The following is a 55471-nucleotide window of genomic DNA, read 5'->3' as shown; positions in this document are numbered from 1 at the left end:
GCTGGCCGCCATCGATCTGGCCACCCACCTGATCGCGCGCGGACCGCTGGAGCCTTCGCAGGCCAGCGCGCTGGCCCACATCGTGAGCGCGACCCAGCGCGCGCAGGAACTGATCTCCGAGTTGATTGACTGCATCGACAGCACGCGGGGCCGTGGCCTGGCCATCCACAAGCAGTCGGTCACGCTGCATGCACTGGTGGCCGACGCGCTGGCCGCGCGCAGCCGCGGCTCGCCCGCCCCGGTGCTCGAGCATGACCGCATCGGCGAAGGCGCCTGCACCGCGGACCCGGCCCGCCTGGCGCAGCTGCTCGATCATCTCGTCGGCAATGCCCTGGCACACGGCGCACCACAGCGTCCGGTGATCGTCGCCTCGATCATCGAGGCCAGCTGCTTTCGCATCGTCGTGCACAACGAGGGCCCGATGGTCCCGACCGAGCGTATGCCGGCGCTTTTCGAGCCTGTCTCGAACGGTCGTACCACGCCCAGCGGGCGCAGTGTGGGGTTGGGGCTGTTCTTCGTGCGCCAGATCGCGCATGCGCACGACGGCGAAGTGCACTTGCGTTCCGACGCGTCAGGCACCACGGTGACCGTGCGCTTTCCGCGCACTGCGGACGCCTGACAGGTCAGAAGACCGACAGCCCCGTCTTTGCCACGAACAGCTCCAACGCCTTGAGCCCGAGCAGCGAGTTGCCCGTCGCGTCCAGCGCGGGCGACCAGACGCACAGCGTGAGATGGTCGGGCACCACCGCCACGATGCCGCCGCCCACGCCGCTCTTGCAGGGAAGTCCGATGGAGAAGGCCACGTCGCCCGCCGCGTCGTAGGTGCCGCAGGTCAGCATCAGCGCATTGATGCGCCGGGCCTGGCGCTCGGTCGTCACCTGCTTGCGGCGGTGCACCGGATGCGCGCCGTCGCGGCTGAGAAAGCCGGCTGCGCGCGCGAGCTGAACGCAGTTCATGCGGACTGCGCATTGGTGGAAGTACAGGTCGAGCACCTCCGCCACGGCGTTGTCGATCTTGCCGAAACTCTTCATGAAGTTGGCCAGTGCAACGTTGCGAAAACCGGTCTCGGCTTCGGAGGCCGCCACTTCCTCGTCGAAGTCCACCAGCTCGCCCGCCAGGTCGCTCAGGAACGCGAGCACGTCCGCGCGCGCGTTGCCCAGGCTCACCAGCCGGTCGGCCACCGCGATCGCGCCGGCATTGATGAACGGGTTGCGCGGCTTGCCCTGCTCGTTTTCCAGCTGCACCAGCGAGTTGAACGGATTGCCCGAGGGCTCGCGGCCGATGCGGTCCCAGAGGTCTTCGCCCATGCGGCGCATGGCCAGCGTCAGCGTGAAGAGCTTGGAGATGCTCTGGATCGAGAACGGCGTGGTGGCGTCGCCCGCCAGGGCTTCTTCGCCCTTGCAGGTGCGCAGCGCGATGCCGAACTGCGCTGCCGGCACCCGCGCGAGCGCCGGAATGTAGCTGGCGACCTGGCCGGCCATGCCGCACTCGGGTTGCAGCGTGGTCGCGATGTCGTCGAGGACGGCCTGGAAGTCGGGGCTCATGTCGGGGTCGCCGGTGGGGTGGGGGTGCCGCTGCGCCGGTTCACCAGCAGGATGCCCAGGGCCACGCCCGAGAGCGCCAGCACCAGCTGAAGCGTGACCGGCTCGCCCAGCAGCACGACGCCGGCCACCAGCGCGAACAGCGGCGTGAGAAAGGTGAACGACGAGATGCGCGTGGCCGGGTAGTGCCGCAGCAGCCACATCCAGCCCAGGTAGCTGGCGAAGGCACCGATCACCGTCTGCAGGCCGATCGAGAACCATGCGTAGCCGGAATAGCTGAAGCCGCGCGTCTCGCCGAAGGCCAGCGACATCATGGGCGACACCAGCGCCGTGACCGCGATTTGATAGAACAGCGTCTTCTCGGCGCTGGCCGTGGCCAGCCGCGTGGTGCGGATGGCCAGCGTGGTCAGTCCCCACAGCAGCCCGCCTGTGAGCGCCAGCGCATCGCCCAGGAGCTGGCGCGGATCGTGATGGCCCAGGCTTTCGCTGAAGGCCGCCACCACGCCTGCGAAGGCGATGGCCAGCCCCAGCCACTGCACGCCGCGCAACCGCTCGGCGGGTACGAAGCGCGGCAGCAACAGCGCCACCACAAAGGGTGCGGTGTAGAGGAACACGGTCAGGCGCGACGCACTCGTGTGCTGCAGACCGACGTAGATGCAGACGAATTCGGCTGCAAACAAAGCGCCGACCAGCAGGCCGCCCGGCAGCGTGCCGTCCCGCTCGAACAGCCTCACGCCGCGTACGCGGCACCACAGCCACAGCAGGGCGACTGCGCCGGCCATCCGGATGCTCGCCTGCCACATGGGAGGCACCTCGGTCACGGTGGTCTTGATGAGGATCTGCTGCAGGCCCCAGAAGGCGCAGCAGGCGACGAGCAGCGCGGTGGCGCGGGGGTCGAGGTGGTTCTTGCGTTCGGTCATTGTCTCGGGATGGCGGGCGAGGGCGTCCGCTCGGTTGTCTCCGATCCTAGCCAAGTTGCGCGATCAATTTCACAAGCCGTTCACACCTTGCCAGCGGGGCGAAGGCCCAATCGGCCAGATGCACGCAGGTTCATCCCGAGCCTGGGCATGCGGGGAGCAGGAAGCAAGAACATGAAAGTCTCGATCAAACTTGCCATCATCTCGTGCGCGGCCATGCTGGGCCTGCTGCTGGTGGGCGGCGTGTCGCTCTACATGCTCAGGAGCTCTGCACTGGCCGATCGAGAGGCGCAGATTCTCAACATGCTCAAGCTGTCGAGGACGCTGGTGACCCACTACCACGGCCTGGAGCAGGCCGGCACCCTGACCCGGCAGCAGGCGCAGGACGCAGCCAAGGACGCATTGAACTTCCTGGACAACGACAAGAAGAGCTATTTCTGGGCGCGTACTCCCGAAGGAAAAAACCTGGCGCATCCCAATCCGAAGGTGATCGGCACCCAGTCGTCCGGTCGCGGCATGGACGGCCGCACCGACACCCAGAACTACCAGGACGCCATGCGCAATGCCGATGGCATGGGCATCGCTGCCATCGTGGCGCAGCTGCCCAAGACCGGTGAGATGGCGCCCAAGATGAATGGCGTGTTCGAGTTCAAGCCCTGGAACTGGTGGGTCGGAACGGGCTTCTTCACCAACGACATCGACGAGGCCTTCTGGCGCTGGGCGCGGGTGCTGATCGGCATCCTGCTGGTGACCGTGGTCGCCATTGCTGCACTGGCACTGTACTTCAGCCGCGGTATCGTGCGCGCCCTCGGCGGGGAGCCCGCCCAGGCGATGGCGGCGACCAGCCGCATCGCCGACGGCCGGCTCGATGCGCAGATCGCGCTGCGCAGCGGCGACAGCGACAGCCTGATGTTCGCCATCTCGCAAATGCAGACACGGCTCACGACCATGGTGGCCGAGATCCGCGAGAGCGCACAGCACATCGACAGCGGTGCGCAGGAGATGGCCGATGGCAACGTCGAACTGTCTTCGCGCACCGAGGAGCAGGCGGCCTCGCTGCAGCAGACCGCCGCCAGCATGGAAGAGCTGACCAACACCATCGCGCACAACGCGGCCAACGCGCGCCGAGGCACCGAACTGTCGGCGCAGGCGGCACAGACGGCCGAGGCCGGCCAGGTCTACTTCAGCCGCATTGCCTCCAGCATGGATGCCGTCAGCGCGAGCTCGCGCAAGATCCAGGACATCACGAGCGTCATCGACAGCATTGCGTTCCAGACCAATATCCTGGCGCTGAACGCAGCCGTCGAGGCCGCGCGGGCAGGCGAACAGGGCCGCGGCTTCGCGGTGGTGGCCGGCGAGGTGCGGCTGCTCGCCCAGCGCAGCGCAACGGCGGCCCGCGAGATTCAGACGCTGATTGCCGAATCCGCCGCCAGCGTGGCCAGCGGCACGAGCATCGTCCAGGAAGCGGGCGACACCATGCAACGCATGCTCGTGTCGGTGCAGGATGTCTCCAAGATGATGGCGGACATTTCGCGCGCCTCCGAAGAACAGAGCGAAGGTGTGAACCAGATCTCGGTGGCGATCGGCCAAATGGACCAGGTCACCCAGGGCAACGCCGCCGCGGTGGAAGAAGCTGCAGCGGTGGGGATGCGGCTGCGCCAACAGGCCGCGCAGCTGCAGGGCGCGGTGTCGGTGTTCAGGCTGACGCAGGCCTGAACGTTGCAGGCCGACCGCGGCCTGCGAAAGACCGCCCGGGAGGCCCGTCAGTTCGCGAAGGCTGTGGGATCGAAGGGCAGTTCCGTGTCGAAGCGCTGGGCGATATCAGCGAGCGCGGCTTCGAGAAACGCGAGGAACATGCCCATGGCCACGGCCGTGGTCTGACCGGCACGCTGGTAGAAGCAGCTGAAGGAACGCGCGCCCGCATCGGCCAGGCCGGTCCAGACCAGCCGGCCCTGTGCCACGTCCTGCGCGACGTTCTCGGGAATCAGAAAGCCGATGCCGGTACCGCTGCCCACCAGCTGGCGCACCATGGCCACCGAGCTGGTCTCCACCAGTGGTCGTGCCTTGCGGTGTTCGCGGTGGTCGATCTGGTCGACCATCGCGCGCAGTTCGGTGTCGGGCGTCATCAGGATCAGCGGATGCTCCAGACAGTCGCGCAGGCGCACCGGCTTGCCGGTGTGCGTGAGCGGGTGGTCCGGCGGCGTGATCAGGCCCAGATGCTGGGGAAAGGCGCGCACCTCTTCGACGCCCGGCGGCGGCTTGCGGCGCAGGCAGAAGCCGATGTCGGCCTCGCCCGTTGCCACCCATTTGAGGATGTTCTCGCCGCTGCCCGAGCGCACGCCGTAGGTCACGCCCGGGTGTTGCTTCATGGCCGCCTGGATCACCTCGGGTACCAGCTGTTCGGCCGAGGAATGCGAGACCGCCAGGTTGATGTGGCCGCGCCGCAGCGCGCGCAGGTCCTCAACCTGGGTGAGCGCGTTGTCGAAGTCGCGCTGGCTTCGCCGCACGGCCGCCACCATGATCTCGCCGGCCGTCGTCAGCTGCATGCCGCGCGGCAGCCGGTCGAACAGCAGCGTGCCGACCTGCTCTTCCAGGTTGAGGATCTGCTGGTGCACGGCCGCGGCTGTCAGGTGCAGCGTCTCGGACGCCTTGCGGATGGAGCCGCGCCGCGCGACCTCGTCGAAGCAGCGAAAAGCCTGGGAGATGGCAGCCATGGCGAAGTGTATGGTTTTTCCATACGGACTGTTCAAAACAATCAGATTTTCCTGACGCGACGAAGCGCCTAGATTCCACGCATCGCCATACAGGAGTTCACCGTGCCCACCACCGTCGACCAAGTCACCCAGCGCCGCCGCGGCGTCGGCCTCATCGCCCACGATCCGGCGGCCTCGGCCGGCGGCTACACGCTGATCGCGCCACAGACGGCCGCCGGCAACGTCTACCTCATCGGCATCGACGGCGAGGTCGTGCACCAGTGGAAGATGCCTCTGCGCGCCGGCCGACACGCCGTCATCCTGCCGAACGGCAACATGGGCTACAACGGCAACCATGCGAACTCGCCGGACCTCTATGCGGCCTGGTCGATGTGGCACGGCGGCGATTTCTCCGAAGTCACGCCCGACGGCGAGGTCGTCTGGCACTACGAGGACCCGACCCACCACCATGACGCCAAGTGGCTGGCCAACGGCAACCTGCTGTATGCCGCCTGCGCGCCGGTGCCCGCCGGTTTTGCCGAGCGCGTGCCGGGCGGCACGGCGCACGGCCCCGACGAAACCATGTACGGCGACGTGATCCGCGAGGTGAGCCGCACGGGCGAGCTGGTTTGGGAGTGGAAGTCGTGGGAGCACCTCAAGCCCGAGGACTTCCCGATCCACCCCGGCTTCGGCCGCTACCACTGGCCGCTGATCAATGGCCTCGACATCGATGCCGACGGCCGCGTGCTGATGAGCCTGCGCACCACGGCCGGCATCATCGGTGTCGACAAGGCGAGCGGCGACGTCAAGCTGCACATCCCGCCGAGCGTGGTGTCGCACCAGCATGCGCCGCAGGCTCTGCCCAACGGCCACATCCTGACCTTCGACAACGGCAATTTCCGCACCGGCGCGCACGTCGCGTTCTCGCGCGTGCTGGAGATCGACCCGAAGGACAACCGTGTCGTCTGGGCCTATGCCGACGAGATGGTGAACGCCTTCTACACGGCCTTCATGGGCAACGCGCAGCGCCTGTGGAATGGCAATACGCACATCACCGAATCGGCCACGGGTCGCCTGTTCGAGGTGAACCCCGAAGGCGAGGTGGTGTGGGAATACATCCTGCCGTGGTTCGCCGAATACCCCGATGCTGCCGCCCGCAAGACGGGCCCCGGCCGCCTGAACAGCGTGTTCCAGACCTGGCGTTACGCGGCCGACCAGCTGCCGTGGCTACAAGCCTGACTCTTTCATTCGACTGCTCTTTGGAACCGACCATGACCACCCACCTCTTTCGTCGCACGGCCCTCGCGCTTGTCCTGTCGATGGCCGCCGCCTTGCCCGCTGCCGCGCAGGACGCCAAGCCCGTGCGCATCCTCACCAACTGGTTCATCCAGCCCGACCAGGCGGGCTACTGGCAAGCCGCGCAGGACAATCTCGGCAAGGACGCCGGCATCAAGATCACGGTGACGCAAGGCGGCCCGCGCATCCAGACCATTCCGCAGGTGGCCTCGGGCCAGGCCGAGTTCGGCATCGGCAACGCCGACGACGTGCTGCTGGCGCGCCAGCGCGGCGCTCCGGTGCGTGCAGTGTTCGCGCACCTCGACTACGTGCCGTACACGCTGGTCTATCACACCGATCCGGCGGTGAAGTCGATCGCCGACCTGCAGGGCCGCACTTTCGCCGTGAACATCGGCAACGCCTATTGGGAATGGACGAAGAAGCAGTACAAGCTGGCGAACACGCGCGAGATTCCGGTCAGCGGCGACCTGAGCCTGTTCCGCAACGACCCGAAGATGGTGCAGCAGGGCTACTCGCTGTTCCTGCCTGCGCGCATGGCCGGCGCGGGCATCCCGGTGCAGCAGATCACACTGGCCTCGCTCGGCTACCGTCCGTACAACGTGCTGTTCACCACCGACGAGATGATCCAGAAGAACCCGGCGCTGGTGAAGGCGACCATCGCCGCCGTGCAGAAAGGCTGGAGCAACTACGTGCGCAACCCGTCGGGCCTCAAGCCGATGATGCTCGAGATGAACAAGCAGATTTCTTCGGACGTGTACGACGCGGCCAACAAGGAAATGATCGAGAAGCTGGTCTCGCACGACCTCGGCAAGATCGGCTGCATGAGCGATGCGCGCTGGACCGAGATCGCCGGCCAGCTGCGCAGCGTGGCCTTCCTGCCCGCCGGCTTCAGCGAGAAGCAGGCCTACGACCGCACCCTGGTGCCCGGCTGCGGATCATGAGCGGCGCCGCCGTCGAACTGAAGGGCGTCTCCAAGCGCTTCGACAGCGGCCTGCAGGCGCTGGGCCAGGTCGACTTCGACCTGCGTGCTGGTGAGTTCGTGTCGATCGTTGGTCCCTCGGGCTGCGGCAAGTCGACGCTGCTGCGCATCGTCGCGGGGCTGATCGCGACCAGTACCGGCGAGTGCCGGCGGCCGGCCGACATCGAGACCGCCTTCGTGTTCCAGGAAGCGGCGCTGCTGCCCTGGCGCACCGTCGAGCGCAACGCGCAACTGCTGATGGAGCTCGAAGGCTACAAGCCCGAGGACTACCAGCCACGCGCCGCCGAGGCGCTCAAGCTGGTCGGCCTGGCCGGCTTCGAGAAGTCGTACCCGCACCAGTTGTCGGGCGGCATGCGCATGCGGCTGTCGCTGGCACGCGCACTCGCGTTGCGCCCCGGTCTGCTGTTGCTCGACGAGCCGCTGGCGGCGGTCGACGAACTGACGCGCGACATTCTGCAGGAAGAGCTGTCGGCCATGTGGCAGCAGGCGGGCTTCACCGGCGTGCTGGTCACGCACAACGTGCACGAGGCGGTGTACCTGTCGGATCGCGTGATCGTGATGTCGCCGCGGCCCGGCCGCATCCTCGACGTGATCGACGTGCCCTTCGCCTTTCCGCGTGCGCCCGAGCTGCGCGCCACGCCCGAATTCGCGCGCCTCACCGGCGACGTCACGGCCGCGCTGCGCCGCAAGCAACCCGCCTGAAGGAAATCGCCGTGTCCAAGGTCTCATCCAGCGCTGCACCCGCAGCGCCTTCCCCCGCAACGCCGTCGCGGCTGGCCACGCTGCTGCGCGACGGCTGGCCCGTCGTGCTGGTGGCGGTCATCGCCATCGCCGGCTGGTACCTGCTGACCGCCACCGTCTATGCCGGCAAGGGCTACCTCGTACCCTCGCCGCAGGAGGTCGCGGCGGCCGTGGCCGAGAACGCGGGCGTGCTGCTCGTCGCCACGCTCACGACGCTGAAGGAGGCGACCTTCGGCTACCTGCTCGCGATCGTCGGCGGCATCTCGCTGGCCGCGGTGCTGAGCCAGTCGAAGCTGCTCGAGCGCAGCATCTACCCGTACGCGGTGCTGTTGCAGACCGTGCCGGTGGTGGCGGTCGCGCCGCTGATCGTGCTCTGGTTCGGCTACAACGACCTGTCGGTGGTCATCATCAGCTTGATCATGTCGCTGTTCCCGATCGTCAACAACACGCTGCTCGGGCTGCGCTCGACGTCGCGCAACCTCATCGAGCTCTTCGCCCTGCACAACAAGAGTCGGGTCACCGCCTTCTGGAAGCTGCAGCTGCCGGGCGCGCTGCCGCACATCATCGGGGGGCTGCGCATTTCGGCAGGGCTGTCGGTCATCGGCGCGATCGTGGGCGAGTTCATCATCGGCTCGGGCAACGCGCAGGGCGGGCTGGGCGTGCAGATCGTCTTCGCGCAGGGCCGCATGTACACGGCGCTGCTGTTCGCCGAGGTGATCGCGGCGACGCTGCTCGGCTTCTTCTTCTTCATGATCGTGAGCGCCATCGGCAACAGGCTGCTGAAGAACTGGCACGAATCCGCCGTCGGCCATTGAGCACAATGCAGCCATGAAAGACATCCCCGTCATCGACATTGCCGCCCTTTCGTCCGACGACGCGGCCGACCGCCGCGTCATCGCCGCGCAGATCGGCCGGGCCTGCCGCGAAGTCGGCTTCTTCGTGATCACCGGCCATGGCGTGCCGGTACCGCTGATCGACGCGACCTTCGCCGAGAGCGCGCGCTTTTTCGCGCAACCCGCCGACTTCAAGCGTGCGATGTCGATCGACCGGCTCGGCAGCAACCGCGGCTATGTCGGCCTTGGCGTCGAGGCGCTCGACGAGAAGACCGCGGCGGACCACAAGGAAGCCTTCAACCTGATCTGGACCGATGGCACGACCCGTCCCGACAACGCATGGCCCGAGCTGCCAGGCTTTCGCGACACGGTGCAGCGCTATTTCGACGGCGTGCTCGCAGTCGGCGCGCGACTGCACCAGGCCTTCGCGCTGGACCTCGACCTGCCCGAGCGCTTCTTCGCCGACAAGATCGACCGCCCGCTCGCCACGCTGCGCCTGCTGCACTACCCGGTGCCCGCGCAGGTGGTGCCGGCCGGGCAGATCGGCGCCGGCACGCACACCGACTACGGCAACGTCACCCTGCTCGCGACCGACGGCGTGGCCGGCCTGCAGGTGCAGCGGCGCGATGGCGTGTGGCTCGACGCGCCGGCGCTGCACGGCGCCTTCATCTGCAACATCGGCGACTGCCTGATGCGCTGGACCAACGACCTCTACGTGTCGACGCCGCACCGCGTGCTCAAGCCGGCGGCAGAACGCTATTCGATCGCGCTGTTCGTCGACCCCAACCCCGATGCGCTGGTGAGCGCGATCCCGTCGTGCGTGCCCGCCGGCGAATCGCCGCGCTACGCGCCGATCACTGCGCACGACTACCTGCAGCAGCGTTTCGCGGCGACCTACGGCACGGCCTGAGGAGGCGACGGGCGGGTCAAAGACGGCCTCAGGAAGGTCTTGCCCGTCAATCCAGGATGCTGGATACTCGTCCACCATGAAGGAAAGAGAAGCGCCGACCATCGACGACATCCACACCCGCATCGCCAAGCGGGTGCGCGACCTGCGGACCGCGCGCGCCGAGACCCTGGACGCACTCGCCTTGAACAGCGGTGTCAGCCGGTCGATGATCTCCCTGATCGAGCGCGCCGAAGCCAGCCCGACCGCTGTGGTGCTCGAGAAACTGGCGGCCGGGCTGGGCGTCTCGATGGCCAGCCTCTTCGGCCCCGAGGCCGCGGACGAAGAACGACGGCCGCTCGCTCGGCGTGCGGAGCAGGCCATCTGGAAGGACCCCGAGTCGGGCTACCTGCGACGCAACCTGTCGCCACCGAACTGGCCGACGCCCATCCAGCTGGTCGAAGTCCACTTCCCCGCGAAGGCCCGGGTCGCCTACGAGTCGAGCGCGCGCCGGCCGGCGCTCGAGCAGCAGATCTGGGTGCTGCAAGGCCAGATCGAGGTCACGCTGGGCGACGAGCGCCATCTGCTGCGCAGCGGCGACTGCCTGGCGCTGAAGCTGGACCGACCGCTGGTTTACAGCAACCCGTCTTCTCAACCTGCCAAGTACATCGTGGCGATCTGCGACGAGGCCCTGGCCCCACTGGTGAAAGGTCCAACGACATGACGAACGGCACCGTACGGCTTCTGGACTGCAACGAAGCCGAGCATGCCGCCGCGATCCTGGCCATCCTCAACGAGGCGATCGCCAACTCGACGGCCCTCTACGACTACGCCCCGCGCCCGCCAGAAGCGATGGCGGCCTGGTTCGCGACCAAGCGGGCCCACGGTTTTCCCGTGGTCGGCGCCGTTGATGCTTCTGGCAAGTTGCTGGCCTTCGCGAGTTGGGGCACCTTCCGCGCCTTTCCTGCCTACAAGTACACCGTCGAACACAGCGTCTACGTGCACCATGAACACCGCGGTCAGGGACTCGGAAAGACGCTGATCGCTGAACTCATCCGCCGCGCTCGCGCGGCCGATCTTCACGCGCTTGTCGGCTGCATCGATGCCAGCAACCAGGGCAGCATCGCCTTGCACGAGCGACTGGGGTTCACGCACTCGGGCACGATGGCGCAGGTCGGCTTCAAGTTCGGCCGATGGCTGGACGCGGCCTTCTATCAGCTGCTGCTGGAAACACCGGCGCGCCCGGTCGACGGTTGATCTAAAGCGGGTGTTCCGTGTAGAAGCGCCCGCCGTGGAACAGCAGCGGTGACGCGCCGGGCGTGTGTGCGCAGCGCTCCACCTCGCCCACGAAGATCACGTGGTCGCCCTCGTCGTAGCGGCTGCGGTTGAAGCATTCGAAGCTGGCCGCGGCGCCTTCGAGCAGCGGCGCGCCGCCGGTGCCGGCGGTGAAGCGCACGTCGGCGAAGCGGTCGATGTCCTTGGTCGCAAAGCGTTCGGCCAGGTGCTTCTGGTCGGCTGCGAGGATGTTGATCGCGTAGTGCGAGCCCGTGCTCAACGCTGCCATTGAGGCCGCGCGCTGCGACAGGCTCCACAGCACCAGTGGCGGTGCGAGCGATACCGAGTTGAAAGAGTTCGCCGTGAGCCCGATCAGCGTGCCGTCGGCCGCGCGTGCGGTGACGATGGTCACGCCGGTGGCGAACATGCCGAGCGCGCTGCGGAACTCGTTGGTGGAGAAAGAGGGCGGTTGCGCCTGGGCTGGAGCAGTCACGGCAAAGGAACCTGGAAGGGGGTGCGCAGAATGGCGCACCTCCATTCTGGCCGATGGCCCATGGCCGTGTTGGTCGCTGTCAGCCAAAGAACCAATAGCACACGCCGATGGCGGCCACCACGCCCGCGAGCTCCGCCGCCAGCGCGCAGGCCACCGAATGCCGTGCGCGCTGAATGCCCACCGCGCCGAAATACACGGCGAGCACGTAGAAGGTGGTCTCGGTGCTGCCCTGGATGGTCGCGGCTGCCAGCGCCGGGAAGCTGTCCACGCCCTGGCTCTTCATCGTCTCGATCAGCATCGCGCGCGCGGCGCTGCCAGAGAAGGGCTTGACCAGTGCGGTGGGCAGCGCGTCGACGAAGCGCGTGTCCCAGCCGGTCTGGCCCACGAGCCAGCGGATGCCCTCGAGCGCAAGGTCCAGGGCGCCAGAGGCCCGCAGCACGCCCACGGCGCACAGCATCGCCACCAGGTAGGGCAGCAGGTTCTTCGCGACGTCGAAGCCTTCCTTCGCACCTTCGATGAAGCGGTCGTACACGTTCACTCGCCGCACCGCGCCCGCGATCAGGAAGACGAGGATCAGCCCGAACAGCACCAGGTTGCCGAGCAGGGAGGACAGCGCGGCAAGCGCGGCAGCCGACAGCGTGGCCAGCAGCGCCATGAAGCCTGCAAGGGCCAGCGCGCCCGGCAGCAGGTAGGCGAGCACCACCGGGTCCCACAGCCGCAGGCGCTGCACCAGCGCGACCGACAGCAGGCCGACCAGGGTGGATGCAGAGGTGGCCAGCAGGATCGGCAGGAACACCAGCGTCGGGTCGGCGGCGCCCTGCTGCGCGCGGTACATGAAGATGGTGACGGGCAGCAGCGTGAGCGACGACGCGTTGAGCACCAGGAACAGGATCTGCGCGTTGGTCGCGCGCGTCGGCTCAGGGTTGAGTGTCTGCAGCTCGCGCATCGCCTTCAGGCCGATGGGCGTGGCGGCGTTGTCCAGGCCCAGTGCATTGGCCGCGAAGTTCATGGTGATCAAACCCAGCGCCGGATGGCCCGCGGGCACGCCCGGCATCAGGCGACTGAACAGCGGCCCGAGCAGTCGGGCGAGCCACGCCACCAGCCCGGCCGCCTCGGCAATGCGCAGGAAGCCGAGCCACAGCGTGAGCGTGCCGAACAGCAGCACCATGACCTCGACGGCCAGGCGTGCCATGGCGAACAGGCTTTCGACCATCGCGGCAAACACGGCCGCGTCGCCGCCGATCAGCCAGCGGCCGAAGGCAGCCACTGCCGCCACCAAGAAAAATCCCAGCCACAGGCCGTTGAGCATGCGTTCTCCCTTGCGATTGCGCGCCGATCATAGGCGGCGCGCATGCGGGGCCACGCCCGGCCGGGCAACCTCAGGTGTGCAACGCGCGCCCGTGGATGCGTCCGGAATGGCCGGGTTCGTACAGCGTGCCTTCGGGGCGTCTTGGCTTTTCCGTGCTCTGCTGGCGGTCGGTCTGGCGGGACGACATCCAGTCGCCCAGCCACGGCACCATCTTCGCGATGGCCGTGTTGAAGGTGGACATCGCGCCGACCTTCACGTCGCGCCCGCCTTCGGTCGCCGCCTTGAGGATGCTTTCGGCCACGTCCTGCGGATCGATCATCGGGTCGGGCAGTTGAGGTTCCTGGTCGAGGTAGTTGCGCGCGTTGTGCGGAAAGGGTGTGTTGACCGCCGTCGGCTGGATCAGCGTCACGCTCACGCCACGCGCGTCGGTTTGCTCGACCTCGACCCGCAACGCATCGGTGAAGCCCTTGACCGCATGCTTGGAGGCCGAGTACATGCCTTGCAGCGGCACCACCGCTTCGGACACCTCGCTGCCCAGGTTGATCAGTGCGCCGCCTTCGAGCTGCAAATAGGGCAGTGCGGCCAGCGAACCATTGACCACGCCCCAGAAGTTGGTCTCGAAGATCTTGCGGTGGTCTTCGTCCATCACCTGATCGAGCCGGCCGTAGACCGAGACGCCGGCGTTGTTGATCCAGGTGTCGATGCGTCCGAATTCGGCGATGGCGATGCGCGCGACCTCGTCCATCTGCGCACGGTCGGCCACGTCGGCAATGGCCGCGATGGCCGTACCGCCGTTGGCCGCGATCTCGGCGACCAACTGTTCGAGTACGTCGCCGCTGCGGGCGACCAGCACGAGGCGTGCGCCCCGTTCGGCCGCGAGCTGGGCGGTGCACAGCCCGATGCCGCTGGAGGCACCGGTCAGCACGATGATCTGTTCGGCGAGTGGCCGCAAGTGGCTTGCCATGAATGAGTGCTCCTGTCGAATCGCAAGGGCCCGGCCGGGCCCGCAGCGTGCAGCATTTCTCCATCGCTGTGCTGGCGATGTAGGGCAAGGCATGCGCCTTCGGTCGGTGCAGACGGGCAAATGACCCGGTGTCGATGTCGAATGCCGACCGATCGGTAGCAATAAAACCCATTGGTCTTTATTTGTCCGACATGTATGCACATAGACGGCTGTGACTAAAATCAGGGGATGAACACCGTGACTGCGCCCGTACCCAAAACGTCCTTCAAGGCCCAGATGCTGCTGGCGCGCGAAGAGGCGATCGTGCAGACGGTGAATCGCCTGCTGGCCGAAAAAGGGTTCGAGTCGATGACCGTCGACGAGGTCGCCGCCTCGGTGGGCATTGCCAAGGCGAGCCTCTACAAGCACTTCCCCAGCAAGGAGGACCTGGCGGCCGCGGCGATGGTGCGCATCATGAAGCGCACCCAGGATTTTCTGGATTCCCTGCCCGCGGCCGACCCGCCCATGACCAAGCTGCGCGCGGTCGTGCGCTGGACCATGGAGGTGCAACTCGCTGGCGAAATGCCTTCACTGCCGCACCAGAACTCGACCCTGCGCGCCGCACTGATGAACAACCGCGCCTACCTCGACCGCCTGATGGAGGTGAGCAACACGTTGGGTGGCTGGATCCAGGTTGCACAGGCCGACGGCGCCATGAGCAGCAAGCTGCCTGCCATCGTCGTGCTCTACACCCTGTTCGCACGAGCCTGCGACCCGGTGCTCGAGTTCTTGAAGGTCGGCGGCCTCTACAGCGACGCGCAGATCGTCGAACTGGTGCTGTCGACCTGCTTCGACGGTCTCGCGGCGCGCTGAGCGCTCGGCCGGCAGGGCCGGCCTCAGCGGACGTCGATCAGCAGGCCGGGGCGAAAGCCTTCCTGCTCGCCCTTGCTCGCATAACCGAGCGGATTGGCGACCACGCGGCAGCCGTTGCGCACATAGTCGTGCGCGCAGTGCAGGTGGCCATGGAACCAGAAGTCCGCCTGTGCCAGCAAGGGATCGAGTGCATTGCAGAAACCAGCCGTGCCCGGCACCAGCCCGTAGCGCGGATCGACGCTGGCCAGCGTCGGCGCGAAATGCGTCACTGCCACGGTCGTGCCGCCGAAGGGCTGTACCAGCGCGTCCGCCAGCCAGGCCTGGCACTCCAGGGACTGAGCGCGGATCTGTTCGGCCAGAAAGGGCTCGCCATGGCGCGTGGCGGCCGCCTTGCGTAGATAGAAGTTGGCTGCGCGCATGGCCTTGCTGCGTTTCTTGAGCGCCTCGCCGAGCGCATCGCCGGGCAACACCAGTGCATCGAAGTCGGCCCACAGGGTGGTGCCGACGAAGCGCACGCCGTCGATCACGCAGGTCGCGCGTTCGAGCCAGCCGATGTCCAGCGCTTCGCACAGCGCGCGCAGCCGTGCATGGGTGGCATCGACGTCGGTGGCGTCGTACTCGTGGTTGCCCGGCACGTACAGCACCGGCGTCGGCCAGCCGTGGCGGGGCGAAAAACGCGCGAGGCCGAAGTCGTCGCCCGCCAGCTGCGAGCCAGCCTGGTAGGAGCCGACATCGCCGGCAAGCACGAGCAGGTCTGCGCCCGCGGCAGGTGCCACTTGCAGATGGGGGTGGGATTCGAGGTGCAGGTCGGAGAGCAGCTGGATTTTCATGGGCTGCGGCCAGTCTAGGCGAATGGCGATATGCGCAGAGGGCATAAAGGCGGCGTTGCAAGATAGGGGAAAACCCTTAATCTTTGGGTATTCCCACCCACAGCGCTGCCTTGGGGCCGCGCAAGTCCATGTCCCGTCTCATCGCCCAAGTGGCTCAATTCTTTTTCGCACCTGCCGACACGTCACCCGCCAGTCCCGCTGCACTGCTCATGGAAAGCGCCGATCTGCGCGCCGGCATGAACGCGCAAGACGCCCAGGACCTGCGCGTGGCCGCCAGCGCGTGGCTCAGCGTCGTCCGCTGAACTGAAGTTTCGGGTTCGAAGGCGCACACCCCGCGCCGAGCCCGCACTTCGTCTCAGGTGCCCGGCTTCGGTGCAGCCTGGGCGAGCACCGAGCGGGCGAAGGCCGCAGCCGCGGCCCGCACCAGCGCGGCACGCAGCCATTCGTGGGCCAGCCCGTGCTGCGCGCGCCGGTGCCAGACCGCGTCCACGTGGACCAGCGGCTGGTCGAAGGGCAGGTCGCGCAGCACCAGTTGCGTATCGATGCCCGTCACGCTCACGAAATGGCGTGGCAGCACGGTCAGCAGGTCTGAATTGGCGACCACCCGCCCGGCCGTGAAGAACTGGTTGACCGTCACGACGATGCGCCGCTCCCGGCCCATGGCACTCAGCGTCTGGTCGACGAAGCCGTAGGGACGCCCGGAGAAGCTCACCAGCAGATGGCGCGCGCTGCAGTACGCGTCGAGTGTGAGCGGTTGCTGCGCCAGCGGGTGGTCATGTCGCATCACGCACACATACTGGCCGACGTAGAGCCGCTGCGTCTCGAAGGGCACGGCAACGCCCGACTGACCACGCGCCGTGAGGCTGGCGAGCACGGCGGGGAAATAGCCGATGGCCATGTCCGCCTCTTCGGCCTCGAGCAGCTTGCGTGGATCGCGCGTGGTGAGCGGCACCACCCGCATCGAGATGGCGGGCGCTTCCGTCTCCACGATCTGCACCAGCCCCGGAATCAGCTCTGCCGCCGTGGCATCGGCCATCGCGAGCACGAAGGTGTTGTCGGCCACCGCGGCATCGAATTCGTTGGGCGCCAGCGTGTGCTGGAGTTGCTGGAGAGCTTCGCGCACGTTCGGCCACAGCGCCAGCGCACGGGGCGTGGGTTCGACCCCCGCGCCCGCACGGCGAACCAGTTCGTCGCCGAGCACGTCGCGCAGCCGGCGCAAGGCGTTGCTCACGGCCGGCTGAGTGATCGAGAGATTGCGTGCCGCGCGCGTGAGGTTGCGCTCGGACATGACCTCGTCGAACACCCTCAGCAGGTTGAGATCGAGCGTGCGGAAATTGACGTCCATAACTGATGTGAATGATATACATCAGTAAGATAAAGTGGCGAATTACTAGGGTAACCCCTAATATCACGACATCGGCTCTCGCCACACATCCCAGAAGGGAACCATCATGACCAGTTTTGTCCACGTCGAGCAACCGCTTGCACACCCCGGCGTCGTCCGCGCCGAAGCTTTTGTCGATCACCTGAACGCCGCTCGCCACAACGTCGACGGCACCCGTGGCCTCGCCGCCCTGTTGCTGGCCGCCATCGTGTCGGCCCTGCTGGTCGTCGCGGATCGCTTCGTTGCCAACGAAGGTGGCCTGCTGGGCGTGTGGGCCGTGATGTGGGTCGTGGCCTTCATCGCGATCGCCTTCTTCTCGGGCACTGCCCGCAACCTGGCGGCCCGCACCGTGGCTGGCGTTCAAGCCTACGCGGCACGCCGTGATGCCGCTCGTGCCGACGAGCGCTTCCTGGCCTATGCCAAGCTCGACGCCCGCATCATGCAGGACCTGCAGGCTGCCACGACCCGCCATGAAGCCACCGACGTCGCCGCACCGGTGGTCGCCAAGCAAAGCGCGCTGGACCTGGTCGCTCGCCGCAGCGCCGACGTGCAGGCACCGACGCTGTACGAAGCCATGCGTCGTGTGAACCTCGGCAAGTACTACTGATCGGTAAATTGCCTGGCAAACAGGCACCCCACCCGGCACAAAGCCGCCTTCGGGCGGCTTTGTGCTTTCTGGCGCTGATGGACCCATGCCAAACGGGGCCGAGGCCCCGTGGCCGTCAGGCCGCCAAGCGCTGCTCGATGGCTGCCTTGGTCTGCGGCAGTTCCTTGGGCAGGTGGTGCGCCAGTTGGTTGAACAGCTCGGTGTGCAACTTCAGCTCGGCCTGCCAGGCGGCCTTGTCGATGCTGGTGACGGTTTCGAACTGGGCTTCGCTGAAATCCAGCCCGGTCCAATTCAGGTCTTCATAGCGCGGCGACACGCCGAAGACGTGCTCGGTGCCCGAGGCTTTGGCTTCGATGCGGTCGATCATCCACTTGAGCACGCGCATGTTCTCGCCGTAGCCCGGCCACACGAACTTGCCGTCGGCGCCCTTGCGAAACCAGTTGGTCGTGTAGATCTTCGGCAACGTGGCGCCCGAGCCTTCGAGCTTCTTGCCCAGGTCGAGCCAGTGCTGGAAGTAGTCGCTCATGTTGTAGCCCATGAAGGGCAGCATGGCGAACGGGTCGCGGCGCACCACGCCGGCCTGGCCGGTGGCGGCGGCGGTGGTTTCCGAGCCCATCGTGGCGGCCATGTAGACGCCTTCGGTCCAGTTGCGTGCTTCGGTGACGAGCGGCACGGTGGTCGAGCGGCGGCCGCCGAATATGAAGGCGTCGATCTTCACGCCCTTCGGGTCGTCCCAGGCCTCGTCGAGCGCCGGGTTGTTGGTCGCGGCGACGGTGAAGCGGGCGTTCGGGTGCGCGGCCTTGGCGCCAGTTTCCTTTGCGATGGCTGGCGTCCAGTCTTTGCCCTGCCAGTCGATCAGGTGCGCGGGCAAGGCCTTGCCTTCAACGTCCGCCTCCATGCCTTCCCACCACACGTCGCCGTCGTCGGTCAGCGCGACGTTGGTGAAGATCACGGCCTTGTCGAGGCTGCGCATGCAGTTCGGGTTGGTCTTGTAGTTGGTGCCGGGTGCGACGCCGAAGTAGCCCGCTTCCGGGTTGATGGCGCGCAGCGAGCCGTCGGCTTGCGGCTTGATCCAGGCGATGTCGTCACCGATGGTCGTGACCTTCCAGCCGTCGAAGCCCGCCGGTGGCACGAGCATCGAGAAGTTGGTCTTGCCGCAGGCGCTCGGAAAGGCGGCCGCGACATGGTACTTCTTGCCCTCGGGGTTGGTCACGCCCAGGATGAGCATGTGCTCGGCCAGCCAGCCTTCGTCGCGGCCCATGGTCGAGGCGATGCGCAGCGCGAAGCACTTCTTGCCCAGCAGCGCGTTGCCGCCGTAGCCCGAGCCGTAGCTCCAGATCTCGCGGGTTTCGGGGTAGTGGACGATGTACTTGGTCGTGTTGCAGGGCCAAGCCACGTCTTTCTGGCCGGCTTCCAGCGGCGCGCCGACGGTGTGCACGCAGGGCACGAACTCGCCGTCGGTGCCCAGCACGTCGTACACGGCGCGGCCCATGCGGGTCATGATCTTCATGTTGACCGCGACGTACGCGCTGTCGGACAGCTCGATGCCGATGTGCGCGATCGGCGAACCCAGCGGGCCCATCGAGAACGGCACCACATACATCGTGCGGCCTTTCATGCAGCCGTCAAAAAGCGGCTGCAAAGTCGCGCGCATCTCGGCAGGCGCCATCCAGTTGTTGGTCGGGCCGGCGTCGTCCTTCTGGGCCGAGCAGATGTAGGTGCGGTCTTCGACCCGCGCCACGTCGACCGGGTCGGAGTTGGCCAGGAAGGAGTTGGGGCGCTTGGCGGGGTTCAGCTTCTTGAAGGTGCCAGCCGCCACCAACTGCTCGCACAGGCGGGCATATTCTTCATCGCTGCCATCGCACCACTCGATGCGCTCGGGTTTGCACAGGGCGGCCATGTCGGCCACCCAGGCGATCAGCTTGGCGTTTTTGACGTAGGAGGGCGCCTCAATGGCGAGGCCCTTCATCGTGGGTGCGTTCATTCGAAATACTCCGGAGTTGAAAAATCGTCTTTTCCAACGCCGCTTCGCCGGGTCCGGCGGGCTCGAGCGGCGTTGGAGAAAACGTTTTCCGTTCCTGGAGGGCGCGAATGAGGTTCGAGCCTAAACGGCGGGACTGCCCAAGGCACTGGGGCATTTCCCTCATGTCTGCGCTGGCGTGGCAAGTGCTTTGCCGGCAGCGCGCGGGGTCAGGCCATGTAGATCGCGATGGACGCGAGCAGCAGCATCAGCACGGCGCCGACGAGCGGCAGCACGATCGGCATCAGGTGAACAACGGCTTCGACGGCGTCTTTTTCGACGATCGCGTCATGGCCGGGCTCGACAGGCGTAGGGGTGGACATCGGGATCCTCGGGTTCTTGAAACTGGCTTTAGTTTAGCGAAGCGGGCCCGGTCGTCCTATCCGGGGCATCCCGTGCCGTCGCTGTGGGATAGGCAGACGGTGCATTCCAGGGCGCGTGTGCGTGCGTCAGTGCTGCTCTTGCGCCTCGAAGCCGGACCGCCGAAGTGCGTCCAGCACGTCGCCCAGATGGGCACGTCCGCGCGTCTGAAGCACCAGTTCGATGTCCACGTTCTGCGCGGCCAGCATGGTGAAGGCGCGCTGGTGGTGCACCTCGTCGATGTTGGCGCCCGCTTCGGCCACAGTGGCCGTGATGCGGGCCAGCATGCCGGGCACATCGCGTGAGCTGATGCGCACGCGAGCGAGCCGCCCGGCGCGCACCATGCCGCGCTCGATGATCGCGGCGAGCAGCAGCGGATCGATGTTGCCACCCGAGAGCACCAGGCCGACCTTCTTGCCGCGAAAGCGCTCGGGATGCCGCAGCAGCGCGGCCAGCCCGGCCGCGCCCGCGCCCTCGACCACCGTTTTCTCGATCTCCAGCAGCATCAGCACGGCCTGCTCGATATCGCCCTCGTCGACCATGACCAGATCGTCGACCAGGCTCATGACGATTTCGCGCGTAAGCACGCCCGGCGTCCCCACGGCGATGCCCTCGGCGATGGTGTTGAGGCCCTGGGGGTGTTGCGTGCCCTGCACCGAATTGACCATGGCCGGAAAGCGGGTGGTCTGGACGCCGACGATGCCGATGCCGGGTTGGCGCGCCTTGGCGGCCACCGCCATGCCGGCGATCAGTCCGCCGCCGCCCACCGACACGACCAGCGTGTCCAGCCCGGGCACCTGGTCCAGCATTTCCAGCGCCACCGTGCCCTGGCCCGCGATGATCGCGTTGTCGTCGAAGGGATGCACGAAACTGAGGTCTTCACTCTCGGCCAGCGCCTGCGCGTGGGCGCGCGCTGCATCGAGCGTGTCGCCATGCAGCACCACCTCGGCGCCGAAGCCGCGGGTGCGCTCGATCTTCACGCCCGGCGTGAAGCGCGGCATCACGATCACCGCCCGCATGCCCAATCGCTGCGCGTGGTACGCGACACCCTGCGCGTGGTTGCCGGCCGACATGGCCACCACGCCCTGGACGCCGGCCTCCGACAGGTCCACCAGCTTGTTGCAGGCGCCGCGCTCCTTGAACGACGCCGTGAACTGCAGGTTTTCGAATTTCAGGAACACCTGCGCGCCGACGATGTCCGACAGCGTGCGCGACTCGACACACGGCGTGTTGAGCAGTTGCCCCTGCAGCCGCGTGGCGGCGCGTTGAATATCTTCGATTCCGACCATGCACTGATTGTGAGCGGAATCCAGACATACCGGTTTTTCCGGTCGATGTGTCTTCCCCAACACAAAACTCTGCGTTATGGTCGCACCTGATATTCCCTTAGCTGGAGATTGCGCAATGGTCAAGCGTGCCGATGGTGAGGTGGTGGCCGCGGCCGTCCGCGCGCAGGCATTGCCGTCCCCCGGGCTGAAGGAGGCGCCGGTGCTCGAGCTCATGTGCTCGCACTTCGTGCTCACACTGGCGGCCAAGCAGGGGCCGCGTTTCAACGTGCGTCGCGACCTCAACGGCTTGCTCTCGTTGACCGGACGCCATCTCGTGTGGCCGACCCCTGTGATGCAGCGCTTGCGCGAGTTCCTCGGTCGCCGCTGCGCGGGCAATGAGGTGTGGAAGGGCGTGGAAAACCTGGATGGCCGCACGCTGCTCGCGCGCCACGGTGTCTGGCGCGGTCCTTACGAAGAAGGCACGCTGTTCTTCTACCTCGACGAATACGTCAAGGACCAGCCGAAGGACCTGCTCGCCGTGCTGTCGGTCACCCGCGACTGGCTCACCCAGGCGCTGCGCAAACAGTCGACGCTGGTCGAGAAGAACATCGACGCACTCGCCGGGCTGCTGCAGCTCAACAAGGCCGAACGCGCGCTGCTGCTCTACGGCACGCTCGCGCGCTACCAACGTGACCTGCGATCGCTCTTGGTCGAATTCAAGGTCAACAATGCACCTGAAGCCTACGCAGCCATCGCCGAGGTCGCCGGCGTGAATGCGAGCGAGGTCGGCGAGGCACTGCGCGCCGGTTCGCGGCTCGAACGCATCGGCCTGGTCGAGAACCTCATCTCCGAACACAACATCACCGACCTGGCCGACCTCATGAAGGTCAGCGAGAAGCTGCCGCCGGTGCTGATGCGCGAGTACCGCGACCACAACGAGCTGATGGCGGTGTTCACCCGGCCGTCGGCCAAGAGCGCACTGACCGTCGACGACTTCTCCTTCGCCGCGGACGACGCGCAGATGCTGGTCACGCTGCTGCGCGCGGCCGTGCAGCGCAAGGAGCCCGGCGTCAACGTGCTGCTCTACGGCCCGCCCGGCACCGGCAAGACCGAGCTGGCCAAGGTGGTGGCGCAGGCCGCGGGACTGGAACTGTTCGAGGTCGAGTACGCCGACCGCGACGGCAATTCGCTCTCGGGCCGCGACCGCTACCGCTCGCTGCAGATCGCGCAGGTTTTCCTCAAGGGCAGTGCGCAGGCCGCGCTGTTGTTCGACGAGGTCGAGGACGTGTTCCCGCCCATCAGCACCGAGGCCGCGCAGTTCATGTCGCGCGCCGAGCAGATGCCGTCGCCCGCGAGTGGCAGCGTGAGCGGCAAGGCCTGGGTCAACCAGATCCTGGAGTCGAACGCGGTGCCCACGCTGTGGGTGACCAACCGCATCGAGCAGATCGACCCGGCTTTCCGCCGCCGCTTCGCCTACCACCTCGAACTCAAGTCGCCGCCGCCCGGTGCGCGCGAGCAACTGGTGCGCAAGACGCTCGAAGGCGTGACCGTGTCCGACGCCTTCACCGCCAAGCTGGCTGAGCGCAAGGGCCTGACGCCGGCGCAGATCCGCACCGCGGTGCGCTTCGCGCAACTGGCGAAGACGGACGACGCCTCGGTCGAAGGGCTTATCGAACGCCAGCTCAAGAACGCCGACCAGGCGCTCGGCACCATCGACCGCCAGCACGGCGCGCGCCGTGCGGTCACCACCTATGACCTCGACATGCTCCACGTCGAAACGCGTTTCGAGATACCGCGCATCGTCGAAGCATTGAGGGTGCGCGGCCACGGCACGCTGTGCTTCTATGGTGCGCCCGGCACCGGCAAGACCGCGCTGGCAGAGCACATCGCCAAGGCCATCGGTCGGCCGCTGCTCGTCAAGCAGGCGAGCGACCTGATGAGCAAGTACGTTGGCGAGACCGAGCAGAACATGGCCGCCATGTTCCGGGAAGCCGAGGCCGAGAAGGCGGTGCTGCTGCTCGACGAGGCCGACTCCTTCCTGCAGGACCGGCGCGGCGCCCAGCGCACCTACGAGGTGACCGAGGTCAACGAGATGCTGCAGGGCATGGAGCGCTTCGGCGGCATCTTCGTGTGCACCACCAACCTGCTCGACCGGCTCGACCAGGCGGCGCTGCGGCGCTTCACCTTCAAGATCAAGTTCATGCCGCTGACGGACGTGCAGCGCGAGCGCATGTTCGTGACCGAGGCGCTGGCGGGCGACGCCGCGCTCATGACGCCGGAACTGCGCCAGCGCCTGCAGCGCCTGCCGCAGCTGTGCCCCGGCGACTTCGCAGCGGTGAAGCGTCAGACCGACATCCTGGCCACCGAGTTCTCGGCCGCCGAGTTCCTGGACCAGCTCGAGGCCGAGCACCGCATCAAGCCCGAGGTCCGCGAATCGCGCGGCATGGGCTTCGTGCAATAGCAGGGTGCCGCAGCGCGCCGCTGCTGGCGCTCAGGCCGGCACGGCGCCGCAGATCGCATCGGCGATGCGCTGGGCGGTCGGGAGGGAGTCTGTCAGGCCAAGGTGGCCATGCCCGACCGCCAGCCACAGCCCCGGCTGCCCCGGCGCCGCACCGATCACCGGCACGGAGTCCGGCATGCACGGGCGATGGCCCATCCACGTCACGGCCTGCCGGCTGGCCAGGTGCGGAAAACTCTCGATGGCGATGCGCTGGAGCAGTGCGGCCCGGCGCGGGTCGGGCGGGCTGCGCAGACCGCCGATCTCCACCGTGCCGCCAAACCGCAGGCCCTGTTCCATGGGGGTCACGAAAACTTTCTTGTCCGTCAGCACCACGGTGCGGGAGACAAGGTCCGCGCCGCCATCGAACTGCACGTGATAGCCCCGCTGGCTCTCGAGCGCGACCTTGACGCCCAGCGGATCGAGCAGGGCACGCGACCAGGCGCCCGCCGCGACAACGACGTGGTCGTGCGCGCGCTGCCGGGCGCCCTGGAGTTTCCAGCCCGCTCCGTCCCGGCCGATCGCCGACACCGCGACGCGTTCGATCTCGCCACCAGCACCGACGAAGGCCGACGCCATCGCCGTCACGTAACGACGCGGATTCAGGATCGTGGCGTGGTCGTCGAGGAACATGCCGACTTGGTAGCGGGCGGGCGCGGCGGGTTCGAGCCGCTCGATGCCCGGTCGATCGAGCTGCTGCGCAACGTAACCGTGGTTAGTGCGCAACCGCCAACCTCCCGCATCTTTCGCCAGCGCCGCCTCATCCCGGTAGAGGTGCAGGTGGCCGCGCGCCATGAAGAGTTCCGGCACGCCCAAGTCCTGGGTGAGCTGGCGATGCATCGCCACAGCGCCCCGGTGGAGCGAATCGAGCCGTGCGGCCGCCGTGGCGACCCTGGCCGGACGGGCGGAGGCCACGAACCGGGTCAGCCAGGGCACGGCGCGAGGCAGATAGCCCAGTGGCAGGTAGAGCGGACTTTCTTCGTCGAGCAGCATGCCAGGCACCGATGCCAGCACGCCAGGCATGGCCAGCGGCGCGACCGACCCCGGACTGATGGCGCCGGAGTTGCCCGCGCTGCACCCGCTACCCGGCTCGTCCGGATCGAGCAGCACCGTGCGCATGCCGCGGCGCTGCAGCCAGAGGGCGATGGCCGTGCCCACCACCCCGGCGCCAATGACTGCGACGGTAGGTCCGCCCTTGGAATTGTTCATCTTCTTGTCCTTCGACCAGCCCGGATCACCGATTCATGGATCGGGCTAGAGGAAATTGTATTGCAATATTTATAAATCGCAATTCGATAAAATAAATGGCCGTCGTGGCATCGAGGAGAATGGACCCACAACCATGGCCACCCGCAAGACTTCAGACCGCAGCGACTCCTCGATGACCACCCGGCCCGACGCGGACCCGACCCCTGCGCCCGGTGTCGGGGAACCCGGGCGGGAAAGCAGCCTGTTCGTTGCTTCCGTGGCCAAGGCCTTCGACGTCCTGCGCATCGTCAGCGCTGCACCGGAGCCGCTGGGCCTGACCGAGGTCGCCAAGCTCACCCACATGGGCCGCAGCGCCGTGCAGCGTTTCCTGCACACGCTCACCGCCCTGGGCTACCTGCGCCAGGACCCGAAGACCCGGTGCTACAGCGTGACGCCTTACGTGCTCGGACTCGCGCAGGGGTTTCTCGGGCGCGACGGCCTGCAGAGCAAGGCCTCGGAGCTGCTGAGGATCGCCAGCCTCGAATGCGGCGAGACCCTGAACTTCACCGTCCTGGAGAAGACCAGCGTGCTCTACCTGGTGCGCCATACCGGCCGGCATGCGGTCAGCGTCGAGCTTTCGGTCGGCTCGCGCCTGCCCGTCTACAGTTCGGCACCCGGCCGGGCCATGCTGGCCTTCATGGACCCGGCCGAAGCACAACTGGTGCTGGAGAGATCGGAGATGAAGCCGTTCACGCCCTACACCCAGTTGAGCATCGAGAAGTTCCTGGCGTCCTTTCCGGCGACCCGCAGGCTCGGCTACTACGTCAGCGACCAGGAAGGCTTCATCGGCGACATCTCGATCGCCGCGCCGGTGTTCCATCACGGGGGCGGCCTGGCGGGCGCGGTCAATGTCGCGGTGTCGACCTCGCGCTGGACCGCCAGGGACGCCGAAGCCGCCCTGGCGCCCATCGTGTTGAGCATCGCCAAAAAGCTGTCGGCTGCGCTCGGGCATGACGCTGCAACGTCCGGGGCGGTCAGCTGAGCGGCTTGTCGCTGTGCTCCTTGAGGTTCTGCTGCAGTTCCTTGCCCATCGGAATGCCGAGTGTCTTGCCATAGGGCGCAATGGGCTGCATGAACCACTTGTCATAGAGCTTTTCGAACTCGCCCGACTGCATCAGCCCGATGACCACGCCGTCGACGAGCGCCTTGAACGCGGGGTCGTCCTTGCGGATCATGCAGCCGTAGGGCTCCGGGTTGAGCGCCGCGCCCACCACGGCCAGCTCCTGCGGATTCTTCGACGTGGATCGGATGCCGAACAGGATGATGTCATCGGTCGCGAAGGCGGCGGCGCGGCCACTCTCCACCAGCAGCAGGGCTTCGGCGTGGTCCTTGGCCTGGATGAGGTCCATGCCCAGAGCGTGCTGAGCGTCGTACTTGCGCATCGTCAAGACATTGCTCGTGCCCGCCGTGGCCACCAGGGTCTTGCCCTTGAGGTCCTCGTAGTTTTTGATGCCCGATGACGTTTTGACCAGGATACGGGTGGCGGTGTAGAAATGGTTCACGCTGAAGGTGACCTCGGCCTGCCGCGGCGTGTTGTTGGTCGTGGAGCCGCATTCCAAGTCCACCGTGCCATTCTTGACCAGCGGAATCCGGTTCTGCGAGGTGACCGGGATCATGTTGACCGCCAGGTTGGGCTTGCCCAGTTGCTTCTTCACCTGGTCCACGACCCTGCTGGCGATGTCGGCCGAGAAACCGATCGGCACGCCATCCTGCAGGTAGCTGAATGGCACCGACGATTCCCGGTAGGCGACCGTGATCGCGTTGTTCTGCGCGATCCTGGAGAGGGTGTCCTGGGCGTGCGCGGCCCAGGAGCCGCTCGCGCCCACCAGTGCGAGAAGTGCGATCCTGCGGATATTTTTCATGGTCGTTTCCATCCTGTGAGGTTGCCAGATGCGAAGTTGATAAGTATTGAAATGCGATAAATTAATATTGCATTTCAAGTAAATTAAGCAAAGGACGTGCCACCGAGATCGTGTTTCTCGTGTTTCATTTGCGGTCGGGTGAAGAAGCACGAAAACCAAACTTTCCAGGAGAAGCAGATGCGCAAATGGCTTGTAGCGACCTTCGTTGCCGTCCTCACGGTGGTGGCGGGTTGTGGCGGGGGAGGAGCGGGGGCGATCGGTCTCGGCCCTGGTCTCGGCGGATGGTCGGGGTCATCGGGCGGCACCGCCCAGAAGATCATCATCGACAGCGACTACAACACCATGAGCGACGATGGCCAGCTGGGCGTCATGGCCGCGCAACTGCAGGCCGACGGCAAGGTGCAGGTCATGGGCATCAGCGTGGTGTCGGGCAACCAGTGGCTGCGGCAGGGCGTGGCCGACGCGCTAATGTCCGTGGAGCGGCTGGGCGTAGGCGATCGCATCGGCGTGTACGTGGGAGCGAACTACGCCCTCCACCACACCCTGGCCGACGTCAAGGCCGAGATGGCCGCCGGCGCGGGCGGCGACGGTTATCTGGGCGCCTGGAGCGGACCCGAGCCCAAGACGGACGCCGACCTGAAGCCCTCGCCCGACGGCTTCGCCCGGCACACCGTGGTGCAGCGCAAGAACGCGGTCGACTTCATCGTCGACACCGTGAAAGCCAACCCCCGCGAGGTCACGATCCTGGCGATCGGCCCGCTCACCAACATCGCGTTGGCGGTCAGGCAGAACCCGGAGATCGTCCCGCTCATCAAGAAGATCATCTACATGGGCGGTGCCGTCGACGTGCCAGGCAACACCACCAAGGCGGCCGAGTTCAACTGGTGGTTCGACCCCGACGCCGCGCAGTTCGTGGTGCGCCTGCCCATCCCGCAGGTGGTGGTGCCGCTGGACGTGACCGACACCGTGTTCCTGGACAAGCCCCTCTACGACCGCATCGCGCACCCGGCCAAGCCCACGGCGGTGACCGACGTGTTCCAGAAGCTCAACGGTTACGGCTTCGACGGCAAGAACGGCTTCGAGACCAACGCCCGCTACACGCAGAACATCTGGGACACACTCACGCTCGCCTACCTCATCGATCCGAGCTACGCGACGCAGACCGCGCAGCGCTACGTCGACGTGATCGCCCAGCCCGGTGCGCCCGACAACGGCCGCTCCATCGGCTATGCCGCGCAGCCGGCCGGTGTCACGCTGCAGAAGATAACGGTGGTGCAGAAATTCGACAACGCGCGCTTCTTCGAGCTTTACGTCGATCTGCTCACGCGGCCGGTGCCGGTGCTGCTGCCCTGAACGTCGGCATTCCTCGTACCGGGTAGGTCCGCACCGGCTGACCAGGCTCAGAAGCGGTAGCTCAGCCCGGCCGTCAGCACCAGCGGGTTGAGCCGCACCTTCGCATGGGCCGGTACGCCACCGAGGGCCGGCAAGGTGCCGGTTGCGGTGGTGCTCAGCCAGATCTTCTTCGCGTCGAAGAACAGGCTCCACTGCCCGTTCATCGGCACTTCCAGGCCGGCCTGCAGCACCGGCCCCACGCCGCTTTTGACCTTCAGGTCCGAAACGAAGCCGTCGCGAGAGGCCATCACCAGCGTGTAGTTGACGCCTGCACCGACGTACGGGATCACCGGACCGTCTGCGAGCAGGTCGCGCCGCACCGACAGCACCGCCGGCCCGTACTTGACCCGCCCCAGCACGCCCGCGCCGGCCAGGGTGCCGGTGCCGACGAGTCGGGTGGTGGGCGGCAGGCCCAGGGCGAGCTCCGCGCTCCATCCCGGCTGGATGTCGTAGATGAGGCCGAAGGCCAGGCTGCGGTTGGATGTGGCCTCTGCATTGGCGCCGGGCACCGGTTGCCCGCCGGCCCGGATTTCCGCCGACGTGCTGAAGCCGATGTGCGCGCCGCCCGCGTAGACCCGCCAGGGCGACTCCTGCGCCTGGGCCGGCGGGGCGGCGATGGCGGTGGCGGTGGCGGTGGCGAACAGCGCGAGCGCGTCGGGGCGAACCCGCGAGGACGATGCATGCGCGCGTGTGTTGCTGGGCATGGTGCGTTCCTCCTCAGTCGCGGCCGGCGCTTTCGATGCCGTCGGCGAAGGCTTGCGCATCGGTGAACAGCACCTCGTGGCTGCCGTCCATCTCCACGTAGCGGAACAGGCCCAGCCGCTCCGACAGGCGCGGATGCCACGGCAGGCTGTGGGGCAGTGCGGTGTCCTGGCGGCAGTTCAGGTACGACTTGCCCACCGGCAGCGCGGCCGTGGGCTGCGACAGCGCGATGGGGTCGAGCAGGCAGCGCAGCGGTTGCGGGTGCAGCGACGCATAGGTGCTGCGCGCCAGGGCGTCGTCGGCGTCGTTGATGAAGCACTCGCGCCAGACCTCGAAGGGCAGCTGCACCGCGCCCTGGTTGGCAGCGGCGATGCCTTCGAACATGGCCCGGTAGTGCGGCGGTGCCATGTCGCTCAAGGCTTCGCCGGGCAGCGGGACGAAGGCGTTGGCATACACCAGCCGCCGAATGCGGTGCGCTACCCGGTCGGCGGCGCCCGACAGCAGCATGCCGCCGTAGCTGTGGCCGACCAGCCGCACGTCGTGCAGGTCGGCGTCTTCCAGGAAATGCACCAGTGCATCGATGGCGTCCTGCAGGCCCAGCGGAGCCGTGCCGTCGCCGGGCCGGTTGCCCGGCAGGGTAGGGCAATGAACGACGTGGCCGCGCGAGCGCAGGTGCCGTGCCGTGTCTTCGAGGGTTTCGCCGGTGTGCCAGGCACCATGCACCAGGACGTAGGTATCCGCCATGTTTGTCTCCATCTCTTTGGGTTTGTGGGAGCCGCATGGTGGCGCTGCGCCTGGTCGGCGGATGGCCGATGCGTGCCAGGCTGGCGGACGGTGCGTGCCAGCGTGTGCCAATAGCTGGCAGCGGGCTCAGCGCAGCGCGCGTTCCTGCGCGGGCGTCCGGCCGCACCAGGCGCGGCAGGCGCGCGCGAAGTGGGACGGGTCGAGAAAGCCGGCACGTCGGCCGATCTCGGCCACCGTCAGCTGGTCGTGCGACGGTGCGCGCAGCATGCGCTGCGCTGCCTGCATGCGCTCATGCATCAGCAGCAGGGCGAAGGTGCTTTGGCCCGCGGCCAGCGCCCGGTGCAGCGTGCGCAAAGAGACGCCGATCTCGCAAGCCACGTCCGCCGCCGCAAGCCCGGGTTCGCTGAAGCGGCGGCGCACGCAGTGCTCGATGCGTTGCAGCAGGGCCGGGGTCGTGGGCATCTGCGGCGCGGCACCGCAGGCCAGCGCCAGCAAGCCGCCCAGTTGCTCGGCATGCCGCGTGCCCAGCCGGGCGGGCGGCTCGGCCCGCAGCTGTCGAACGTAGGCGCTCAGCACCTGCCCCCAGCCGGCGCTGCCGTCCAGCCGCGTGCCCAGCCACTGGCCGGCCGCGGGCAGCCAGGTGTCGAGCCAGCCGATGGGCAGCTGGACGGAGACGATGTCCACCGCCTCCGGGAACTCCAGCAGATAGCGCCGCCGCGAGTCGATGAGCGCCAGGTCGCCGGGCAGCAGGCGCGCGGCGCACGCGTCGTGCTGCGTCACCAGGCAGGGCGAGTCTTCCTTGCAGAGCAGGTAGTAGTAGTTGTCGCAACCCTGCCGGATGCCCTGCAGCGTGCGGCGCACCTTCTGCGCCCGCCCGGTCACGTGGTTGACCCGCAGCTCTGCGCAGCTCGCCGACGTCAGGGCCGCCGAGAACGCCTGGCGCTGATGCGGGTCGACCTCCATGTCGAGGAAGCAGTCACACACCGCACCGACCCAGTAGTCGGCACGCTCGGCCTCGGGTACCAGGTCGGTGGTCCAGCTGCGAATGCCGTCGTCCATGGCAAGCATTCTCGGGGTCGAGCCGGTGCGGTGCGCGTCAGTCGGCCTCGCGCCGGATGCGCCCCAGCAACGCCACCGCGACGGCGGCCAGCACGGCCGGCACGGCGGCCACCAGGATGATGGAGGCGGGCGGCCAGGCAGCCGCCAGCAGCGCGCCACCCGCCAGTGGGCCGACCACGGCGCCGATGCGCCCCACGCCCAGAGCCCAGCCCACGCCGGTGGCACGGATGTGGGTCGGGTAGATCGACGCGGCCAGCGCGTTGCAGCCGATCTGCGCGCCCACCACGCCGAAGCCCGAGAGCGCCGCACCGGCCAGCAGCCCCGTGAGGTTCTGCCCGCTGAAGGCGATCAGCCCGATGAAGGCGGCCGATGCGGCATAGGCCGCGCTCAGCACCACATAGGGGCTGAACCGGTCGATCAGGCGGCCCAGCGCCAGCGCGCCGACCACGCCGCCCAGGTTGAGCATGGCGGTGGAGAGGATGGCCTTTTCCAGTGGCAGGCCCGCGCTCTTGAGCAGGGTCGGCAGCCAGTTGACCAGGAAGTACATGACCAGCAGGTTCATGAAGAAGGCCAGCCACAGCAGCACGGTGGTCGGCAGCCGGCCATGGCGGAACAGCTCGAACACCGAGAACCCTGCCTGCACGCTGGCGGCTTCGCTGCGCAGGCCTGCCATCACGGTGGCCGCGTCTTCGCCGGGATAGGCGCTGCGCACGATGGGTTCGTAGCGCGCCAGCGACGCGCCGCTGGCGGCCAGGTAGCGCAGCGATTCCGGCAACACCGCCGCCAGCACCGGCAACAGCAGCAACGGCAGCACGCCGCCCAGCACGAACACTGCATGCCAGTCGAAGTGCGTGAGGAGCCAGCTCGACACCAGGCCGCCCAGCGTGGAACCCAGCGGAAAGCCGCAGAACATCACCGTGACCAGCGTGGCGCGCAGGCGCTGCGGCGCGTACTCGCTGGTCAGCGCGATGATGTTGGGCATGGCCGCGCCCAGGCCCACGCCGGTGACGAAGCGGTATGCCAGCAACTCGTTCATGCCGGAGGCCGTGGCCGTGAGCAGCGCGAACAGGCCGAAGATGAAGGACGACAGCAGGATGATCTTCTTGCGGCCCCAGCGGTCGGCGGCGGGGCTGAGCAGGAAGGCGCCCGCCATGAGGCCGAAGAGGCCGGCCGCGAAGATCGGGCCGAACGCCGAGGCCTTCAGCCCCCAGTCTTCGGCGATGCGCGGGGCGACGTAGGCGATCGACTGGGTGTCGAAGCCGTCGAGCATGGCGACGAGGGCGCACAACAGCGTCACGCGCAGCTGCAGCGGCCCGAAGGCGGCGCGGTTCGCCGCCGGAATGTCGGCGGCCAGGGATGGGGTCATTTTTGTCTCTCCTGTTCTTTTGTGGATGGGCGCCCGGCGGTGGCGCACGGGCAGGTGTGCGTTCAGGGCTGGTGATCGGGCTGTGCCTGCGGCCGGGCCGCGATGAAGGCGGGATGCTGCTGCGCGTGCGCATGCACGGCCATCACGCGGGTGTAGGGCGCCAGATCGCAGCCCGCACGCAACGCATTTGCCACCTGCGGCACCAGGCACACGTCGGCCGCCGTGGGCTGGTCGCCGAAGCACCACGGCCCGCTGCCGTGCAGTGCCAGCAGCCGTTCCACGGCCTCGAAGCCCTCGGCGGCCCAGTGGGCGTACCACGCGTCCTTCTGCGCCGCGCTCAGGCCCAACGGCCCCTGCAGGTACTTCAGGATGCGCAGGTTGTTGACCGGGTGCATGTCGCAGGCGATCACGTTCGCCAGCTCCAGCACGCGCGCGCGCAGCCGGGGCTCCTGCGGGATCAGGCGCGGCTCGGGCACGCGCTGGTCCAGGTAGTCCAGGATGGCCATCGACTGGCCCAGCGAGAAGTCGCCATCCACCAGCGTGGGCACGACCCGCGACGGATTCAGTTCGGCATAGCCCGGCGCGCGGTGCTCGCCCGTGCGGATGTTCACTCCACGGTAGTCGGCCGCCAGGCCCTTGAGGGCCAGTGCGATGCGCACCCGGTACGAGGTGGAGCTGTTGAAGAAGCTGTAGAGCTGCACGGCGTGCTCCATCGCGTCAGACCACGTCGACCCGCAACTCGCCCAGGCGCTCCACGCCCACCACCATGTGGTCGCCGCGCACCACCGGGCCCACGCCTTCGGGGGTGCCGGTGTAGATCAGGTCGCCCGGCTCCAGCCGGAACCAGGTCGAGAGGTCGGCGATGGTTTCGGCCACCGACCAGATCAGGTGCGACACGTCGCTGCGCTGGCGGTCCGCCCCGTTCACGGTCAGCCAGAGGCCGGCCTGCGTGAAGTGGCCGACCTCGCTCGCGCGGTGCAGCGGCCCAATGGGGGCCGAGGCATCGAAGGCCTTGCCGATCTCCCAGGGTCGGCCCATCTGGCGCATCTCCATCTGGCGGTCGCGGCGCGTCATGTCCAGGCCCACGGCATAGCCCCAGGCGTGGTCCAGCGCGTCCTCGCGGGCGATGTCGCTGCCGGCCTTGCCGATGGCGACCACCAGCTCGGCTTCGTAGTGGAAGTTCTCGGTTCGCGAGGGGTAGGGCAGCCGCAACGTCTCGCCGTAGGCCACGGGCAGCACCGCATCGGCGGGCTTGCAGAAGAAGAAGGGCGGTTCGCGGTCGGGGTCGAACCCCATCTCGCGGGCGTGGGCGGCGTAGTTGCGCCCCACGCAATAGACGCGGCGGACGGCGAATGCGTCGTCGCTGCCGGCGACAGGAACGGTGACGGTGGCTGGCGCGGGAAACACGAGGGCCATGGGAGCGCTTTCGAAGGCTGGGGAGAGTTCTGAAGTGGCCATGCGGGCGAACCGCATGCACCGGACCGCCGAATTATTCGGCGCCAGGAATAGCTCGTAAAATCACTTATTGGTCTCATCCATATCGTTCTTGATATAGCAAGCCGACACCGCACGACCCCATGGACTGGACCCATCGACTGAGGCTGCGCCACTTGCAGCTGCTTCTGAGCCTGGCGCAGACGGGCAACATGAGCCACTCGGCCCAGCTGCTCAACACGGCGCAGCCCGCCCTTTCCAAGTGGCTGCGGGAGCTCGAGGAAGACATCGGCGTGCCGCTCTTCCAGCGCCATGCACGCGGCCTGCGGCCCACGCCCGAGGGCGAGGCGCTGATCGCGCATGCGCGGCGCATCGAAGCGCACCTGGACACCGCCCGCGACGACATGCACGCGCGGCGCGAGGGCGGCAGCGGCCTGGTGGCGGTCGGCACCTCCGGCGCCTCGGCCTCGGACGTGGTCCCCATGGCGGTGCTGCGTCTGCTGTCGTGGGTGCCGCGTGCGCAGATCCGGCTGACCGAGAACACCATGAACCTGCTCATGCAGCAGCTGGCCAACGGCGAGCTCGACGTGGTGGTGGGCCGCTCCGCGCCCGAACTGCACGACGCGCGCATCCAGTCGGAGCGGCTCTACATGGAGCCCATCCACCTCGTCGCGCGCGCGCAGCACCCGCTCTTCCTGCAGGAGGCCGCGCCCGACTGGGACGCGCTCATGGCCTACCGCTGGCTGGTCTGGCCGCGCGGCACGCCGATCCGCACCGCGCTGGAGAGCGCGCTTGCGACGGCCGGGCACGCGATGCCGCGCGACCACGTGGAATCGAACTCCGTCACCATCAACCTCACGTTGCTCAACCACAGCGACATGATCGGCATGGCCTCGCACCGCGCCGCGCTGCGCTTCACGCAGATGGGCGCGATGCGCGTGCTGCCGGTGCCGCTGTCGGGCTTTGGCTCGGTGTCGATGTACTGGCGCGCGGACGCCGCCGACCGCACCGCCGTGGCCCGTACGCTCGATGCGCTGCGCGAGGTGGCGCAGCCCGCCGCTGCCTGAGCCGCGCGCGGCGCCGGGTCAGGCCATGCCGCAGACGCGCAGCACGTCCGAGCCGTAAGCCTCAAGCTTCTTGGTCCCGATGCCGCTGATGCCCTGCAGGTCTTCCAGCGTGCCGGGCGCGCGCTCGGCGATGGCGGCGAGCGTGGCGTCGTGGAAGATCACGTAGGCCGGCAGGTTGTGCTCGCGCGCCACCTCGGCGCGCCAGGCTTTCAGCGCTTCGAAGCGCTTCTGCGCCTCGGCGTCCAGCGTGGCGGCGGCGGGCGAGGGCGCGCCGCGTGCGGCGCGTTCGCGGCGCGGCTTGCGCTCGGCGGGCGACGACACCGATTCGCGCAGGCGCACGGTGGTCTCGCCCTTGAGCACCGCGCGCGAGCCGTCGGTCAGCTGCAGCGTGTTGAAGGCTTCGGCGTTGACGGCCAGCGCGCCGGTGGCGATCAGTTGGCGCAGTACGCCGCGCAACTGCACCTCGCTGAATTCCGCGCCGATGCCGAAGGTGCTGATGCGTTCATGCCCGAACTGCTTAACCTTCTCGGTCGCCTTGCCGCGCAGGATGTCCATGATGTGCCCCGCACCGAAGCTGATGCCGCTGTGCTGGTTCACGCGGTAGACGGTGCTCAGCAGCTTGCGCGCGGCGTCCGTCCCGTCCCACACCTGCGGCGGGTTCAGGCAGTTGTCGCAATTGCCGCACGTGGCCCCCACGCTCCCCGCTGCGCGAGGTTCGCTGCCCCCCAAGGGGGCTGGCCCGCCTTGGGGCGGCCCGGCGGCGGGCCCGGCGTAGACCTCGCCGAAGTAGCCCAGCAGCCGCACGCGTCGGCAGTCGCTCGCCTCGGCCAGCGACAGCAGCGCGTCGAGCTTGCCGCGCATCACCTGCTTGAACTCCTCGCCGGCGGGGCTCTCGTCGATCATTCGGCGCTGGTTCACCACGTCCTGCAGGCCGTAGACCATCCAGGCGTCGGCGGGCAGGCCGTCGCGGCCGGCGCGGCCCGTTTCCTGGTAGTAGCCTTCGATGTTCTTGGGCATGTCCAGGTGGCCGACGAAGCGCACGTCGGGCTTGTCGATGCCCATGCCGAAGGCGATGGTCGCGACCATCACGACGCCTTCTTCGCGCAGGAAGCGGTCCTGGTGCTTTTGCCGCACCGCCGCGTCCAGGCCGGCGTGGTAGGGCAGCGCGTTGATGCCCGCGTCCTTGAGCGTCGCGGCCACGTCTTCCACCCGCTTGCGCGACTGGCAATAGACCACGCCGGCGTCACCTTCGTGCTCGCGCTCGATGAAGCGCAGGAGCTGCGTGGTCGCCTCCTTCTTCTCGACGATGCTGTAGCGGATGTTCGGCCGGTCGAAGCTGCTGACGAACTGCCGCGCCTCTTCCAGCTGCAGCCGCTCGACGATGTCGGCGCGGGTCAGGTCGTCGGCGGTGGCGGTCAGCGCGATGCGCGGCACGCCGGCATAGCGCTCGTGCAGCACGGTCAGCGAGCGGTACTCGGGCCGGAAATCGTGGCCCCACTGGCTCACGCAGTGCGCCTCGTCGATGGCGAACAGCGACAGCTTGCCGCGCTCGTGCAGCGAGTCGAGCTGCGACAGGAAGCGCGGCGTGTTGAGCCGCTCGGGCGCCGCGTAGAGCAGCGTGATTTCGCCGCGCAGCATGCGGCGCTCGACGTCCTGCGTCTGTTCCCAGTCGAGCGTGGAATTGAGGAAGGCGGCGCTCACGCCGGCCTCGTGCAGCGCGCCGACCTGGTCGTGCATCAGCGCGATCAGGGGTGACACGACGATCGACACGCCGCGCCCTGCGCGCTGGCGGGCAATGGCCGGAATCTGGTAGCACAGCGACTTGCCGCCGCCCGTGGGCATCAGCACCAGCGCGTCGCCGCCGGCGACCACATGGTCGACGATGTCGGCCTGGGCGCCTCGGAACTGGGCATAGCCGAAGACCTCGTGGAGGATGGTGGCGGGCGAGGCGTCAGCCTCGGCGTCGGCGGAACGGGGAAGGGTGGCGGAGGACAAGCGGTGATTGTCCCCGATCGCCTTGGCCAGGTGCTGGCACGCGCTTTGCAATAGTCGAGGGTTCGGCAGCCTTTCACTTGTATAGACAGCAATTTGGTGCACCGCTCGGTGAGAAATGCACCTTGACCGGGATTTGGGTTAACCCTGTATAGACAAGTTGGGCGACGGACCACAATGCGACGCGTGCGCACCGGTTGCCGCAAGGCAAGCGCGCTGCCAGCTTCAATTCTTCTCAAGAACGGAATCCAGGAGTACCTATGGTCAAGATGGTTGTCAAAGTCGCGTCGCTGGTAGCGGCAGGTGTGTGTGCTGCGGGCATGGCCACCACGGCGTCCGCGCAGGACACCAAGATCGTGCTCGGCATGTCGGGCTGGACGGGCTTCGCGCCGCTGACGCTGGCCGACAAGGCCGGCATCTTCAAGAAGAACGGGCTGGACGTCGAGATCAAGATGATCCCGCAGAAGGACCGCCACCTGGCGCTGGCCGCCGAAGCCATCCAGTGCGCGGCCACCACCGTCGAGACGCACGTGGCGTGGAACGCCAACGGCGTACCGATCGTGCAGATCTTCCAGATGGACAAGTCCTACGGTGCCGACGGCATTGCGGTGCGCGGTGACATCAAGAGCTTTGCCGACCTCAAGGGCAAGACCATCGGCGTGGACGCGCCGGGCACCGCGCCGTACTTCGGCCTGGCCTGGATGCTCAACAAGAACGGCATGACGCTCAAGGACGTGAAGACCACCACCCTGTCGCCCCAGGCCGCGGCCCAGGCCTTCGTGGCCGGCCAGAACGATGCCGCCATGACCTACGAACCCTACCTGTCGACGGTGCGCGCCAACCCCGCGTCCGGCAAGATCCTCGCGACCACGCTCGACTACCCGATGGTCATGGACACGGTGGGCTGCGCGCCGACCTGGCTCAAGGCGAATGCCAAGGCGGCACGGGCGCTGACCAACTCGTACTTCGAGGCGCTGGAGATGATCAAGAACGACCCGGCCAAGTCCAACGACATCATGGGCGCAGCCGTCAAGCAGACCGGCGAGCAGTTCGCCAAGTCGTCGGCCTACCTGCGCTGGCAGGACAAGGCGGCCAACCAGAAGTTCTTCGCGGGTGAACTCACCGCCTTCATGAAGGACGCCGAGAAGATCCTGCTGGAAGCCGGCGTGATCCGCAAGGCGCCCGAGAACCTGGCCGTCACCTTCGACGCTTCCTACATTCAATGAGAGCGTTCGCACCGCTCGAACCCGTCGGCAGCAGCGCCCGCTGGCTGCTGGGCATCGGCTTCTTCGTGCTGTTCGTCGCGGTCTGGGCCGCCTTCACGCTGGGCGGCTTCGTGTCGCCCACCTTCCTGGCGAGCCCCGTCACGATGGTGCAGGAAGGCTGGCTGCTCTTTACCGAATACAACTTCATCCACGACATCGGCATGACGGTGTGGCGCGTGCTCGGCGGCTTCGTGCTGGCGGCGTTGGTCGCCGTGCCGCTGGGCATCGCGATGGGGGCGTACAAGCCGGTCGAGGCCTTCTTCGAGCCCTTCGTGTCGTTCTGCCGCTACCTGCCGGCCTCGGCCTTCATTCCGCTCCTGATCCTGTGGGCCGGCATCGGCGAGACGCAGAAGCTGCTCGTCATCTTCATCGGTTCGGTGTTCCAGATCATTCTGATGGTCGCGGTCATCGTGGGCGGTGCGCGCAAGGACCTGGTCGAGGCGGCCTACACGCTGGGCGCCGACAGCCGCGGCATCGTGCGGCGTGTGCTGATTCCGGGCGCGGCGCCGGGCATCGCCGAAACGCTGCGCCTGGTGCTGGGCTGGGCCTGGACCTACGTGATCGTGGCCGAGCTCATCGGCTCGTCCTCGGGCATCGGCCACATGATCACCGACAGCCAGGCGCTGCTCAACACCGGGCAGATCATCTTCGGGATCATCGTGATCGGCGTCATCGGCCTCGTCTCGGACTTCGCTTTCAAGGCCGTGAACCGCAAGCTGTTTGCCTGGAGCACGCTGTGAACAACCAACTTTCCATCCGTGGCGTCTCGCGCGTGTTCGAAGGCCGCAAGGGCCAGCGCACGCAGGCCTTGCAACCCATCGACTTCGAGGTCAAGGAAAACGACTTCGTCACCATCCTCGGCCCGTCGGGTTGCGGCAAGTCGACGCTGCTGCGCATCGTGGCGGGCCTGGACTTTCCGACCACCGGCGAGGTGCGCCTGGACGGCCAGGCCATCGACGGCCCCGGCGCCGACCGCGGCGTGGTGTTCCAGAGCTACACGCTCTTTCCGTGGCTGACGATCGCGCAGAACATCCGCTTCGGCCTGCGCGAGCGCGGCATGTCGGAGGCCCAGCAGAAGGAGCGCAGCGACTTCTTCATCGCCAAGGTCGGGCTGCGCGGCTTCGAAAACCACTTCCCCAAGCAGCTCTCGGGCGGCATGCAGCAGCGCACGGCCATCGCGCGCGCGCTGGCCAACGACCCGAAGATGCTGCTGCTCGACGAGCCCTTCGGCGCGCTCGACAACCAGACGCGCGTGCTGATGCAGGAGCTGCTGCTGGGCATCTGGGAGTCTGCGCAGAAGACGGTGCTGTTCGTCACGCACGACATCGACGAGGCCATCTTCATGGCCAATCGCGTGGCCGTGTTCAGCGCGCGGCCGGGACGCATCAAGACCGAGATCGCGGTCGACTTTCCGCATCCGCGCCACTACACGATCAAGACCTCGCCCGAGTTCATGGCGATCAAGGCGCGGCTGACCGAAGAGATCCGCGCCGAGTCGATGGCGGCCGCCGAACACTGAGCACGCGCATGAAACGCGACCTGCCCTCGCTCGCGCTGTACGCGCAAGTCAAGGAACACATCTCCCGCAAGATCCAGGACGGCACCTGGCCGGCGGGCCATCGCCTGCCCTCGGAGCACGAACTGGTTGCGCAGTTCGGCATTTCGCGCATGACGGTGAACCGCGCACTGCGCGAGCTGGTCGACCAGGGGCGTATCACGCGCGTGGCCGGCGTGGGGAGTTTCGTGGCCGAGGACAAGCCGCAGTCCACGCTGCTGCAGATCGCCAACATCGCCAGCGAGATCCGCCACCGCGGCCATGACTACCGCTGCCAGATGCTGGCGGTGGAGCGGGTCGCGGCATCGCCTGACGTGGCCGCCTGGCTCGACCTGCGCGCGGGCGAGTCGGTGTTCCACAGCCTCTGCCTGCACCGCGAGAACGAAACGCCGGTTCAGCTCGAAGAGCGCTACGTCAACCCCCTGGTGGTGCCCGACTACCTGGCGCAGGACTTCACCGCCATGCCCCCGAGCGAGTACCTGGTGCGCAACGTGCCCTTCGACCAGATCGAGCATCTGGTGGACGCCGTGCTGCCCACCGCCGAGCAGGCCGAACACCTGGCAATGTCGATGGCCGACCCCTGCCTGCTGCTCACGCGCCGCACCTGGACGCGCACCACGCCCGTGACCTGGGTGCGCTGCCTGCATCCGGCCTCGCGCTACCGCCTGGGCAGCCGCTTTCGCGCCAACGGCAATCCGAGTTCCGGTTAGCCGGACGACGTTTGCCGTCGTTCCGTTTCGCTTCATTTCACTTGTATAGACAGGTTCCATGACCCACCCGCACACTCCTTCCGCCGATGCCCCCGAAACGCTGGTGCTGACCCCTGGCCAGGTCGATCTCGCGCTGCTGCGGCGCATCCATCGCGGTGGCGTTGCGCTGTCGCTCGACCCGTCGACGCTCGATGGCATGCAGGCGGCCCAGGCTGCGGTGCAGCACATCGTGGACAACGACGAGGTGGTCTACGGCATCAACACCGGCTTCGGCAAGCTGGCGAGCACGCGCATCGGCAACGACCATCTGGCCGCGCTGCAGCGCAACCTGGTGCTGTCGCACAGCGTGGGCACGGGCGCTTCGCTGGCTGCGCCGGTGGTGCGGCTGGTGCTGGCGACCAAGGCGGTGAGCCTGGCGCGCGGCCATTCGGGCGTGCGGCCCGCGCTGGTCGACGCGCTGCTCGCGCTGTTCAACGCTGGCGTGATGCCGTGCATTCCGGCCAAGGGGTCGGTGGGCGCGTCGGGCGACCTCGCGCCGCTCGCGCACCTGGCGTGCGTGCTGATCGGCGAGGGTGCGGCGACCACCGCCGACGGCACAGTGGTCAGCGGCGCCGAGGCGATGCGGCGCATCGGGATGGCGCCCTTCGTGCTCGGCCCCAAGGAGGGCCTGGCGCTGCTCAACGGCACGCAGGTGTCGACTGCGCTGGCACTCGTGGGACTGTTCGGTGCCGAGGATGTGTTTGCAGCCGGACTGATGTCCGGCGCGCTGTCGCTCGAAGCCATCCAGGGCTCGATCAAGCCCTTCGACGCGCGCATCCATGCCGCACGCGGACAACCGGGCCAGATGGCCGTGGCCGGCGCGGTGCGCATGCTGCTCGAAGGCAGCGAGATCGTGCCCTCGCATGCCGACTGCGGCCGTGTGCAGGACCCGTATTCCATTCGCTGCGTGCCGCAGGTGATGGGCGCCTGCCTGGACAACATCGCCCATGCGGCGCGGGTGCTGGAGATCGAGGCCAATGCGGCGTCGGACAACCCGCTGGTCTTCGCCGCGACGGGCGAGGTCATCTCGGGTGGCAACTTCCACGCGGAGCCGGTGGCCTTTGCGGCCGACATCCTTGCGCTGGCGATTGCCGAGATCGGTGCCATTGCCGAGCGCCGCATCGCGCTGCTGCTCGACAGCGGCCTGTCGGGCCTGCCGCCTTTCCTGGTGCACGATGGCGGGCTGAACTCGGGCTTCATGATCGCGCAGGTCACGGCGGCCGCCCTGGCGTCGGAGAACAAGTCGCTCGCGCATCCGGCCAGCGTCGACAGCCTGCCGACCTCGGCCAACCAGGAAGACCATGTGTCGATGGCCACCTTCGCGGCGCGCCGGCTGGGCGACATGGTGGACAACACTGCAGTCGTGGTCGGCATCGAGGCGATGGCTGCAGCACAGGGCATCGAGCTGAAGCGGGGCCTGAAAAGTTCGCCCCTCGTCGAAGCCGAGTTCGCAAAGATCCGGGCCAAGGTCGCATTTCTCGAGCGTGACCGCTACCTGGCCCCCGACATCGAGGCGATGCGCCAGTGGGCGCTCGCCGCCGATCTGCCCGCCGCCTTGCTGGACATCCTGCCCAGCCACGCCTGAGCCGAACGAAGAACACCCCGTCCGAAGGAGATCATCGCCATGAACGCACACGACCCCATTGCCGCAACGTCTGCTGCATCCCCTGCATCCCCTGCATCCCCTGCAGCCGATCCACGCCACGACGCGAGCCGCGTGATCCGCGCGCCGCGCGGCAGCACACTCAGCTGCAAGAGCTGGCTCACCGAGGCGGCCTACCGCATGCTGCAGAACAACCTGGACGCCGAGGTGGCCGAGCGGCCGCAGGACCTGGTGGTGTACGGCGGCATCGGCCGCGCCGCGCGCAACTGGGCCTGCTACGACCAGATCCTCGCGTCGTTGAAGGAACTCAACGATGACGAGTCGCTGCTGATCCAGTCGGGCAAGCCGGTGGGTGTGTTCAAGACACACGAGAACGCGCCGCGCGTGCTCATCGCCAACTCGAACCTGGTGCCCAAGTGGGCCACCTGGGAGCATTTCAACGAGCTCGACCGGAAGGGCCTGTTCATGTACGGCCAGATGACGGCGGGCAGCTGGATCTACATCGGCAGCCAGGGCATCGTGCAAGGCACCTTCGAGACCTTCGTCGAGGCCGGTCGCCAGCATTACAACAACAGCCTGGCCGGCAAGTGGATCCTCACGGCCGGCCTGGGCGGCATGGGCGGCGCACAGCCGCTGGCCGCCACGCTGGCCGGTGCCGTGTCGCTGAACATCGAGTGCCAGCAGGCCAGCATCGACTTTCGCCTGCGCACGCGCTACGTCGACAAGCAGGCGCGCGACATCGACCACGCGCTCGAACTCATCGCGCAGCACACGGCCGCCAAGGAAGCCGTGTCGATCGCGCTGCTGGGCAACGCGGCCGAGGTGCTCCCCGAACTGGTCAGGCGCGCCAAGGCCGGCGCCATCCGGCCCGACCTCGTGACCGACCAGACCTCTGCGCACGACCTGATCAACGGCTACCTGCCCTCGGGTTGGACCGTGCCGCAATGGCAGGCCGCCATGAAGGATCCGTCGCAACACGACGCGCTTCGGCGCGCGGCCGCGAAGTCGTGCGCCGTGCATGTGCAGGCCATGCTCGACTTCCAGGCCATGGGCATCCCGACCGTCGACTACGGCAACAACATCCGCCAGGTCGCGTTCGACGAGGGCGTCAAGAACGCCTTCGACTTTCCCGGCTTCGTGCCCGCCTACATCCGACCGCTGTTCTGCGAGGGCAAGGGGCCGTTCCGCTGGGTGGCGCTGTCGGGCGATCCGGAGGACATCTACAAGACCGACGCGAAGATCAAGGAGCTGTTCCCCGAGAACACGCACACGCACCGCTGGCTGGACATGGCGCGCGAGCGCATCGCGTTCCAGGGCCTGCCTGCGCGCATCTGCTGGCTGGGCCTGGGCGAGCGCCACAAGGCCGGGCTGGCCTTCAACGAGATGGTGAAGAACGGCGAGCTGAAAGCCCCGATCGTGATCGGTCGCGACCACCTGGACACCGGCTCGGTCGCCAGCCCCAACCGCGAAACCGAGCGCATGAAGGACGGCACCGATGCCGTGAGCGACTGGCCACTGCTCAACGCGCTGCTCAACACGGCAGGCGGCGCCACCTGGGTCAGCCTGCACCATGGCGGTGGTGTCGGCATGGGCTATTCGCAGCATTCGGGCGTGGTGATCGTGGCCGATGGCACCGATGCCGCTGCGCAACGCATCGGCCGCGTGCTCTGGAACGACCCGGCCAGCGGCGTCATGCGCCACGCCGACGCGGGCTACGACATCGCGGTGGCCACGGCCAGGGCCCAGGGGCTGAAGCTGCCGATGGTGAAGTGACGGCGGCGGCTGGTGAACCAGGCCTGAAGAACCAAGACTGAAGAAAGCCACACCCATTCCCACTGATTGGGAATAGGCGCTTGGAGCCGGGAACGGCGAGCCAGATACTGGACACCGGTTTCCCCACTCCTGATCGCAACCGCCCGTCATGACGCTTCCGACCGACACTCCTGCCAACGACCGCGCGCTTTTCGTGCTGTCGGTGCTGGCGCAGAGCCGGTCGGCGATGACGGCGGCCGAGCTGGTGCGGGCCACCGGGCTGTCGCAGAGCACGCTGTACCGGCAGGTCGCCGCGTTGCGTCGCTGGGGTTTCGTGATGGAGGCCGATGGGCGCTATTCGCCGGGCCCGGTCAGCGTGCAGCTCGCCAGCGGCTTCGACGGCAACTCCGATCTGGTCATGGCCGCGCGCGCCGACATGCGCATACTGGCCCAGCAGACGCATGAGAGCGTGGCGCTGGTCACGGTGGTCAGCGACCGCGTGGTTTGCCTGGAGATGATCGACAGCGAACAGTCGCTGCGCTGCTCCTTCGACCGCGGCCGCAGCGTTCCCGCGCGCGACGGTGCCAGCGCCAAGTGCCTGCTGGCGCACCTGCCGCTCGACCAGCGCGATGCCTTGCTCGAAGGTCTCGACGAGACGGCGGAACGCCGCGCAGAGCGTGCTGCCGAGCTGGACGCCATCCGCGAAGCCGGGCATGCCGTGACCCACGGCGAGGTCGATGCCGGCGTGTGGGGGGCGAGCGCACCGGTGCTCGCCACCGGGCGGCGCCTGCGCGGCGCGATCACCCTCATGGCCCCACTCACGCGCGTCGAGGGCATGGAAGCTGCGTTGCTTCACATGACCGTCGTCACGGCCGCCCGCATCTCGCGCGCCTTGCAATAGTCAGTCGCGCGCTGCTTTTTTCCTCTGCCCCCCTTTTCATTCCCACGAAAGCCCCCTCGCCATGAACACCCGCCGCACCCATCTGGCCGTTGCCGCCGCCGCACTTTCTGCCTTTGCCTTCTTCGGCCTTGCCGCCGGTGCCCACGCGCAGGGCGAGCCGCTGCGTGTCGCCACCGACGCCACCTTCCCGCCCATGGAGTTCGTGGAGAACGGCAAGCGCACGGGCTTCGACGTGGAGCTGGTGGAAGCCATCGGCAAGACGCTGGGCCGCAAGATCGAGTGGATCGACATCGACTTCAAGGGCCTGGTGCCGGGCCTGGTCTCCAAGCGCTTCGACATGGCCGTCTCGGGCATCTACATCACCGACGAGCGCAAGAAGGTCGTCGACTTCACCGTGCCCTACTACGCGGGCGGCCTGGTCGTGATGGTGAAGGACGGCAACACCACCATCAAGACGCCGGCCGATATCAACGGCAAGAAGGTCAGCGTGCAGGTGGGGACCAAGTCGGTGTCGTACACGAAGGAGAAATTCCCGCAGGTGCAACTGCTGGAAGTCGAGAAGAACCAGGAGATGTTCAACCTCGTGGACATCGGCCGGGCCGACGCCGCCGTCACCGGCAAGCCCGCCGCCTACCAGTACGTGCGCACGCGCGGCGGGCTGAAGGTGCTGCCCGAGCAGATCACCACCGAGGAATACGGCATGGCCATCCGCAAGGACACGCCCGAACTCACCAAGGCGGTGAACGGCGCCATCGACAAGCTCAAGGCCGACGGCACCTACGACCAGATCGTCAAGAAGTGGTTCAGCACGAGCACGAAGTAAGCGCGGCATGGATCTCGACTTCTCGCCGGTCTGGCAGGGCTGGCCCGACCTGCTGCGCGGCGCCGCGGTCACGGTGGAAATCACCGCCTGCGCGCTGGCGCTCGGCTGTGTGTTGGGGCTCCTGGTCGGCATTGGCCGGCTGAACCCGAAGCGGCGCTGGATCTACGGACTCTGCACCGCCTATGTGGCCGCCATTCGCGGCACGCCGCTGCTGGTGCAGCTGTTCATCCTTTTCTTCGGGCTGCCGCACTTCGGCATCCTGCTGCCCGCCTTCCTGTGCGGCGTGCTGGGGCTGGGCGTGTATTCGGGTGCGTACGTGTCGGAGATCGTGCGCGGTGCCATCCAGTCGATCGACCGTGGCCAGACGCTGGCGGCGCAGTCGCTGGGCATGACGCCCGCGGTGGCCATGCGCCAGATCGTGCTGCCGCAGGCGGTGGTGCGGATGATCCCGCCGCTGGGCAACGAGTTCATCGCGCTCATCAAGAATTCGGCGCTGGTGTCGCTGCTGACCATCCACGACGTGATGCACGAGGGGCAGAAGATCATCAGCGTGTCGTACCGCTCGCTGGAGGTGTACCTGGCCATTGCTCTGGTCTACTTCGTGCTGACCGGTGCAGTCACCCTGGTGCTGCGCCATTTCGAGCGGCGCTTGCGCCAAGGAGGATTACTGAGATGAGCATTCAACGGTTCAGCCGCGACGCCCTGCGCGTCATGCCCTGGAAGAACGGCGGCGGCACCACCTGCGAGATCGCGAGCTGGCCGCCGGGCGCGGCCATCGACGACTTCATGTGGCGCGCCAGCATTGCGACCATCGTGAAGGCTGCGCCGTTCTCGGTGTTCCCCGGCGTGGACCGCACCATCATGCTGCTGGACGGCGGCAGCGTGCAGTTGCACGCGGACGACGGCAGCTTCGACCACCGGCTCGATCCGCACGCGCCCTTTTCCTTCAGTGGCGACGTGGCGCTCGGCTGCACCCTGCATGGCGGCCCGTCGACGGACTTCAACGCGATGAGCCGCCGCGCGCAATGCCACGCCGAGGTGCAGGTGCTCGACGCCGCGCAGGCGCTCGATCTGGCGCCGCACGGTCTGCTGCTGGGCCTGCATGGGAGTTGGCAGGCCGGCGACCAATCACTGGACGCGGGCGACGGTCTGTGGTGGGCAGACGCCCCCATGGCCTGGCCGCTGTCGCCCGCCAGCGACGGCGCGCGCCTGCTGGCCGTGCGCTGGTTCCCGAACGACTGAACCCTGGAGCTTCCAACGATGACGAGCGCGCGCCTCTGCGATACATTGCCCTCGGCCGACGGCCTGTGGACCGGCCTGCGGCTGGCGTCCGACCCGAGCGTTGAATCGGCGATCGTGGTCGAAGAAGGCGTGGTCGCCTGGGTCGGCCCGCGCAGCGCATTGCCGGGCCGCTTCGACGCGCTGCCGCACCATGGCGGTAGCGACGCGCTGGTCACGCCGGGCCTGGTCGACTGCCACACGCATCTGGTCTACGGCGGTCAGCGCGCCAACGAGTTCGCGATGCGCTTGGCCGGCGCGAGCTACGAAGAAGTCGCGAAGGCTGGCGGCGGCATCGTCTCCAGCGTGCGCGCCACGCGCGAAGCGAGCGAAGACGAACTGTTCGCCAGCGCCGGCAAGCGCCTCGAATCGCTGCTGGCCGAAGGCGTGTGCGCGATCGAGATCAAGTCGGGCTACGGGCTGTCGCTGGAACACGAGCGCAAGCAGCTGCGCGTGGCACGCCGACTCGGTGATGCGTATGGCGTGACGGTGCGCACCACTTTTCTGGGGGCTCACGCGCTGCCGCCCGAGTACATGGGCCGCAGCGGTGCGTACATCGACCTCGTGTGCGACGAGATGCTGCCCGCGCTCGCGGCCGAAGGGTTGGTCGATGCGGTCGATGTGTTCTGCGAGCGCATTGCCTTTTCGCTGGAAGAGACCGAGCGCGTCTTCCAGGCGGCGAAGCGGCTGAACCTGCCAGTCAAGCTGCATGCCGAGCAGCTGTCGGACATGGGCGGTGCGGCCCTGGCTGCGCGCTACGGTGCGCTGTCCTGCGACCACATCGAGCACCTGTCGCAGGCCGGCATCGACGCGATGCGTGCCGCAGGCACGGTGGCAGTGCTGCTGCCGGGTGCTTTCTACACGCTGCGCGACACGACGGTGCCACCGATCGCCGCGCTGCGTGCAGCGGGCGTGCCGATGGCGGTGTCGACCGATCACAACCCCGGCACCTCGCCGGCGCTCAGCCTGCTGCTGATGGTGAACATGGCGTGCACCTTGTTCCGCCTGACGGTGCCGGAGGCCGTCGATGCGGTGACCCTGCATGCGGCGCGTGCGTTGGGGTTGCAGTCGACGCATGGGTCGATCGGCGTGGGGATGCCAGCGAACTTCGTGCTGTGGGAGGTGCGGGAGGTGGCGGAGTTGGCTTATTGGTTTGGGCAGCGGCCGGTGCGTGGGATTGTTCGGCAGGGGAGGGTGGCGCTGTGATGTTGTGCGTTGGAGAGCACGCCCGGCAGGCGGTGCGGGCCGAACGACCCCACTGCGCCGGCCCTTCGGGCTGCCTTGCGGTGCTCGCCTGTCGCGGGGTCTCGCTCAAACTCGCTGCGCTCAGACAATCGCGAGCCCTGGTCCGCGACAGGCTGTGCTCCTCAGCGGCGCAGAGGGGATCGCCCGGCCCGCACCGCCTGCCGGGCTTGGGGGCGGCGCAATCGCTGCGCTCGCTGGAGAGCGATGCACAACGACCGTGCCGACGTTCCGCGCACAAGGTGGTGATTGCATGACACAAAGCATCCTCGCAAGCCACGCCTTGCTTCCCACGGGCTGGCACAAGAACGTCCGCCTTGAATGGAACGACAAAGGGCAACTGACCCACGTCGAGCCGAACACGGCCGCATCGACAACGACGCGCGGCCCCGCCATCCCTGGCACGCCCAACCTCCACTCCCATGCCTTCCAGCGCGCCATCGCCGGCCTCACCGAATACCGCGCCGAGGCGAGCGACAGCTTCTGGAGCTGGCGCACGCTGATGTACCGCTTCGCGCTGCGGCTCGATCCCGCGCAGCTCGAAGCGATCGCGCTCGGCCTGTACGTCGAGATGCTGGAGGCGGGCTACACGTCGGTGTGCGAGTTCCATTACGTGCATCACCAGGGCGATGGCCGGCCCTATGCCGACGATGCCGAGCTGGCGCATGCGCTGATGCGCGCAGCGCAGCGCGCGGGCATCGGCCTCACGCTGCTGCCGGTGCTGTACCAGACGAGCGGCTTCGGCGCCAAGCCGCCGAGCGACGGGCAGCGGCGCTTCATCCGCTCGACCGAATCGATGTTGCGCCTGCTCGAAGGCCTCAAGCCGTTGTGCGATGCGCAGGGTGCACGCCTCGGCCTCGCGCCGCATTCGCTGCGCGCCGTGCCGCCCGATGCCTTGCGCGACGTGCTCGCCGGCCTCGACGCGATCGACCCGACCGCACCGGTGCACATCCACATCGCCGAGCAGACGCAGGAGGTCGACGACTGCGTGACCTGGAGCGGCCAGCGCCCCGTCGCCTGGCTGCTCGACCATGCGCCGGTCGACGCGCGCTGGTGCCTGGTGCACGCGACGCACATGGACGCGGACGAGTACCGTCGCGCTGCCGCGAGCGGTGCCGTGGCCGGCCTGTGTCCGACCACCGAGGCGAACCTGGGCGACGGCATCTTCGACCTGCCCGCGTGGCGCGCGGCCGGTGGTGTGTGGGGTGTCGGCTCCGACAGCCACATCTGCGTGAACGCTGCGGAGGAACTGCTGATGCTCGAGTACAGCCAGCGCCTGGCCACGCGCCAGCGCAATGTGGCGGCCGATGCTTCGCAGCCCCACGTCGCGAGCGCGATGACGTTGGCGGCGGTGCAAGGCGGCGCGCAGGCGTCCGGCCGCGCCGTGGGTGGACTGGCGGTCGGGCAGCAGGCCGACTTCACCGTGCTCGACGCCGAACATTCCGCCCTCGCCGGGCTCGATGCGCCCGACATGCTGTCGTCGCACGTCTTCGCCAGCCATCGCACCAGCGCGATCGACGCCGTGTGGGTGGCCGGGCGGCCGCGCGTGCAGGCAGGCCGCCATCCGCTTCACGACAGCGCGTCAGCCGGCTTCGTCGCCGCGCGCCGTCAACTGCTTCAGGATTCCCCATGACTTTTCAAACGACCGAACCCCCGTTCCGCTTCCGCCAGGGCACGCGGCCCTTGCTGATCTCGATGCCGCATGTCGGCACGCATGTGCCGCCCGCGCTGGCGGCGCGCTTCACTGACGAGGCGCGGCAGGTGCCCGACACCGACTGGCACCTCGAACGGCTCTACGACTTCGCCGACGAACTGGGCGCGTCGGTGCTGGTCGCCACGCACTCGCGCTATGTCATCGACCTCAATCGCCCGCCGGACGGTGCCAGCCTCTATCCGGGCCAGAGCGTGACCGGCCTGTGCCCCGTCGACACCTTCGACGACACGCCCATCTACGCCGCGGGCGACGTGCCTGACGACGATGAGATCGCCGCACGCCGCGAGGCGATCTGGCACCCGTATCACGCGAAGCTCACCGAAGAGCTCGCGCGCATCAAAGCGCAGCACGGCATTGCCGCGCTGTGGGACGCGCACTCGATCCGCTCGGTGCTGCCGCGCTTCTTCGAGGGCAAGCTGCCCGACCTGAACCTCGGTACCGGCAAGGGCATCAGCTGCGACGCCTCGCTGGCGAAGACGCTGCTCGGCATCGCCGAGAGCGCGCCCGGCTACACCGGCGTGCTCAACGGCCGCTTCACCGGTGGCTACATCACGCGCCACCACGGGCAACCCGCGCAGCGCGTGCATGCGGTGCAGCTGGAGATGACGCAGTCGAGCTACATGCAGGAGGCGCTGCCTTTCGACTACCTGCCCGACGTCGCGGCCGGCGTGCAGCCGCATGTGCGGCGGATGATCGAGGCCGTGCTGGCGTTCGTCGAGGCCCAGCGTGGCTGATGCTGCTGATGCGGCCTTCGTCGATGCGCTGATCGCCGCAGCCGGCGCCGATGCGGTGCAGACCGGCGACGCGGTGCCGCCGCGTCATTGCACCGATTGGGGCGGTGGCACCCCGGTGCAGCCGGTCGCGCTGGTGCGTCCGCGCAGCACCGACGCGGTTGCGGCCGTGTTGCGCGTGTGCAGCGAATTCCGCGTGCCGGTGGTGCCGCAGGGCGGCCTCACCGGCATGGCCGGCGGGGCGGTGCCGGTCGCCGGGGCGATCGCGCTGTCGCTCGACCGAATGAACGCCATCGAGTCACTCGACGTGGCGGCTTCAACGATCACCGTGCAGGCCGGCGCCACGTTGCAGGCGGTGCAGGAAGCTGCTGCCGCGCAGGGCCTGCAGTTCGGCGTCGACCTCGGCGCGCGGGGTTCGTGCCAGATCGGCGGCAACCTCGCGACCAACGCCGGCGGCAACGGTGTGCTGCAGTTCGGGATGATGCGCGAGCAGGCGCTCGGGCTCGAGGTGGTGCTGGCCGACGGCACGGTGCTGCCGATGCTGCGGCCGATGATCAAGAACAACACCGGCTACGACCTCAAGCAGCTCTTCATCGGCGCCGAGGGCACGCTCGGCGTCATCACGCGCGCCGTGCTGCGCCTGCACCCGGCGCCGCGCGCGAAAGCGACGGTGCTGGTCGCGGTCGGCCGCTTCGAACAGTCGCTGGCCTTGCTCGGGCGGTTGCAGGCGCGCTTCCCTGGTGCAGTGGCGGCCTTCGAACTGATGTGGCGCGACTTCATCGTCGCGTCGCTGCAATGGCAGTCGCTGCGCGAGCCCTTCGATGCGCCGCACCCGTTCGCGGCGCTGGTCGACGTGACGGGCAACGACGAAGACGCGCTGCGCGCCGCTATCGAAGAACTGCTCGGCGAATCGATGGAAGCCGGCGAGGCGCTCGACGCCGTCATTGCGCAGTCGCAGGCCCAGGCGCGTGCGCTGTGGAAGATCCGCGAGGCGACGGCCGAGCTGCCGGCCAACATGCACCCGCCGATCAACTTCGACGTGAGCCTGCCGATGGCCGAGATCGGCCGCTTCGCCGAAGGCTGCCGTGCGGCGCTCGATGCGCGCTGGCCCGGCAACATCGCCGTCTTCTTCGGCCACGTGGGTGACAGCAACCTGCACATCTCCGTGGATGCGCGCACGGTCGGCGGCGACGAGCCCGGCGTCGAGCGGCTGGTGTACGACCAGGTCGCCGCGTTCGGCGGCAGCGTGTCGGCCGAGCACGGCATCGGCACGCACAAGAAGCCCTACCTCGGCGCCAGCCGCACGCCGGCCGAGCTGGCGGCGATGCGCGCGATCAAGCAGGCGCTGGACCCGCACCATCTCATGAACCCGGGGAAGGTCTTCGACTGCGCTTGAGGATTGCTCGGCGTCGCGATCACACACCGCGGCAAGCCCTTTGGGTGCTTTCTACAATCGTGGGTTATGAAGCCCGTCATCTACACCCGCGGCCAGGCCCTGCCTGGCATCCTCGCCCAACGCATCGCCATCCTCGACGGCGCCATGGGCACGATGATCCAGCGCTTCAAGCTGACCGAAGAGCAGTATCGCGGGGCTGGATATGCCGGCCCTGGCGGGACCGGCGAGCGCTTCAAGGACTTCGAGCGCGACGTGAAGGGCAACAACGAGTTGCTCTCGTTGACTCGCCCCGACGTGATCCGCGACATCCACGAGAAGTACCTCGCGGCCGGCGCCGACCTGATCGAGACCAACACCTTCGGCGCGACCACCGTCGCGCAGGAGGACTACCAGATGGCGCATCTTGCACGCGAGATGAATCTCGAATCCGCGAAGCTGGCGCGCGCGGCCTGCGACAAGTACAGCACGCCCGACAAACCCCGCTTCGTCGCCGGCGCCCTCGGCCCGACGCCCAAGACGGCCAGCATCAGCCCCGACGTGAACGACCCCGGTGCCCGCAACGTCGACTTCGAGACGCTGCGCGCCGCTTATTACGAGCAGACCGAGGCACTGGTCGAGGGCGGCGCCGACGTGATCCTGGTCGAGACCATCTTCGACACGCTCAACGCCAAGGCGGCGCTGTTCGCGGTCGACGAGTATTTCGAGAACTCGGGCGAGCGCCTGCCGCTCATCATCAGTGGCACCGTGACCGATGCCTCCGGCCGCATCCTGAGCGGCCAGACCGTGACGGCCTTCTGGCACAGCGTGCGCCACGCCCGGCCGCTGGCTGTCGGCCTGAACTGCGCCTTGGGGGCGGCGCTCATGCGGCCTTACATCCAGGAGCTGGCCAAGGTGGCCGACGACACCTTCATCAGCTGCTACCCGAACGCCGGCCTGCCCAACCCCATGAGCGACACTGGCTTCGACGAGACGCCCGACGTGACGTCGCGCCTGCTGCACGACTTTGCCGCCGCAGGGCTGGTCAACATCGTGGGCGGCTGCTGCGGCACCACGCCTGAGCACATCGCCGCCATTGGCCAGGCGGTGGCACCGACGGCGGCGCGCAAGCTGTTCTATCCTGAAGCCGCCTGACGTGGTGGCCGCGGCAGGTTGCCTGGGTGTCAGGAAAGGCTCCGGCTGATTGACAGGAACTCTGCGCGGCGCCTATGGTGAACTCAAAGGAATCCAAGCCCTATGACACCTCTGAATTCAACCCTCCAGCGCTGGCTCGGCGTGGGCGCGCTGGCGCTGCTGCTGCCTGTGGCGGCGTCCGCCCAGCAGGCCTATGCGAACAGCTCGGTGAACCTTCGCGCCGGTCCGGCGACCAACTACCCGGTGGTGGCAGTGGTCGGCTCGGGGCAGAACTTCGAGGTGCTCGGCTGCACGCAGGGCTACGGCTGGTGCGACGTGGTCATGCCCGATGGCTTGCGGGGCTGGATCTACTCGGCGGCCATCGACTACGCCTATCAGCAACAACGCGTGCCGCTGGCGACCTACGGCGCAGCCATCGGCATTCCGATCGTCGGCTTCGCCATTGCCAACTACTGGGGCAACAACTACCGCGACCGTTCGTGGTACGACGACCGCCGCTGGTGGGGTAACCGTCCGCCACCACCGCGCGACGGCTGGCGCCGCCCGGCACCTGAGCAGCCGAACTGGCGCCCGCGTGACTGGGAGGGGCCGCGTCCGGGCCGCGGCAACGACTTCCGGCCGCGTCCGGACTACCAGCCGCCCAATTCGATGCGTCCGCAGCCGCAAGGCTACCGGCCGCCGCGCGACGACGGGGTGCGCCCCGGGCGCGATCCGGGTATGCGGCCGCCGCGCGAGGGCATGCGTCCGGACGGTGGCGGACGCCCCCCGCAGGGCGCACAGCCCCAGCCGCAGCGCCCGCAGATGGCGCCGCAGCAGCAACGTCCCCAGATGGCACCGCAGCAACCGCAGCAACGTCCGCAGGGCGGTCCTCCGCGTGGTGGACCGGGCGGGGGTGAGCGGGAGCGGGGTGCTCCTGGCGGCGGTGGCGGGGGAGGTGGCGGTCAGCCCTCCAACTCGATGCGTCCGGGCTGAAGCGGCCCCTTCGCAAGTGCCGACTGATGGGCGCTAAGGCTTGCGCCCGATCAGCGCCACAAAGCGCTGCGCTCCCAGGCCGAGCGGCCTCTCCCGCGACCACACCACGTCCACCCACAGTGCCAGCCCGTTGCTGAGGTTCTCGAACGGAATCTCGATCAGGTCACCGGCCGCGACATGCGGTTTGACGAAGTTGCGCGGCAGCCAGCCCCAGCCGAGGCCTGCGGTGATCAGGCTCAGCGCAGCCAGCGCGTTGTCGGTGCGCCAGACGTGGCGCGCAAAAACGAAGCGGGGGTCGCTGGCACTCAGGTCCCGGCCCGCCACCACGATCTGGCGGGTCGTTGTCAGATGCGCTTCGCGCAGGCGGCCACCCGCTGCCGCGAGCACGGGGTGGCTGGGCGCGATGACCGTCACCATGGTGTCGTTCGCCACTTCCTGGAAGCCCTCTCGGCCGTCCAGGCTCGGCCGCTCGAACACCAGGGCGAGGTCGGCGCGTCCACTGTGCAGCAGGGCCAGCGCGTCGGCCTGGGGTGCGGCCAGCACCTCGACTTCGAGCAACGGGTATTCCTGCGCCAGTTGGGCGAGCGGCCCAGCCCAGGGCGCGGCCAGCAGTTCGGGTGCGATGGCGAGCGTGAGCCGTTTTTCGAGTCCCTGTGTCAGCGCGAGTGCTTGCACCTGCAGCTGTTTGAGCTGCGCGGCCAGCAGGCGCGCCTGGGGTTCCAGCGAGCGGGCCGCGGCCGTTGGCCGGGGCTCGCGGCCGACGCGTTCGAACAGCGGCAGGTCGAGCTCGGCTTCCAGCCCCGCGATGGTCATGCTCACGGCCGAGGGCACGCGTCCGAGCGCGCGCGCCGCTGCCGAGAAGGACCCGTGGTCCAGCACGGCCAGGAACACCTGCACGTTGTCGCTCGAAAAGCTCATGGCAGCCGATCTATCAATTAATCTGAAAGAAGATGACTTTTTATATCAGCTCACAGCAAATAAAGTCCAGTGCTGTTTGTTGCCAGTCCGCCGAGAGAAGTCATGCAAGGAATCAAGCGCCGCGTCGTCTACATCACGCTCTATGAAGGCATCGCCATCGTGGTGGCGAGCATCGGGCTGGCCCTGATGTCCGGCCAGGGCATGGGCCATTCGAGCGTGCTGGCGGTGATCGCTTCGGTCATCGCGATCGTGTGGAATCTGGTCTTCAACACGCTGTTCGAGCGCTGGGAAGCACGCCAGGCCGTGCGCGGGCGCGGCCTGGGGCGCCGGGTGGCCCATGCCATCGGCTTCGAGGGCGGGCTCGTCGCGTTCCTGGTGCCGACCATCGCCTGGTGGCTGCACATCAGCCTTTGGCAGGCGCTGGTGATGGACCTGGGTCTCGTGGTCTTCTTCCTGGTCTACACCTTCGTCTTCAACTGGGCCTTCGATGCGGTGTTCGGCCTTCCCGCCTCTGCCACCGGCGCCGCACAGCCCGCCTGACCCGCCATTCCCGCACCAGCGACGCCTGGGGGCGCACTGCTGTGCAACACTCAGGCATGTCTTCTTTGGAATGGGCCGCGTCCGCCCTGCAGGCGTTCGACGAGGTGGTGCAGGCCAGCGAGGGGTTTCGCAGCCGTGAGGGTCAGCGCGGCATGGCCGAACGGGTCGCCGGCACCCTGGCCGCTGCCACGCTGGGCAAGTCGGAAGACGAAGACGCCGAGCCACCACGCGCCATCGCCGTGATCCAGGCCGGCACCGGTGTCGGCAAGTCGCTGGCGTACTGCGCGCCG

Annotated in this window: 55 protein-coding genes (2 of these 55 only partly in view); 34 read left to right on the top strand and 21 right to left on the bottom strand. The window is 67.8% G+C overall.

The window, feature by feature from the left end; genetic code table 11:
* Nucleotides 1-619: the 3' portion of a sensor histidine kinase gene (locus J2W36_RS09275; protein ID WP_307689425.1), read on the top strand. 113 nt of this gene lie to the left of the window's left edge; 619 of the gene's 732 nt are visible here — the last part of the coding sequence; its start codon lies beyond the left edge, outside the window; it ends in the stop codon at nucleotides 617-619.
* Between the two features lie 4 nt (nucleotides 620-623).
* Here the strand turns inward: J2W36_RS09275 and J2W36_RS09270 are convergent, their stop codons facing one another.
* Nucleotides 624-1544 carry a glutaminase gene (locus tag J2W36_RS09270; RefSeq protein WP_307689424.1) on the bottom strand — a complete coding sequence of 307 codons (921 nt, stop codon included), beginning with the start codon at nucleotides 1542-1544 and terminating at the stop codon, nucleotides 624-626.
* On the bottom strand, nucleotides 1541-2461 hold the full coding sequence (locus tag J2W36_RS09265; protein WP_307689423.1) for a DMT family transporter: 921 nt from the start codon (nucleotides 2459-2461) through the stop codon (nucleotides 1541-1543). The genes J2W36_RS09270 and J2W36_RS09265 overlap by 4 nt, the downstream gene beginning before the upstream one ends.
* A gap of 171 nt (nucleotides 2462-2632) precedes the next feature.
* Between J2W36_RS09265 and J2W36_RS09260 the strand changes: the two genes are divergently transcribed.
* Nucleotides 2633-4174 (top strand): methyl-accepting chemotaxis protein, encoded by a 1542-nt coding sequence (locus J2W36_RS09260; protein WP_307689422.1) that lies wholly within the window; start codon nucleotides 2633-2635, stop codon nucleotides 4172-4174.
* A 47-nt stretch (nucleotides 4175-4221) separates the two neighbouring features.
* On the opposite strand, the gene J2W36_RS09255 is transcribed toward J2W36_RS09260, so the two are convergent.
* Nucleotides 4222-5172 (bottom strand): LysR family transcriptional regulator, encoded by a 951-nt coding sequence (locus tag J2W36_RS09255; RefSeq protein WP_307689421.1) that lies wholly within the window; start codon nucleotides 5170-5172, stop codon nucleotides 4222-4224.
* A 102-nt stretch (nucleotides 5173-5274) separates the two neighbouring features.
* Between J2W36_RS09255 and J2W36_RS09250 the strand changes: the two genes are divergently transcribed.
* The 7 genes from J2W36_RS09250 to J2W36_RS09220 all read left to right on the top strand — a co-directional run bounded on the left by J2W36_RS09250 (nucleotide 5275) and on the right by J2W36_RS09220 (nucleotide 11143).
* The gene (locus J2W36_RS09250) at nucleotides 5275-6390 is read left to right on the top strand and encodes an aryl-sulfate sulfotransferase (protein ID WP_307689420.1); all 1116 of its coding nucleotides are present in this window, start codon (nucleotides 5275-5277) and stop codon (nucleotides 6388-6390) included.
* Nucleotides 6391-6422: 32 nt separating this feature from the next.
* A complete protein-coding gene (locus tag J2W36_RS09245; RefSeq protein WP_307689419.1) occupies nucleotides 6423-7388 on the top strand; it encodes an ABC transporter substrate-binding protein in 966 nt (321 codons plus the stop codon).
* Nucleotides 7385-8128 (top strand): ABC transporter ATP-binding protein, encoded by a 744-nt coding sequence (locus J2W36_RS09240; protein WP_307689418.1) that lies wholly within the window; start codon nucleotides 7385-7387, stop codon nucleotides 8126-8128. Before J2W36_RS09245 ends, J2W36_RS09240 begins: the two co-directional genes overlap by 4 nt.
* A gap of 11 nt (nucleotides 8129-8139) precedes the next feature.
* The gene (locus tag J2W36_RS09235) at nucleotides 8140-8982 is read left to right on the top strand and encodes an ABC transporter permease (RefSeq protein WP_307689417.1); all 843 of its coding nucleotides are present in this window, start codon (nucleotides 8140-8142) and stop codon (nucleotides 8980-8982) included.
* 13 nt (nucleotides 8983-8995) lie between these two features.
* A complete protein-coding gene (locus J2W36_RS09230; RefSeq protein WP_307689416.1) occupies nucleotides 8996-9910 on the top strand; it encodes an isopenicillin N synthase family dioxygenase in 915 nt (304 codons plus the stop codon).
* A gap of 76 nt (nucleotides 9911-9986) precedes the next feature.
* Nucleotides 9987-10610: a helix-turn-helix domain-containing protein gene (locus J2W36_RS09225; protein WP_307689415.1), complete on the top strand. Its 624-nt coding sequence runs from the start codon at nucleotides 9987-9989 to the stop codon at nucleotides 10608-10610.
* Entirely contained in the window at nucleotides 10607-11143 is a 537-nt protein-coding gene (locus J2W36_RS09220; protein WP_307689414.1) for a GNAT family N-acetyltransferase, read from the top strand. The genes J2W36_RS09225 and J2W36_RS09220 overlap by 4 nt, the downstream gene beginning before the upstream one ends.
* 1 nt (nucleotide 11144) lies before the next feature.
* Here the strand turns inward: J2W36_RS09220 and J2W36_RS09215 are convergent, their stop codons facing one another.
* The 3 genes from J2W36_RS09215 to J2W36_RS09205 form a co-directional block, all read right to left on the bottom strand.
* A complete protein-coding gene (locus tag J2W36_RS09215) occupies nucleotides 11145-11588 on the bottom strand; it encodes a flavin reductase family protein (RefSeq protein WP_370869293.1) in 444 nt (147 codons plus the stop codon).
* Between the two features lie 145 nt (nucleotides 11589-11733).
* Nucleotides 11734-12963 carry a spore maturation protein gene (locus tag J2W36_RS09210; protein WP_307689412.1) on the bottom strand — a complete coding sequence of 410 codons (1230 nt, stop codon included), beginning with the start codon at nucleotides 12961-12963 and terminating at the stop codon, nucleotides 11734-11736.
* Between the two features lie 70 nt (nucleotides 12964-13033).
* Nucleotides 13034-13927 (bottom strand): SDR family oxidoreductase, encoded by an 894-nt coding sequence (locus tag J2W36_RS09205; protein ID WP_307689411.1) that lies wholly within the window; start codon nucleotides 13925-13927, stop codon nucleotides 13034-13036.
* A 228-nt stretch (nucleotides 13928-14155) separates the two neighbouring features.
* Here J2W36_RS09205 and J2W36_RS09200 point away from each other — a divergent pair, with 228 nt between their 5' ends.
* Nucleotides 14156-14779 (top strand): TetR/AcrR family transcriptional regulator, encoded by a 624-nt coding sequence (locus J2W36_RS09200; protein WP_307689410.1) that lies wholly within the window; start codon nucleotides 14156-14158, stop codon nucleotides 14777-14779.
* Nucleotides 14780-14802: 23 nt separating this feature from the next.
* Here the strand turns inward: J2W36_RS09200 and J2W36_RS09195 are convergent, their stop codons facing one another.
* Entirely contained in the window at nucleotides 14803-15609 is an 807-nt protein-coding gene (locus J2W36_RS09195; RefSeq protein WP_307689409.1) for a metallophosphoesterase, read from the bottom strand.
* Nucleotides 15610-15737: 128 nt separating this feature from the next.
* Between J2W36_RS09195 and J2W36_RS09190 the strand changes: the two genes are divergently transcribed.
* The gene (locus J2W36_RS09190; RefSeq protein WP_307689408.1) at nucleotides 15738-15911 is read left to right on the top strand and encodes a hypothetical protein; all 174 of its coding nucleotides are present in this window, start codon (nucleotides 15738-15740) and stop codon (nucleotides 15909-15911) included.
* A gap of 53 nt (nucleotides 15912-15964) precedes the next feature.
* On the opposite strand, the gene J2W36_RS09185 is transcribed toward J2W36_RS09190, so the two are convergent.
* On the bottom strand, nucleotides 15965-16954 hold the full coding sequence (locus J2W36_RS09185; protein ID WP_307689407.1) for a LysR family transcriptional regulator: 990 nt from the start codon (nucleotides 16952-16954) through the stop codon (nucleotides 15965-15967).
* Between the two features lie 106 nt (nucleotides 16955-17060).
* Between J2W36_RS09185 and J2W36_RS09180 the strand changes: the two genes are divergently transcribed.
* Nucleotides 17061-17600: a hypothetical protein gene (locus tag J2W36_RS09180; RefSeq protein ID WP_307689406.1), complete on the top strand. Its 540-nt coding sequence runs from the start codon at nucleotides 17061-17063 to the stop codon at nucleotides 17598-17600.
* A 115-nt stretch (nucleotides 17601-17715) separates the two neighbouring features.
* Here J2W36_RS09180 and J2W36_RS09175 read toward each other — a convergent pair whose 3' ends face one another.
* The 3 genes from J2W36_RS09175 to J2W36_RS09165 all read right to left on the bottom strand — a co-directional run bounded on the left by J2W36_RS09175 (nucleotide 17716) and on the right by J2W36_RS09165 (nucleotide 21482).
* On the bottom strand, nucleotides 17716-19584 hold the full coding sequence (locus J2W36_RS09175; RefSeq protein ID WP_307689405.1) for a phosphoenolpyruvate carboxykinase (GTP): 1869 nt from the start codon (nucleotides 19582-19584) through the stop codon (nucleotides 17716-17718).
* Between the two features lie 206 nt (nucleotides 19585-19790).
* Entirely contained in the window at nucleotides 19791-19943 is a 153-nt protein-coding gene (locus J2W36_RS09170) for a hypothetical protein (RefSeq protein WP_307689404.1), read from the bottom strand.
* Between the two features lie 126 nt (nucleotides 19944-20069).
* Nucleotides 20070-21482, bottom strand: a complete 1413-nt coding sequence (locus tag J2W36_RS09165; protein WP_307689403.1) for a threonine ammonia-lyase — start codon at nucleotides 21480-21482, stop codon at nucleotides 20070-20072.
* Here J2W36_RS09165 and J2W36_RS09160 point away from each other — a divergent pair.
* On the top strand, nucleotides 21385-23709 hold the full coding sequence (locus J2W36_RS09160; protein WP_307689402.1) for an ATP-binding protein: 2325 nt from the start codon (nucleotides 21385-21387) through the stop codon (nucleotides 23707-23709). The two genes, J2W36_RS09165 and J2W36_RS09160, sit on opposite strands and share 98 nt — an antisense overlap.
* 30 nt (nucleotides 23710-23739) lie before the next feature.
* On the opposite strand, the gene J2W36_RS09155 is transcribed toward J2W36_RS09160, so the two are convergent.
* The gene (locus J2W36_RS09155; RefSeq protein ID WP_307689401.1) at nucleotides 23740-24954 is read right to left on the bottom strand and encodes an NAD(P)/FAD-dependent oxidoreductase; all 1215 of its coding nucleotides are present in this window, start codon (nucleotides 24952-24954) and stop codon (nucleotides 23740-23742) included.
* Nucleotides 24955-25087: 133 nt separating this feature from the next.
* On the opposite strand from J2W36_RS09155, the gene J2W36_RS09150 reads away from it, so the two are divergent.
* The gene (locus tag J2W36_RS09150; RefSeq protein WP_307689400.1) at nucleotides 25088-25975 is read left to right on the top strand and encodes an IclR family transcriptional regulator; all 888 of its coding nucleotides are present in this window, start codon (nucleotides 25088-25090) and stop codon (nucleotides 25973-25975) included.
* Here J2W36_RS09150 and J2W36_RS09145 read toward each other — a convergent pair.
* Nucleotides 25968-26855: a transporter substrate-binding domain-containing protein gene (locus J2W36_RS09145; RefSeq protein WP_307689399.1), complete on the bottom strand. Its 888-nt coding sequence runs from the start codon at nucleotides 26853-26855 to the stop codon at nucleotides 25968-25970. The genes J2W36_RS09150 and J2W36_RS09145 overlap by 8 nt on opposite strands.
* Before the next feature lie 177 nt (nucleotides 26856-27032).
* On the opposite strand from J2W36_RS09145, the gene J2W36_RS09140 reads away from it, so the two are divergent.
* Nucleotides 27033-28208 (top strand): nucleoside hydrolase, encoded by a 1176-nt coding sequence (locus tag J2W36_RS09140; protein ID WP_307689398.1) that lies wholly within the window; start codon nucleotides 27033-27035, stop codon nucleotides 28206-28208.
* Nucleotides 28209-28255: 47 nt separating this feature from the next.
* Here J2W36_RS09140 and J2W36_RS09135 read toward each other — a convergent pair whose 3' ends face one another.
* The 6 genes from J2W36_RS09135 to J2W36_RS09110 all read right to left on the bottom strand — a co-directional run bounded on the left by J2W36_RS09135 (nucleotide 28256) and on the right by J2W36_RS09110 (nucleotide 33534).
* Complete coding sequence (locus tag J2W36_RS09135; protein ID WP_307689397.1) at nucleotides 28256-28951, bottom strand: OmpW/AlkL family protein; 696 nt, start codon at nucleotides 28949-28951, stop codon at nucleotides 28256-28258.
* 13 nt (nucleotides 28952-28964) lie between these two features.
* Nucleotides 28965-29693, bottom strand: coding sequence for an alpha/beta fold hydrolase (locus J2W36_RS09130; RefSeq protein WP_307689396.1), 729 nt, complete (start codon nucleotides 29691-29693; stop codon nucleotides 28965-28967).
* Between the two features lie 126 nt (nucleotides 29694-29819).
* Nucleotides 29820-30752, bottom strand: a complete 933-nt coding sequence (locus tag J2W36_RS09125) for a helix-turn-helix domain-containing protein (protein ID WP_307689395.1) — start codon at nucleotides 30750-30752, stop codon at nucleotides 29820-29822.
* A gap of 37 nt (nucleotides 30753-30789) precedes the next feature.
* Complete coding sequence (locus J2W36_RS09120; RefSeq protein WP_307689394.1) at nucleotides 30790-32118, bottom strand: MFS transporter; 1329 nt, start codon at nucleotides 32116-32118, stop codon at nucleotides 30790-30792.
* Between the two features lie 62 nt (nucleotides 32119-32180).
* Nucleotides 32181-32819, bottom strand: a complete 639-nt coding sequence (maiA, locus tag J2W36_RS09115; RefSeq protein WP_307689606.1) for a maleylacetoacetate isomerase — start codon at nucleotides 32817-32819, stop codon at nucleotides 32181-32183.
* A 16-nt stretch (nucleotides 32820-32835) separates the two neighbouring features.
* Nucleotides 32836-33534 (bottom strand): fumarylacetoacetate hydrolase family protein, encoded by a 699-nt coding sequence (locus J2W36_RS09110; protein WP_307689393.1) that lies wholly within the window; start codon nucleotides 33532-33534, stop codon nucleotides 32836-32838.
* Nucleotides 33535-33695: 161 nt separating this feature from the next.
* Between J2W36_RS09110 and J2W36_RS09105 the strand changes: the two genes are divergently transcribed.
* Complete coding sequence (locus J2W36_RS09105) at nucleotides 33696-34619, top strand: LysR substrate-binding domain-containing protein (protein WP_307689392.1); 924 nt, start codon at nucleotides 33696-33698, stop codon at nucleotides 34617-34619.
* An 18-nt stretch (nucleotides 34620-34637) separates the two neighbouring features.
* On the opposite strand, the gene J2W36_RS09100 is transcribed toward J2W36_RS09105, so the two are convergent.
* Nucleotides 34638-36614, bottom strand: coding sequence for a RecQ family ATP-dependent DNA helicase (locus J2W36_RS09100; RefSeq protein WP_307689391.1), 1977 nt, complete (start codon nucleotides 36612-36614; stop codon nucleotides 34638-34640).
* Nucleotides 36615-36871: 257 nt separating this feature from the next.
* On the opposite strand from J2W36_RS09100, the gene J2W36_RS09095 reads away from it, so the two are divergent.
* The 16 genes from J2W36_RS09095 (at nucleotide 36872) to J2W36_RS09020 (ending at nucleotide 53723) form a co-directional block, all read left to right on the top strand.
* Nucleotides 36872-37837, top strand: coding sequence for an ABC transporter substrate-binding protein (locus J2W36_RS09095; RefSeq protein WP_307689390.1), 966 nt, complete (start codon nucleotides 36872-36874; stop codon nucleotides 37835-37837).
* Nucleotides 37834-38616, top strand: a complete 783-nt coding sequence (locus J2W36_RS09090) for an ABC transporter permease (RefSeq protein WP_307689389.1) — start codon at nucleotides 37834-37836, stop codon at nucleotides 38614-38616. The genes J2W36_RS09095 and J2W36_RS09090 overlap by 4 nt, the downstream gene beginning before the upstream one ends.
* Entirely contained in the window at nucleotides 38613-39395 is a 783-nt protein-coding gene (locus J2W36_RS09085; RefSeq protein ID WP_307689388.1) for an ABC transporter ATP-binding protein, read from the top strand. Before J2W36_RS09090 ends, J2W36_RS09085 begins: the two co-directional genes overlap by 4 nt.
* An 8-nt stretch (nucleotides 39396-39403) precedes the next feature.
* A complete protein-coding gene (gene hutC / locus J2W36_RS09080) occupies nucleotides 39404-40141 on the top strand; it encodes a histidine utilization transcriptional repressor HutC (RefSeq protein WP_307689387.1) in 738 nt (245 codons plus the stop codon).
* A 58-nt stretch (nucleotides 40142-40199) separates the two neighbouring features.
* Nucleotides 40200-41765, top strand: coding sequence for a histidine ammonia-lyase (gene hutH / locus J2W36_RS09075; RefSeq protein ID WP_307689386.1), 1566 nt, complete (start codon nucleotides 40200-40202; stop codon nucleotides 41763-41765).
* 39 nt (nucleotides 41766-41804) lie between these two features.
* Nucleotides 41805-43556: a urocanate hydratase gene (gene hutU, locus J2W36_RS09070; RefSeq protein ID WP_307689385.1), complete on the top strand. Its 1752-nt coding sequence runs from the start codon at nucleotides 41805-41807 to the stop codon at nucleotides 43554-43556.
* Between the two features lie 148 nt (nucleotides 43557-43704).
* On the top strand, nucleotides 43705-44436 hold the full coding sequence (locus J2W36_RS09065; protein ID WP_307689384.1) for an IclR family transcriptional regulator: 732 nt from the start codon (nucleotides 43705-43707) through the stop codon (nucleotides 44434-44436).
* A 61-nt stretch (nucleotides 44437-44497) separates the two neighbouring features.
* Nucleotides 44498-45259, top strand: coding sequence for a glutamine ABC transporter substrate-binding protein (locus tag J2W36_RS09060; protein WP_307689383.1), 762 nt, complete (start codon nucleotides 44498-44500; stop codon nucleotides 45257-45259).
* A 7-nt stretch (nucleotides 45260-45266) separates the two neighbouring features.
* Nucleotides 45267-45935, top strand: coding sequence for an amino acid ABC transporter permease (locus J2W36_RS09055; protein WP_307689382.1), 669 nt, complete (start codon nucleotides 45267-45269; stop codon nucleotides 45933-45935).
* A complete protein-coding gene (locus J2W36_RS09050) occupies nucleotides 45932-46501 on the top strand; it encodes a HutD/Ves family protein (RefSeq protein WP_307689381.1) in 570 nt (189 codons plus the stop codon). Before J2W36_RS09055 ends, J2W36_RS09050 begins: the two co-directional genes overlap by 4 nt.
* Before the next feature lie 18 nt (nucleotides 46502-46519).
* Nucleotides 46520-47743, top strand: coding sequence for an imidazolonepropionase (hutI, locus tag J2W36_RS09045; protein WP_307689380.1), 1224 nt, complete (start codon nucleotides 46520-46522; stop codon nucleotides 47741-47743).
* 289 nt (nucleotides 47744-48032) lie between these two features.
* Nucleotides 48033-49412, top strand: a complete 1380-nt coding sequence (locus J2W36_RS09040; RefSeq protein WP_307689379.1) for a formimidoylglutamate deiminase — start codon at nucleotides 48033-48035, stop codon at nucleotides 49410-49412.
* The gene (hutG, locus tag J2W36_RS09035) at nucleotides 49409-50227 is read left to right on the top strand and encodes an N-formylglutamate deformylase (protein ID WP_307689378.1); all 819 of its coding nucleotides are present in this window, start codon (nucleotides 49409-49411) and stop codon (nucleotides 50225-50227) included. Before J2W36_RS09040 ends, hutG begins: the two co-directional genes overlap by 4 nt.
* Complete coding sequence (locus J2W36_RS09030) at nucleotides 50220-51620, top strand: FAD-binding oxidoreductase (protein WP_370869287.1); 1401 nt, start codon at nucleotides 50220-50222, stop codon at nucleotides 51618-51620. Before hutG ends, J2W36_RS09030 begins: the two co-directional genes overlap by 8 nt.
* Nucleotides 51621-51686: 66 nt before the next feature.
* The gene (locus J2W36_RS09025; RefSeq protein WP_307689377.1) at nucleotides 51687-52751 is read left to right on the top strand and encodes a homocysteine S-methyltransferase family protein; all 1065 of its coding nucleotides are present in this window, start codon (nucleotides 51687-51689) and stop codon (nucleotides 52749-52751) included.
* Between the two features lie 102 nt (nucleotides 52752-52853).
* Entirely contained in the window at nucleotides 52854-53723 is an 870-nt protein-coding gene (locus J2W36_RS09020) for an SH3 domain-containing protein (protein ID WP_307689376.1), read from the top strand.
* 33 nt (nucleotides 53724-53756) lie between these two features.
* On the opposite strand, the gene J2W36_RS09015 is transcribed toward J2W36_RS09020, so the two are convergent.
* Nucleotides 53757-54641 carry a LysR family transcriptional regulator gene (locus J2W36_RS09015; protein ID WP_307689375.1) on the bottom strand — a complete coding sequence of 295 codons (885 nt, stop codon included), beginning with the start codon at nucleotides 54639-54641 and terminating at the stop codon, nucleotides 53757-53759.
* A gap of 102 nt (nucleotides 54642-54743) precedes the next feature.
* Between J2W36_RS09015 and J2W36_RS09010 the strand changes: the two genes are divergently transcribed.
* Nucleotides 54744-55181, top strand: coding sequence for a PACE efflux transporter (locus J2W36_RS09010; protein ID WP_307689374.1), 438 nt, complete (start codon nucleotides 54744-54746; stop codon nucleotides 55179-55181).
* Between the two features lie 56 nt (nucleotides 55182-55237).
* Nucleotides 55238-55471 carry the 5' portion of an ATP-dependent DNA helicase DinG gene (gene dinG, locus J2W36_RS09005; protein WP_307689373.1) on the top strand. 1968 nt of this gene lie beyond the right edge of the window, so the window shows 234 of its 2202 coding nt (coding positions 1-234); its start codon is at nucleotides 55238-55240; the stop codon falls past the right edge of the window.

The sequence above is a fragment of the Variovorax ginsengisoli genome (assembly GCF_030811835.1).
Taxonomy (GTDB): Bacteria; Pseudomonadota; Gammaproteobacteria; order Burkholderiales; family Burkholderiaceae_C; genus Variovorax; species Variovorax ginsengisoli_C.
This window is presented reverse-complemented; position numbering and strand designations above follow the sequence as displayed.

Bases quoted from the DNA above. Each gene is read 5' to 3' on its own strand.
- J2W36_RS09220 (WP_307689414.1), top strand. From the start codon at position 10,607: ATGACGAACGGCACCGTACGGCTTCTGGACTGCAACGAAGCCGAGCAT.
- J2W36_RS09160 (WP_307689402.1), top strand. From the start codon at position 21,385: ATGGTCAAGCGTGCCGATGGTGAGGTGGTGGCCGCGGCCGTCCGCGCG.
- J2W36_RS09015 (WP_307689375.1), bottom strand. From the start codon at position 54,641: ATGAGCTTTTCGAGCGACAACGTGCAGGTGTTCCTGGCCGTGCTGGAC.
- J2W36_RS09175 (WP_307689405.1), bottom strand. From the start codon at position 19,584: ATGAACGCACCCACGATGAAGGGCCTCGCCATTGAGGCGCCCTCCTAC.
- J2W36_RS09165 (WP_307689403.1), bottom strand. From the start codon at position 21,482: ATGAGCTCGAGCACCGGCGCCTCCTTCAGCCCGGGGGACGGCAATGCC.
- J2W36_RS09265 (WP_307689423.1), bottom strand. From the start codon at position 2,461: ATGACCGAACGCAAGAACCACCTCGACCCCCGCGCCACCGCGCTGCTC.
- J2W36_RS09025 (WP_307689377.1), top strand. From the start codon at position 51,687: ATGAAGCCCGTCATCTACACCCGCGGCCAGGCCCTGCCTGGCATCCTC.
- J2W36_RS09150 (WP_307689400.1), top strand. From the start codon at position 25,088: ATGGCCACCCGCAAGACTTCAGACCGCAGCGACTCCTCGATGACCACC.
- J2W36_RS09180 (WP_307689406.1), top strand. From the start codon at position 17,061: ATGACCAGTTTTGTCCACGTCGAGCAACCGCTTGCACACCCCGGCGTC.
- hutU (WP_307689385.1), top strand. From the start codon at position 41,805: ATGAACGCACACGACCCCATTGCCGCAACGTCTGCTGCATCCCCTGCA.
- J2W36_RS09125 (WP_307689395.1), bottom strand. From the start codon at position 30,752: ATGGACGACGGCATTCGCAGCTGGACCACCGACCTGGTACCCGAGGCC.
- J2W36_RS09260 (WP_307689422.1), top strand. From the start codon at position 2,633: ATGAAAGTCTCGATCAAACTTGCCATCATCTCGTGCGCGGCCATGCTG.
- hutG (WP_307689378.1), top strand. From the start codon at position 49,409: ATGACTTTTCAAACGACCGAACCCCCGTTCCGCTTCCGCCAGGGCACG.
- J2W36_RS09020 (WP_307689376.1), top strand. From the start codon at position 52,854: ATGACACCTCTGAATTCAACCCTCCAGCGCTGGCTCGGCGTGGGCGCG.
- J2W36_RS09210 (WP_307689412.1), bottom strand. From the start codon at position 12,963: ATGCTCAACGGCCTGTGGCTGGGATTTTTCTTGGTGGCGGCAGTGGCT.
- J2W36_RS09060 (WP_307689383.1), top strand. From the start codon at position 44,498: ATGAACACCCGCCGCACCCATCTGGCCGTTGCCGCCGCCGCACTTTCT.
- J2W36_RS09050 (WP_307689381.1), top strand. From the start codon at position 45,932: ATGAGCATTCAACGGTTCAGCCGCGACGCCCTGCGCGTCATGCCCTGG.
- J2W36_RS09145 (WP_307689399.1), bottom strand. From the start codon at position 26,855: ATGAAAAATATCCGCAGGATCGCACTTCTCGCACTGGTGGGCGCGAGC.
- J2W36_RS09205 (WP_307689411.1), bottom strand. From the start codon at position 13,927: ATGGCAAGCCACTTGCGGCCACTCGCCGAACAGATCATCGTGCTGACC.
- hutH (WP_307689386.1), top strand. From the start codon at position 40,200: ATGACCCACCCGCACACTCCTTCCGCCGATGCCCCCGAAACGCTGGTG.
- J2W36_RS09095 (WP_307689390.1), top strand. From the start codon at position 36,872: ATGGTCAAGATGGTTGTCAAAGTCGCGTCGCTGGTAGCGGCAGGTGTG.
- hutC (WP_307689387.1), top strand. From the start codon at position 39,404: ATGAAACGCGACCTGCCCTCGCTCGCGCTGTACGCGCAAGTCAAGGAA.
- J2W36_RS09255 (WP_307689421.1), bottom strand. From the start codon at position 5,172: ATGGCTGCCATCTCCCAGGCTTTTCGCTGCTTCGACGAGGTCGCGCGG.
- J2W36_RS09245 (WP_307689419.1), top strand. From the start codon at position 6,423: ATGACCACCCACCTCTTTCGTCGCACGGCCCTCGCGCTTGTCCTGTCG.
- J2W36_RS09010 (WP_307689374.1), top strand. From the start codon at position 54,744: ATGCAAGGAATCAAGCGCCGCGTCGTCTACATCACGCTCTATGAAGGC.
- J2W36_RS09130 (WP_307689396.1), bottom strand. From the start codon at position 29,693: ATGGCGGATACCTACGTCCTGGTGCATGGTGCCTGGCACACCGGCGAA.
- J2W36_RS09215 (WP_370869293.1), bottom strand. From the start codon at position 11,588: ATGTTCGCCACCGGCGTGACCATCGTCACCGCACGCGCGGCCGACGGC.
- J2W36_RS09170 (WP_307689404.1), bottom strand. From the start codon at position 19,943: ATGTCCACCCCTACGCCTGTCGAGCCCGGCCATGACGCGATCGTCGAA.
- J2W36_RS09110 (WP_307689393.1), bottom strand. From the start codon at position 33,534: ATGGCCCTCGTGTTTCCCGCGCCAGCCACCGTCACCGTTCCTGTCGCC.
- J2W36_RS09120 (WP_307689394.1), bottom strand. From the start codon at position 32,118: ATGACCCCATCCCTGGCCGCCGACATTCCGGCGGCGAACCGCGCCGCC.
- J2W36_RS09140 (WP_307689398.1), top strand. From the start codon at position 27,033: ATGCGCAAATGGCTTGTAGCGACCTTCGTTGCCGTCCTCACGGTGGTG.
- J2W36_RS09230 (WP_307689416.1), top strand. From the start codon at position 8,996: ATGAAAGACATCCCCGTCATCGACATTGCCGCCCTTTCGTCCGACGAC.
- J2W36_RS09200 (WP_307689410.1), top strand. From the start codon at position 14,156: ATGAACACCGTGACTGCGCCCGTACCCAAAACGTCCTTCAAGGCCCAG.
- J2W36_RS09040 (WP_307689379.1), top strand. From the start codon at position 48,033: ATGACACAAAGCATCCTCGCAAGCCACGCCTTGCTTCCCACGGGCTGG.
- J2W36_RS09090 (WP_307689389.1), top strand. From the start codon at position 37,834: ATGAGAGCGTTCGCACCGCTCGAACCCGTCGGCAGCAGCGCCCGCTGG.
- hutI (WP_307689380.1), top strand. From the start codon at position 46,520: ATGACGAGCGCGCGCCTCTGCGATACATTGCCCTCGGCCGACGGCCTG.
- J2W36_RS09190 (WP_307689408.1), top strand. From the start codon at position 15,738: ATGTCCCGTCTCATCGCCCAAGTGGCTCAATTCTTTTTCGCACCTGCC.
- J2W36_RS09225 (WP_307689415.1), top strand. From the start codon at position 9,987: ATGAAGGAAAGAGAAGCGCCGACCATCGACGACATCCACACCCGCATC.
- J2W36_RS09195 (WP_307689409.1), bottom strand. From the start codon at position 15,609: ATGAAAATCCAGCTGCTCTCCGACCTGCACCTCGAATCCCACCCCCAT.
- J2W36_RS09270 (WP_307689424.1), bottom strand. From the start codon at position 1,544: ATGAGCCCCGACTTCCAGGCCGTCCTCGACGACATCGCGACCACGCTG.
- J2W36_RS09055 (WP_307689382.1), top strand. From the start codon at position 45,267: ATGGATCTCGACTTCTCGCCGGTCTGGCAGGGCTGGCCCGACCTGCTG.
- J2W36_RS09155 (WP_307689401.1), bottom strand. From the start codon at position 24,954: ATGAACAATTCCAAGGGCGGACCTACCGTCGCAGTCATTGGCGCCGGG.
- J2W36_RS09185 (WP_307689407.1), bottom strand. From the start codon at position 16,954: ATGGACGTCAATTTCCGCACGCTCGATCTCAACCTGCTGAGGGTGTTC.
- J2W36_RS09135 (WP_307689397.1), bottom strand. From the start codon at position 28,951: ATGCCCAGCAACACACGCGCGCATGCATCGTCCTCGCGGGTTCGCCCC.
- J2W36_RS09065 (WP_307689384.1), top strand. From the start codon at position 43,705: ATGACGCTTCCGACCGACACTCCTGCCAACGACCGCGCGCTTTTCGTG.
- J2W36_RS09240 (WP_307689418.1), top strand. From the start codon at position 7,385: ATGAGCGGCGCCGCCGTCGAACTGAAGGGCGTCTCCAAGCGCTTCGAC.
- J2W36_RS09105 (WP_307689392.1), top strand. From the start codon at position 33,696: ATGGACTGGACCCATCGACTGAGGCTGCGCCACTTGCAGCTGCTTCTG.